General features: G+C 64.3%; 52 protein-coding genes, 1 tRNA gene, 1 pseudogene and 1 riboswitch (2 of these 55 running past the window's edge). Of the genes and pseudogenes, 24 read left to right on the top strand and 30 right to left on the bottom strand.

Features of this window, described 5'->3' with window-relative positions; all coding sequences use genetic code 11:
• From pal to ydfG, 7 genes are all read right to left on the bottom strand, one after another.
• Positions 1-328, bottom strand: the 5' portion of a protein-coding gene (gene pal / locus TK49_RS08355; protein WP_045786261.1) for a peptidoglycan-associated lipoprotein Pal. Its footprint begins 191 nt before the window's first position; only the first 328 of its 519 coding nucleotides appear in the window; the start codon lies at positions 326-328; the stop codon falls past the left edge of the window.
• A gap of 30 nt (positions 329-358) precedes the next feature.
• Positions 359-1,663, bottom strand: a complete 1,305-nt coding sequence (gene tolB, locus TK49_RS08350) for a Tol-Pal system beta propeller repeat protein TolB (RefSeq protein WP_045786260.1) — start codon at positions 1,661-1,663, stop codon at positions 359-361.
• 63 nt (positions 1,664-1,726) lie between these two features.
• Entirely contained in the window at positions 1,727-2,740 is a 1,014-nt protein-coding gene (tolA, locus tag TK49_RS08345; RefSeq protein ID WP_045786259.1) for a cell envelope integrity protein TolA, read from the bottom strand.
• 40 nt (positions 2,741-2,780) lie between these two features.
• Positions 2,781-3,215, bottom strand: coding sequence for a protein TolR (gene tolR, locus TK49_RS08340; protein ID WP_004629515.1), 435 nt, complete (start codon positions 3,213-3,215; stop codon positions 2,781-2,783).
• Between the two features lie 12 nt (positions 3,216-3,227).
• Positions 3,228-3,923 (bottom strand): protein TolQ, encoded by a 696-nt coding sequence (tolQ, locus tag TK49_RS08335; RefSeq protein WP_045786258.1) that lies wholly within the window; start codon positions 3,921-3,923, stop codon positions 3,228-3,230.
• Positions 3,920-4,324, bottom strand: coding sequence for a tol-pal system-associated acyl-CoA thioesterase (gene ybgC / locus TK49_RS08330; protein ID WP_045786257.1), 405 nt, complete (start codon positions 4,322-4,324; stop codon positions 3,920-3,922). Before ybgC ends, tolQ begins: the two co-directional genes overlap by 4 nt.
• A gap of 71 nt (positions 4,325-4,395) precedes the next feature.
• Positions 4,396-5,148: a bifunctional NADP-dependent 3-hydroxy acid dehydrogenase/3-hydroxypropionate dehydrogenase YdfG gene (gene ydfG / locus TK49_RS08325; protein WP_045786256.1), complete on the bottom strand. Its 753-nt coding sequence runs from the start codon at positions 5,146-5,148 to the stop codon at positions 4,396-4,398.
• A 138-nt stretch (positions 5,149-5,286) separates the two neighbouring features.
• Positions 5,287-5,417, top strand: a riboswitch (ZMP/ZTP riboswitch).
• A 137-nt stretch (positions 5,418-5,554) separates the two neighbouring features.
• On the opposite strand from ydfG, the gene glyA reads away from it, so the two are divergent.
• Both glyA and nrdR read left to right on the top strand, forming a co-directional pair.
• Positions 5,555-6,802 carry a serine hydroxymethyltransferase gene (glyA, locus tag TK49_RS08320; protein WP_045786255.1) on the top strand — a complete coding sequence of 416 codons (1,248 nt, stop codon included), beginning with the start codon at positions 5,555-5,557 and terminating at the stop codon, positions 6,800-6,802.
• 138 nt (positions 6,803-6,940) lie between these two features.
• Positions 6,941-7,405, top strand: a complete 465-nt coding sequence (gene nrdR / locus TK49_RS08315) for a transcriptional regulator NrdR (protein WP_045787807.1) — start codon at positions 6,941-6,943, stop codon at positions 7,403-7,405.
• Between the two features lie 27 nt (positions 7,406-7,432).
• On the opposite strand, the gene TK49_RS08310 is transcribed toward nrdR, so the two are convergent.
• Genes TK49_RS08310 through TK49_RS24105 form a run of 6 tightly spaced genes read right to left on the bottom strand, consistent with a single transcriptional unit; the run spans position 7,433 to position 13,778 of the window.
• Complete coding sequence (locus TK49_RS08310; RefSeq protein ID WP_274520115.1) at positions 7,433-7,906, bottom strand: type IV pilin protein; 474 nt, start codon at positions 7,904-7,906, stop codon at positions 7,433-7,435.
• Positions 7,907-7,908: 2 nt separating this feature from the next.
• Complete coding sequence (locus tag TK49_RS08305) at positions 7,909-11,265, bottom strand: pilus assembly protein (RefSeq protein WP_045786254.1); 3,357 nt, start codon at positions 11,263-11,265, stop codon at positions 7,909-7,911.
• Positions 11,262-11,840, bottom strand: coding sequence for a pilus assembly PilX family protein (locus tag TK49_RS08300; RefSeq protein WP_045786253.1), 579 nt, complete (start codon positions 11,838-11,840; stop codon positions 11,262-11,264). The genes TK49_RS08305 and TK49_RS08300 overlap by 4 nt, the downstream gene beginning before the upstream one ends.
• An 8-nt stretch (positions 11,841-11,848) precedes the next feature.
• On the bottom strand, positions 11,849-12,580 hold the full coding sequence (locus tag TK49_RS08295; RefSeq protein WP_045786252.1) for a PilW family protein: 732 nt from the start codon (positions 12,578-12,580) through the stop codon (positions 11,849-11,851).
• Positions 12,577-13,140: a prepilin-type N-terminal cleavage/methylation domain-containing protein gene (locus TK49_RS08290; RefSeq protein WP_045786251.1), complete on the bottom strand. Its 564-nt coding sequence runs from the start codon at positions 13,138-13,140 to the stop codon at positions 12,577-12,579. The genes TK49_RS08295 and TK49_RS08290 overlap by 4 nt, the downstream gene beginning before the upstream one ends.
• Complete coding sequence (locus TK49_RS24105) at positions 13,131-13,778, bottom strand: GspH/FimT family pseudopilin (RefSeq protein WP_082062837.1); 648 nt, start codon at positions 13,776-13,778, stop codon at positions 13,131-13,133. The genes TK49_RS08290 and TK49_RS24105 overlap by 10 nt, the downstream gene beginning before the upstream one ends.
• A 426-nt stretch (positions 13,779-14,204) precedes the next feature.
• On the opposite strand from TK49_RS24105, the gene TK49_RS08280 reads away from it, so the two are divergent.
• The 12 genes from TK49_RS08280 (at position 14,205) to TK49_RS08225 (ending at position 24,088) form a co-directional block, all read left to right on the top strand.
• Positions 14,205-14,396: a type IV pilus modification PilV family protein gene (locus TK49_RS08280; RefSeq protein WP_062737759.1), complete on the top strand. Its 192-nt coding sequence runs from the start codon at positions 14,205-14,207 to the stop codon at positions 14,394-14,396.
• Position 14,397: 1 nt separating this feature from the next.
• Positions 14,398-15,309: a PilW family protein gene (locus TK49_RS08275; RefSeq protein ID WP_045786248.1), complete on the top strand. Its 912-nt coding sequence runs from the start codon at positions 14,398-14,400 to the stop codon at positions 15,307-15,309.
• Positions 15,303-15,950: a pilus assembly PilX family protein gene (locus TK49_RS08270; protein WP_045786247.1), complete on the top strand. Its 648-nt coding sequence runs from the start codon at positions 15,303-15,305 to the stop codon at positions 15,948-15,950. Before TK49_RS08275 ends, TK49_RS08270 begins: the two co-directional genes overlap by 7 nt.
• A complete protein-coding gene (locus TK49_RS08265; RefSeq protein WP_045786246.1) occupies positions 15,947-17,782 on the top strand; it encodes a pilus assembly protein in 1,836 nt (611 codons plus the stop codon). Before TK49_RS08270 ends, TK49_RS08265 begins: the two co-directional genes overlap by 4 nt.
• Positions 17,782-18,186: a type IV pilin protein gene (locus TK49_RS08260; RefSeq protein WP_045786245.1), complete on the top strand. Its 405-nt coding sequence runs from the start codon at positions 17,782-17,784 to the stop codon at positions 18,184-18,186. Before TK49_RS08265 ends, TK49_RS08260 begins: the two co-directional genes overlap by 1 nt.
• Positions 18,174-18,734: a GspH/FimT family pseudopilin gene (locus tag TK49_RS08255; protein ID WP_045786244.1), complete on the top strand. Its 561-nt coding sequence runs from the start codon at positions 18,174-18,176 to the stop codon at positions 18,732-18,734. The genes TK49_RS08260 and TK49_RS08255 overlap by 13 nt, the downstream gene beginning before the upstream one ends.
• A 22-nt stretch (positions 18,735-18,756) precedes the next feature.
• Entirely contained in the window at positions 18,757-19,869 is a 1,113-nt protein-coding gene (gene ribD, locus TK49_RS08250; RefSeq protein ID WP_045786243.1) for a bifunctional diaminohydroxyphosphoribosylaminopyrimidine deaminase/5-amino-6-(5-phosphoribosylamino)uracil reductase RibD, read from the top strand.
• 5 nt (positions 19,870-19,874) lie between these two features.
• Positions 19,875-20,510, top strand: coding sequence for a riboflavin synthase (locus tag TK49_RS08245; protein ID WP_045786242.1), 636 nt, complete (start codon positions 19,875-19,877; stop codon positions 20,508-20,510).
• Between the two features lie 131 nt (positions 20,511-20,641).
• Complete coding sequence (ribBA, locus tag TK49_RS08240; protein ID WP_045786241.1) at positions 20,642-21,772, top strand: bifunctional 3,4-dihydroxy-2-butanone-4-phosphate synthase/GTP cyclohydrolase II; 1,131 nt, start codon at positions 20,642-20,644, stop codon at positions 21,770-21,772.
• A gap of 92 nt (positions 21,773-21,864) precedes the next feature.
• Positions 21,865-22,359 carry a 6,7-dimethyl-8-ribityllumazine synthase gene (gene ribH, locus TK49_RS08235; protein ID WP_045786240.1) on the top strand — a complete coding sequence of 165 codons (495 nt, stop codon included), beginning with the start codon at positions 21,865-21,867 and terminating at the stop codon, positions 22,357-22,359.
• Positions 22,360-22,388: 29 nt separating this feature from the next.
• A complete protein-coding gene (gene nusB / locus TK49_RS08230; protein ID WP_045786239.1) occupies positions 22,389-22,856 on the top strand; it encodes a transcription antitermination factor NusB in 468 nt (155 codons plus the stop codon).
• Between the two features lie 47 nt (positions 22,857-22,903).
• Positions 22,904-24,088 carry a pyridoxal phosphate-dependent aminotransferase gene (locus TK49_RS08225; protein ID WP_045786238.1) on the top strand — a complete coding sequence of 395 codons (1,185 nt, stop codon included), beginning with the start codon at positions 22,904-22,906 and terminating at the stop codon, positions 24,086-24,088.
• 80 nt (positions 24,089-24,168) lie between these two features.
• On the opposite strand, the gene TK49_RS08220 is transcribed toward TK49_RS08225, so the two are convergent.
• Positions 24,169-25,350, bottom strand: coding sequence for a lytic transglycosylase domain-containing protein (locus tag TK49_RS08220; RefSeq protein WP_045786237.1), 1,182 nt, complete (start codon positions 25,348-25,350; stop codon positions 24,169-24,171).
• A gap of 539 nt (positions 25,351-25,889) precedes the next feature.
• On the opposite strand from TK49_RS08220, the gene ubiD reads away from it, so the two are divergent.
• The 4 genes and pseudogenes from ubiD to TK49_RS25085 all read left to right on the top strand — a co-directional run.
• Positions 25,890-27,401: a 4-hydroxy-3-polyprenylbenzoate decarboxylase gene (ubiD, locus tag TK49_RS08215; RefSeq protein ID WP_045786236.1), complete on the top strand. Its 1,512-nt coding sequence runs from the start codon at positions 25,890-25,892 to the stop codon at positions 27,399-27,401.
• Positions 27,402-27,530: 129 nt separating this feature from the next.
• Entirely contained in the window at positions 27,531-29,042 is a 1,512-nt protein-coding gene (locus TK49_RS08210; RefSeq protein WP_045786235.1) for an NAD-dependent succinate-semialdehyde dehydrogenase, read from the top strand.
• An 83-nt stretch (positions 29,043-29,125) separates the two neighbouring features.
• A complete protein-coding gene (locus tag TK49_RS08205) occupies positions 29,126-31,180 on the top strand; it encodes an acetoacetate--CoA ligase (RefSeq protein WP_045786234.1) in 2,055 nt (684 codons plus the stop codon).
• A gap of 21 nt (positions 31,181-31,201) precedes the next feature.
• A pseudogene (locus TK49_RS25085) lies at positions 31,202-31,450 on the top strand (helix-turn-helix domain-containing protein); the annotation flags it as partial.
• A gap of 12 nt (positions 31,451-31,462) precedes the next feature.
• On the opposite strand, the gene TK49_RS08200 reads toward TK49_RS25085, so the two are convergent.
• The 4 genes from TK49_RS08200 to TK49_RS08185 form a co-directional block, all read right to left on the bottom strand.
• Positions 31,463-31,660, bottom strand: coding sequence for a hypothetical protein (locus TK49_RS08200; RefSeq protein ID WP_045786233.1), 198 nt, complete (start codon positions 31,658-31,660; stop codon positions 31,463-31,465).
• A 139-nt stretch (positions 31,661-31,799) separates the two neighbouring features.
• Positions 31,800-32,789, bottom strand: coding sequence for a PoNe immunity protein domain-containing protein (locus tag TK49_RS08195; RefSeq protein WP_045786232.1), 990 nt, complete (start codon positions 32,787-32,789; stop codon positions 31,800-31,802).
• 9 nt (positions 32,790-32,798) lie between these two features.
• A complete protein-coding gene (locus TK49_RS08190) occupies positions 32,799-34,346 on the bottom strand; it encodes a hypothetical protein (RefSeq protein ID WP_045786231.1) in 1,548 nt (515 codons plus the stop codon).
• On the bottom strand, positions 34,343-37,117 hold the full coding sequence (locus tag TK49_RS08185; protein WP_045786230.1) for a type VI secretion system Vgr family protein: 2,775 nt from the start codon (positions 37,115-37,117) through the stop codon (positions 34,343-34,345). The genes TK49_RS08190 and TK49_RS08185 overlap by 4 nt, the downstream gene beginning before the upstream one ends.
• 85 nt (positions 37,118-37,202) lie before the next feature.
• On the opposite strand from TK49_RS08185, the gene TK49_RS08180 reads away from it, so the two are divergent.
• The 4 genes from TK49_RS08180 (at position 37,203) to TK49_RS08165 (ending at position 42,041) form a co-directional block, all read left to right on the top strand.
• Positions 37,203-38,468, top strand: a complete 1,266-nt coding sequence (locus TK49_RS08180; protein WP_045220114.1) for an IS256 family transposase — start codon at positions 37,203-37,205, stop codon at positions 38,466-38,468.
• A 531-nt stretch (positions 38,469-38,999) separates the two neighbouring features.
• On the top strand, positions 39,000-39,713 hold the full coding sequence (locus tag TK49_RS08175) for a hypothetical protein (RefSeq protein WP_157773995.1): 714 nt from the start codon (positions 39,000-39,002) through the stop codon (positions 39,711-39,713).
• Positions 39,714-39,875: 162 nt separating this feature from the next.
• Positions 39,876-39,949 (top strand) — tRNA-Gly (locus tag TK49_RS08170).
• A 238-nt stretch (positions 39,950-40,187) separates the two neighbouring features.
• Complete coding sequence (locus TK49_RS08165; RefSeq protein ID WP_045786228.1) at positions 40,188-42,041, top strand: tyrosine-type recombinase/integrase; 1,854 nt, start codon at positions 40,188-40,190, stop codon at positions 42,039-42,041.
• 47 nt (positions 42,042-42,088) lie between these two features.
• On the opposite strand, the gene TK49_RS08160 is transcribed toward TK49_RS08165, so the two are convergent.
• Positions 42,089-42,715, bottom strand: a complete 627-nt coding sequence (locus TK49_RS08160; RefSeq protein ID WP_045786227.1) for a LysR substrate-binding domain-containing protein — start codon at positions 42,713-42,715, stop codon at positions 42,089-42,091.
• Between the two features lie 105 nt (positions 42,716-42,820).
• Here TK49_RS08160 and TK49_RS08155 point away from each other — a divergent pair, with 105 nt between their 5' ends.
• Positions 42,821-43,120: a helix-turn-helix domain-containing protein gene (locus TK49_RS08155; RefSeq protein ID WP_003282197.1), complete on the top strand. Its 300-nt coding sequence runs from the start codon at positions 42,821-42,823 to the stop codon at positions 43,118-43,120.
• Between the two features lie 26 nt (positions 43,121-43,146).
• Here the strand turns inward: TK49_RS08155 and mobH are convergent, their stop codons facing one another.
• From mobH to TK49_RS08140, 3 genes are all read right to left on the bottom strand, one after another.
• The gene (gene mobH / locus TK49_RS08150) at positions 43,147-44,997 is read right to left on the bottom strand and encodes a MobH family relaxase (protein ID WP_045786226.1); all 1,851 of its coding nucleotides are present in this window, start codon (positions 44,995-44,997) and stop codon (positions 43,147-43,149) included.
• A gap of 202 nt (positions 44,998-45,199) precedes the next feature.
• Positions 45,200-46,120: a nucleotidyl transferase AbiEii/AbiGii toxin family protein gene (locus TK49_RS08145; protein ID WP_045786225.1), complete on the bottom strand. Its 921-nt coding sequence runs from the start codon at positions 46,118-46,120 to the stop codon at positions 45,200-45,202.
• Entirely contained in the window at positions 46,113-46,871 is a 759-nt protein-coding gene (locus TK49_RS08140) for a type IV toxin-antitoxin system AbiEi family antitoxin domain-containing protein (protein WP_045786224.1), read from the bottom strand. The genes TK49_RS08145 and TK49_RS08140 overlap by 8 nt, the downstream gene beginning before the upstream one ends.
• Positions 46,872-47,100: 229 nt before the next feature.
• Between TK49_RS08140 and TK49_RS08135 the strand changes: the two genes are divergently transcribed.
• Entirely contained in the window at positions 47,101-47,469 is a 369-nt protein-coding gene (locus tag TK49_RS08135; RefSeq protein ID WP_438359691.1) for a DUF3742 family protein, read from the top strand.
• Between the two features lie 16 nt (positions 47,470-47,485).
• Here TK49_RS08135 and TK49_RS08130 read toward each other — a convergent pair whose 3' ends face one another.
• From TK49_RS08130 to TK49_RS08095, 8 genes are all read right to left on the bottom strand, one after another.
• Positions 47,486-49,009 carry a conjugal transfer protein TraG N-terminal domain-containing protein gene (locus TK49_RS08130; protein WP_045786223.1) on the bottom strand — a complete coding sequence of 508 codons (1,524 nt, stop codon included), beginning with the start codon at positions 49,007-49,009 and terminating at the stop codon, positions 47,486-47,488.
• Positions 49,010-49,024: 15 nt separating this feature from the next.
• Positions 49,025-49,378: a hypothetical protein gene (locus TK49_RS08125; protein ID WP_003292115.1), complete on the bottom strand. Its 354-nt coding sequence runs from the start codon at positions 49,376-49,378 to the stop codon at positions 49,025-49,027.
• A complete protein-coding gene (locus tag TK49_RS08120) occupies positions 49,375-50,781 on the bottom strand; it encodes an integrating conjugative element protein (protein WP_045786222.1) in 1,407 nt (468 codons plus the stop codon). The genes TK49_RS08125 and TK49_RS08120 overlap by 4 nt, the downstream gene beginning before the upstream one ends.
• Before the next feature lie 10 nt (positions 50,782-50,791).
• On the bottom strand, positions 50,792-51,736 hold the full coding sequence (locus TK49_RS08115; RefSeq protein WP_003140984.1) for a TIGR03756 family integrating conjugative element protein: 945 nt from the start codon (positions 51,734-51,736) through the stop codon (positions 50,792-50,794).
• Positions 51,733-52,182, bottom strand: a complete 450-nt coding sequence (locus tag TK49_RS08110) for a TIGR03757 family integrating conjugative element protein (protein WP_045786221.1) — start codon at positions 52,180-52,182, stop codon at positions 51,733-51,735. The genes TK49_RS08115 and TK49_RS08110 overlap by 4 nt, the downstream gene beginning before the upstream one ends.
• 164 nt (positions 52,183-52,346) lie before the next feature.
• Positions 52,347-52,841, bottom strand: a complete 495-nt coding sequence (gene radC, locus TK49_RS08105) for a RadC family protein (RefSeq protein WP_045786220.1) — start codon at positions 52,839-52,841, stop codon at positions 52,347-52,349.
• Between the two features lie 195 nt (positions 52,842-53,036).
• A complete protein-coding gene (locus tag TK49_RS08100) occupies positions 53,037-53,780 on the bottom strand; it encodes a DsbA family protein (RefSeq protein ID WP_045786219.1) in 744 nt (247 codons plus the stop codon).
• Positions 53,781-53,793: 13 nt separating this feature from the next.
• Positions 53,794-55,636, bottom strand: the 3' portion of a protein-coding gene (locus tag TK49_RS08095; RefSeq protein ID WP_045786218.1) for a conjugative transfer ATPase. 1,046 nt of this gene lie beyond the right edge of the window; only the last 1,843 of its 2,889 coding nucleotides appear in the window; its start codon lies off the right edge, out of view; the stop codon is at positions 53,794-53,796.

Below are 55,636 nucleotides of genomic sequence, written 5' to 3'. Positions count from 1 at the left end.
CGTCGGTGTTGCCCTGGATCAGGACCTTGCGCTGGTTGTGCGACTGCAGGTAGCGCGCATGCTGGCCCAGCAGGCCCTGGTATTCGGGCTTGACCGAGTAGCTGTCGAAATCGAAGTAGATGCTGCGCTTGGCCAGGGGGCTGTTCGGGTCGGTCAGTTCGTCGCGGCCGACGTCCACCGGCGTCACGGTGCGGGCGTCGGCGCCCGTACCAGCACCACCCGTACCGTTCTTGGCGGTGTCATCGAGCTTCACGCCCGAGCTGCAAGCGCCCAGGGCCAGCAGCGCGGCAATGGCTGCAACTTTGATCATGGTTTGGGACTTCGACATGTCCGATTTCTCCTAGAGGGAACAGCTTCGTTATTGCATGAAAGGACCCCACGCCGGCTCACGAACCTCGCCGGCCTGGAGCGAAAGAACCTGACGCGTACGGCCATCGGTCGACACCGCAGCCAGCACCGCCTTGCCGCCCACGCGCGTGGCATACAGGATGAACTTGCCGTTGGCGGCAAAGCTCGGCGATTCGTCGTGCGAGGTGTCGGTCAGCGCAGTGACATCGCCGTTGGTCAGATCCTGCACATACAGCCGGAACGCCCCGCCCACACGCGAAATGTACGCCAGCAGCTTGCCGTCCGGCGACACGCGGGGGCTCGTGTTGTAGTTGCCCTTGAACGTCACGCGTTGCGCGCCACCGGCCTCTTCGCCGTCGGCCGACATGCGATAGATCTGCGGTGCGCCGCCGCGATCGCTGGTGAAGTAGATGTAACGGCCATCCGGCGAATACGACGGCTCGGTGTCGATTGCGGTGCTGCGGGTCAGGCGACGCAGGCCGGAGCCATCGGCGTTGACCACGTAGATCTGCGTATTGCCGTCGCGCGACAGCGACACCGCCACATGCCGGCCATCCGGCGACCACGCCGGCGCCGAGTTGTTGCCCTTCTGGTTCGAGATGACCGTGCGGCGGCCTGCCACCAGGTCATGCACGTACACCACCGGCTTCTTGCTCTCGAACGAGACATACGCGACCTTCGTACCATCCGGCGACCACGACGGCGAGATGATCGGCTCGTTGCTCGTAAGCGCCACCTGCGGGTTGGCGCCATCCGAGTCGGAAATCTGCAGCTGGAAGCGGCGGCCGACCTTCGACACGTACGACAGGCGCGTCGCAAACACGCCGCGCTCGCCGATCAGCTTCTGATAGATGTAGTCGGCAATCTCGTGCGCCGCCAGGCGCAGCTGATCTGGACGGCGCGTCAGCGCGAGGCCGCCCAGGCTTTCGCCCTTGGCCGTGTCGTAGAGGCGGAAGCGGATCTCGTAGCGATCGCCATTGCGGGTGACGGTGCCGCCCACGAAGGCGGCGGCGCCACGGGTCTTCCACGCTCCGAGGTCAGGCGCGGGGCTGTCCGGCACCACGGCACCGGCCACGTCCACGTTCGAGAAGCGGCCGCTGCGCACGAGGTCGGCCCGCACGATCGCAGAAAGGTTCTGCGGCGCCTGCGACTCACCCTGGAAGTTGGCGATGGCGATCGGGTACTGGCTGGCACCCACACCGGAAATCTCCACGTTCAGCTGGGCATGGGCGACGCCGGCACACGCCGCGCTCAGCAGCAATGCCTGCGCGGCGCGTCGGAACATCGGAATCCACATCTTTCGCATCATGTTCATCGTCCCTACTATCGAATCTGCAATCGGACCGTATGCCGGCGCCGCCCGCGCGACGCTGGCGCGTTATTCCTTGGGCCGGAACGTCAGGATGACGCTCGACGGTGCTTTGCCGTTGGTATCGCGCGGCAGCGGGTCGGAACGGTCCACCGCACGCAGCACGGCTTCGTCATAAGCGCCGTTGCCGCTGGACTTCGTCAGGCGCTTGGACAGAATCGAGCCGTCAGGCGCCATCTGCACCGCCACCACGGCCGACGGGTTGCCGCTGATCGCCGACGGGTCGAACACGATGTTCGGCTTGACCTTGGCCCGTACGCGCTCGGCATAACCGGCCGATGCCGTACCGCCCGTGCCCATGGCGTTGCCGACGCCGCCGCCCGAACCGGCGACGGAGCCCGTCGCGCCCGCGCCAGCCATCGCCCGCAGGCGATCGAGCTGCGCCTGACGCTGAGCGTTGGCGCGCGCCTCGCTGGCCTTACGCTCGGCCTCTGCCTTGGCTTTGGCCTCTGCAGCTGCCTTGGCCTTCAGTTCCTTCTGCTTGGCCTCGGCTTCGGCCTTGGCTTTCGCTTCCGCCTGGGCCTGCAGCTGGGCTTTCTTCAGCGCCTGCGCCTCGGCCGCGGCCTTTTCCTTGGCCTGCTGTTCGGCCAGCGCCTTGCGGTGCTGTTCAGCTTGACGCGCTTGCTGCTCTTCCTTCAAGCGCGCCAGGCGCTGGGCTTCGGCGCGCTCTTCCGCAGCGCGACGCGCAAGCTCGGCCTGGCGCGCCGCCGCGGCTTCCTGCTCGCGCTTGCGCTTTTGCTGTTCCAGCGCGATGTCGGCGTCTTCTTCCACCTTGGCGGGCGGCGCCTTGACCACCGGCTCCGGCTTGGTCTCGGGCACAGGCACCGGCTGCTGCACGGCCTGCTGGACGGCGGCCTCGTCCCACAACTCGGCTTCTTCGCCGCGCGGTGTGCTGCTCTGCCACTGCACGCCAAAGTACAAAAAGATCAGCAGCAGGATGTGTGTCAGGACCGCCAGCCCGAACGCGCGCAGCGTGCCACGCTCGCGAACTGGCTCGTAACGGTGCAACGACGTCGTGGCCATGACGTTCAGGTTGCCTCGCCTCGGTTCATCAACAACATGGTCATGACGACTTCACCATCAGGCCGACGCGCTTGACACCGTCACCCTTGAGCACGCTCATCACGGTCAGCACACGGTCGTATTGGACCGACTTGTCGGCGGCAATCACGACCGGCTGGTCGGGGTTTTCATCGGTGCGCTGCTTCACGAAAGCGCGCAGTTCATTGTTGTTGGCAAGCTTCTGCTCCGTCGCACCCGAACCCGTCTTGATGCGAGCAAGGATTGTGCCGTCGCCCTTGATGGTCACGACAATCGGCGGCTGGGTCTGCTGGGGCGTGGCGTTGGCCACCGACGGCAGGTTGACCACACCGGGGTTCACCACGGGAGCGGCCACCATGAAGATGACCAGCAGCACCAGCATCACGTCGATGTACGGAACGACGTTGATGTCTGCCTTGGCCCGTCGGGCGCGGCGCGTTCGCTGGATGGTAGCCATGCGCTGGGCTCCTTAGCGCGTCTGGCGCTGCAGGATGTTCGAGAACTCTTCCATGAAGCTCTCGAAGCGGTTGGCCAGGCGGTCCATTTCCGTGGCGTAGCGGTTGTAGGCAATCACCGCCGGAATGGCCGCGAACAGGCCGATGGCCGTCGCCACGAGCGCCTCGGCAATGCCCGGTGCCACCGCCGAGAGCGTCGCCTGCTGTACGTTCGACAGGCCCCGGAAGGCATTCATGATGCCCCACACCGTGCCGAACAGGCCGATGTACGGGCTCACCGAACCGACCGACGCCAGGAACGGCAGGTGCGATTCGAGCGAATCCATTTCGCGCTGATACGCGGCCCGCATGGCGCGGCGCGAGGCGTCGAGGATGGCGCTCGGATCGGCAATGGCGCCTCGCTGGAGCTCCCGCGCCTTCAGGTATTCGCGCATGCCTGCTTCAAAGATGCGCTCGAGCGCCCCGGTGTTGTGGCGGTTGTTGGCCGCGCTCTGGTACAGCGCCTGCAGGTCGCCACCGGCCCAGAAGTCGCGCTCGAACGATTCGGTCTGGCTGCGCGCGGCACGCAGGGCGAACGCTTTGCGGAAGATGTACGTCCACGAGAACAGCGACATCACCAGCAGCAGGCCCATGACAAACTGGACCAGTAAGCTGGCGTGCAGCACCAACGAGACGATCGACAGATCTTGTGTGACCTCGACGGGATTCATGCGGCGGCTTTGATGGTTGCGAGTACGGGAGCGGGAATCGGGGTCGGCCGGAATGTGAGCCGGTCGACACATCCGACACGGATCGTGCCGGAAGCGAGCAGAACGTCGCCGCGCCAGCTTTCCTGGGCGAATTGGACCGACGCGGGGCCGACGCGTTCCATACGCGAACGGATCTGCAGAAGGTCGTCCAGGCGGGCGGGTGCCCGGTAGTCCACAGCGGTGCTGCGCACCACGAAGATGGCGCCGGTCGCGTCGGCCAGCGCTTGCTGATCGACCCCAAGCGCACGCAGCCATTCGGTGCGGGCGCGCTCAAAGAATTTCAGATAATTGGCGTAGAACACCACGCCGCCCGCGTCGGTATCTTCCCAATACACACGCAGGTTCCAGTCAAAAGAAGACATCCGGCAATTTTACCAAGGCGTAAGTGGCGGCCAGCCATCCCCCGACTGGCCGAGGGCTTGTGCGCCGGATTTCAAGCCATGCCTCGCGTCACACTGGTGGCCGAGAACGACTGGCAAACGGGCATCAGCTCGATCGCGTTGACATTGAAGTGGCCGGGCAGCGCCGCCATCCAGTAGACGGCCTCGGCGATATCGTCGGCGGTGAGCGCCTCCGTGCCTTCGTAGACCTTTTCCACGCGGGCATCGTCGCCCTTGAAACGCACGTTGGAGAACTCGGTGCCGGAGCACAGGCCCGGCTCGACGTTCGATACGCGCACGCGGGTGCCCGTCAGATCGGCCCGCAGGTTCAGCGAGAACTGCCGCACGAACGCCTTGGTGGCGCCATACACGTTGCCCCCCGGGTACGGGTATGTGCCGGCGATCGAACCGATGTTGATGACGTGGCCGCGGTTGCGCTCGACCATGCCAGGCAGCAACGCGCGCGTCATGTGGACCAGCCCGGAGCAGTTCGTGCCGATCATGCGGTCCCAGTCGTTCAGGTCGGCGCGCTGGGCGGGCTCCAGGCCTAGCGCCAGCCCGGCGTTGTTGACCAGCACGTCGACTTCACGCCAGCCCTCAGGCAGCGAGCCCGGCAGCGCGGCCACGGCTTCGGCGTCGAGCACGTCGAGCACGAGAGGCAGCAGCGCGTCGCCGAGTTCGGCCCTGAGCGCATCGAGACGGTCCTGGCGGCGGCCCGCCGCGATCACGCGATGGCCTTCGCGCACGAAACGGCGCGCGATGGCTGCGCCGAAGCCGGCCGTCGCGCCGGTCACGAATACGATCATGGAAGTGTCTCCGGGGCCTGAAAATGGCAAAAACTGGAGTTTACCCGAGCGTCGTGTTGTATTGCACCGCAATGTGCGCTGCAAACGCCCCGGTTCTTGCGGCGACCATGGGGCTGTCGTACACTCGCGGGCAACCATTCCACCTTGCGCGACTGGCGAATCCTGAAGCCGCATCCCAGCGGCTTCGACATGTGGGCAGCGACCACGAGGAAGCGCAAGGTTTCTGGCGTCATGCACAACGGCGCCTGCCGCTCGCCTGGGCAGCGAATGGGAAGCTGGGTGACTTGGGCACCCGCTGCCGCCGGCCGACACCGGAAGCAGTCGTCCAAGCCGCGCGCGTTTCCCGATGCCCGCCCGCCTCGCCCGACCTCCGCCAATTCCGTTTCGTTTCACCAAGACACTCGCCATGTTCGAACGCAGCCGCTATACGATCGACCAGATCGATCCCGAAATCTTTGCCGCCATCCAGAAGGAAAATCAGCGTCAGGAAGACCACATCGAGCTGATCGCCTCTGAGAACTACACCTCGCCGGCCGTGATGGCCGCGCAGGGCTCGCAACTGACCAACAAGTACGCCGAGGGCTACCCCGGCAAGCGTTACTACGGCGGTTGCGAATATGTGGACGTGGTCGAGCAGCTCGCCATCGACCGCGTGAAGCAGCTGTTTGGCGCCGAAGCCGCCAACGTACAGCCGAACTCGGGCTCGCAGGCCAACCAGGGTGTGTTCTTCGCCGTGCTCAAGCCGGGCGACACGATCATGGGCATGAGCTTGGCCGAAGGCGGCCACCTGACACACGGCATGGCGCTGAACATGAGCGGCAAGTGGTTCAACGTGGTCAGCTACGGCCTGAACGCGCAGGAAGACATCGATTACGACGCGCTCGAAGCGCTCGCGCAAGAGAAGAAGCCGAAGCTGATCATTGCCGGCGCATCGGCATTTGCCCTGCGCATCGATTTCGAGCGCATCGGCAAGATCGCCAAGTCGGTCGGCGCATATTTCATGGTCGACATGGCCCACTACGCCGGCCTGATCGCCGCCGGTGTGTACCCGAACCCGGTGCCGCACGCCGACTTCGTCACGACGACCACACACAAGAGCTTGCGCGGCCCGCGCGGCGGCGTGATCCTGATGAAGGCCGAACACGAGAAGGCCATCAACTCCGCGATCTTCCCCGGCATCCAGGGCGGCCCGCTGATGCACGTGATCGCCGGCAAGGCAGTGGCCTTCAAGGAAGCGCTGTCGCCGGAATTCAAGGCGTATCAGCAGCAAGTGGTGAAGAACGCCGCCGCCATGGCCGAAACGCTGATGGCACGCGGCCTGCGCATCGTGTCGGGCCGCACCGAGAGCCACGTGATGCTGGTCGACCTGCGCGCCAAGAAGATCACCGGCAAGGAAGCCGAGAAGGTGCTGGGCGACGCGCACATCACCGTCAACAAGAACGCGATTCCGAATGATCCGGAAAAGCCGTTCGTGACCTCGGGCATCCGCCTGGGTTCGCCGGCGATGACCACGCGCGGTTTCAAGGAAGCCGAGGCCGTGAAGGTGGCGCACCTGATCGCCGACGTGCTGGACAACCCGCACGATGAAAACAACATCGCCGAGGTGCGCGCCAAGGTGGCCGAGCTCACCAAGCAGTTCCCGGTGTACGGCTGAGGTTGTATCCGCCGGTGGCCGGCGCTGCCGGCCGCGTAGTACCCTGCCGCGATGCGCCCGAAGTCGAATGGGCGGGCCATCGCGGCATTGTCGTTTCAGCGCAGCGCGTTCTTTGAGGTTTCCGAGGAGACCACCGGCATGAAATGCCCCTTTTGCGGCCACGCGGCCACCCAGGTGATTGAAACCCGCATGTCGGAAGAAGGCGACACCGTGCGCCGCCGGCGCAAGTGCGAAGCCTGCGACCGCCGCTTCACGACCTACGAGCGCATCGAGCTGTTCTTCCCGGCCGTCGTCAAGAAAAACGGCAGCCGCGTCGATTACGACCGCAACAAGGTCAAGGATTCCATGCGCCTGGCGCTGCGCAAGCGCCCCGTCTCCGCCGAGGCCATCGACGAAGCCATTGCCCGCATCGAAGAGAAGCTCCTGAGCCACGGCGAGAAGGAAATCGGCAGCGACCGGGTGGGCGAGCTGGTCATGCGGGAGCTGAAGCGGCTGGACAAGATCGGGTATATCCGGTTTGCGTCGGTGTACCGGAGTTTCGAGGATGTGTCGGAATTTCGGGATGTGCTCGACGAGATTGCCGCGACGAACGTGCGGAAGTGAAAAAAGAGCCTGCAGGGCCCTCTTCCTTTACCAGCACTGCGCCGAGGTTGTCCCGCTCTTCATACCCGTATTGCCCTGTACACCGAGCTGGTTGATCGTATAGGTACCGCAGGCGTCTGCCGTCTGGGGGCCGGCTGGTACGGCCGACGCTGAATACGCAGGTGATGATGTCGCGTTATTCACCTGCACGCTCATCTGGTAATAGCTTTGATTTCCCGACTGAATTGCCATCGGAAACGATGCAGCTCCGTAACCGAGCGCTGAGGGCGAACTCGCGTAAACGTTTTGCAACGTGAAGTACCGCTCCTGCCGGGTGGCCAGATCGAGCAACGCCGTCTTTGCGTCGATTCGATGGGACTTCAGGACGTATTGCTGGTAGGACGGATACGCGATCGCCGCGAGGATGGCGATGATTGCCACCGTGATCATGAGTTCGACCAGCGTAAAGCCGGCAGCCTTGCGTAGAAAAACAGATCTCTCTGGATTCATCACCGCATCCATTGTTAACGCAGCCTGAGCCAGTTCAGGCGTGACCCGATGGCCGTGGCCGACGGATTGATCTGAATGAATCGGGGCGTGCCGTCCGAGCCCTGCATCACGGCATACACTTTTCCGTTAAGCGACACAAACGTCGAGGTCCCCGTGCCGCTCATGCCGACAGCGCTGACACCTTGCCCGCCCGAGGTAAGAAAGCTGCCATCCTTGTCGTAAAAGTACGGGTTCGCCGTCGCACCGCCATTGGCAACCGAGATGCCATACGAGAAACCTGAAGCCGCCGTCGTATTGCAAGACAGCACTTGCTGAACGGCCGGTATCAACGTATTGACATTCACCACGCCGTATTGAAGCGACGGGCTATAGACGACCTGTTCGTTCTGGCCCGTAGGCAACGGCAACGTCCAACCGAAGTCCGAATTACTGCCGGCGCAATCAGTCGAGCCTTTCCAGCAGACTTTCGAGCTCGTGACGGTTCGCTGGGCAAGTCCCGAGGTCGAAGTACCTGCATCCGTCGATGTCTGCTGCCTCAAATCCTTGGACGCGACTATCCCGCCCGAGGGGCCGGCTGACGACGCAAGCGACGCATATTTCGCTGTGGATGGAGCAATCGCGTTCCAGCCATCCATGTTCCAATCCCAGATACCGTAGAGAGCCTGATTTGCAGTCGCATACGTAGCGGGGCTTGTCAGCGTCGCGGGAAACGCCTGGCCAGTGCCGAAGCTCACAATCAACCGCGCCGGCCCGCCCAGGCCTGAGCCCGGGACTGAAGCGACGATCACCTTCGAAGTAATCGGCTGCCCGGCCGACGTCGTGAAGAGGGGCGTGGTCGAGACACTCCAGCTATTTGGATCTTGCGACGTCAAATCAAAGCGCCAGACGTTGCCATAGACATCGCCAGCGTAGACATAGTCGCTGATGTGGTCGCCATCAAGGTCGGCTGGCGTCACGAACGCAATGCCATTTTTGCTCGTAGTTCCCGCTTTTGCGGGACCATACCCGGTATCCAAATAGCGGAACGTGACTTGCCCTTTGGAGTCGACCAGCATGATGAACATGCCCGCCGTACCGTTCTTGCTATTCAAGCCATTGCCGAACAGCACCGCCCAATTGCCATTGTGAAGCCGGCGGATCACCGGAGTGCCATAGGTGTTGCCCAGATAGTCGCCACAGTTGGCAACGTTCGTGCAAGAAATCGACGCGGAAGACCACTCGCCGATGACGAGCTTGCTTGCATTGCTTTCGCTAAACGTGCTCGGGTCCGTCACGTCCAGGGCGTAGATCGCGCCGGTACCGGTGGTCGTGCCATCGCCGATCGGACCATTAGCGTTCCCGCCGCCGCCCAGCCCCCCCACCAGCCACGTGTGCCAGCCTCCGTTGTAATACAGTTCCCCAGTGCCCGGCGTAGCGTCTACGTACAAATTGTGGGTGTATCCCGGAGACGCGTAGTCCAACTTGCCGTTCGAACCGTTGTGAATCATGCTGACCACAGCGGCAGGCATGTAGGCCAGTATCTCGGTGCCATCGTTGGGCGTCGTCGAGTTGTTGACGAAATTGCCGTTGGCATCAAAGCTCCCAGCCCGAAAGCCGTGCAACATTCCGTCGTTAGATCCCACATAGACGACGTTTTGCCGCTGGCCGTAGGTCGCTTTGAAGTTCGCGTAGCTTCCAGCAGCCTCTGCGGGAGAGGCCTTGGCATAGAGGGCGTCTACCCACGGCCCGTTGTATGGAGCAGATGGCCCACCCACCCAGGTAGGGCTCGAATTTCCGATGTCCCCCAACACGCCTGTCCGGGCGCGGAACGTTCCGGAACCGCCTGAGGTAACTTCCTGTGAACGGTCTCCTCGCAGGTAAGAAAGGCGAGCGCTGGTGGAACTCGAGTCGCCAGCAGTCAGCGCCGCCTTTTGTGCAGCGGTCAAGTTCGCCCACTGGAACGGGATACCGGCGGTGCCATTCCAAGTCAAGATGCTTCGTGCAGTCTGTGCCGCTACCGTCGTGCCCGACCCCATTGCGGTGCACGCTCCACCTGTCAACGTACAGCTCGCGTCCCAATTGACGGTGGAATTAATGACCAGCTTGCCCGTCGAATCTGGCCCAATGGTCTGGGCGGTCACCTCGCCCCACCAGTTCTTGGGGTGGAAGTAAGAGAGATAGAGTTGCGTACCGGCCGTAACCCTCCCTAGCTGCGGAATGTTGGTGCCCGCAGAACTACTGGATTGCTCGACCGGCGCAGCCTTGAAGCACGTAATCTCGTGCACGTTGCTTCCGCCCCCGGTACCGGCCGAAAATCCGAAGCGAAACGACGACGGCAACGGGCCGTTCGACGCCGTGATGCTCTGGTTAGTAATCACCGGCTGCACAGTGCCGCCGTTTACGCTGTAGGAGAGGCTCAACAACCCATCATTCGTAATGCTCAGGGCATACGTGATCGGTGTGGCGGCGCCGCGCGTTGGGTTATTAGTGGCTTCTTGGCTATAGATGGTCACGCCATTAAGCGTGTCACCTGTGATGTAGTTGTAGTTGTAGCTGAGCTTCGTAGATGTCTTTTTTGGGTTGCTGGGGTTGCTGTAATCCCACACCGTACCGGTGCTACATGTCTTCTGCACCGCAGCTTGGCGTTGCGAAGCCGTCAGGGATGACGGGTAGTAGCTGGAATAGGCGCTATTAAGGTAGGCCCAGTTGGTATTACCGGCGCCGCGCAGGCTGATGCGACCAGGAATTGCGCCGATCCCACCATTCGCATTTGCGCCCGTATTGGTGTTGTCGCCGGCGTTCGAAAAGTTTCCGAACTCATCGATCCCCAACCCTATGTACCCGCCCTGCACGCCATCATAGGTGGGGTTGCCATTGGAGCAGCTGTATCCCAGGCTTCCCCCCAACGCACCCACTGTCGCCGGTTTAGATCCATCAGATAGGAAGAAGCTGATCCCGTCGGCACCGCTCTTCTGGCCGTTGGCGTTGGAGTAAGCATTACCTCCATACGTGACGGTCGTAAACGTAACCTGCAGGCCTTGATTAGTCGGAAACGTAAAGTTCGAAACTACCGCACCAGTCTGGTTGTTACCGTTGGTGCCAGCCTGGAAGTCACCATTCGTGAGACGGAGCGCACCAGAGCCGGGTGTATCGGGAAGACGGCCAGTCACCCCGCCTACCAGAGTCGTGTTGGCGTAGTACTTTAATCCGGTGCAGGCGGGAATGGGGCCCGTATTATTACCGGCTGTAAGACAGGCGCCGTTCAAGGCCGTCCAGTCATAGGATGACGCCACTCCCGTCAACGTGTCGCTGATCACGAGTTGCGCTTGCGCTACGCCCGGTAGGACGGCGGCAGTCGCGAGCAAAGCGAAGTGTGGTTTGTTTTTGATCATTGCAGTCCCAGATCCTTCGCACCCGCGGTCATTTGGTAGGTGCTCTGCACTACAGCAGCAGTGGTCGCATCCCCGCCATAGCCATAGGCGGTCACTTGATACAGCTGAGCCAGCCCACTGGGGCTCAGACCCAGATAGCTGATGTAAAGCCCCGGCACGCCCGAATAGTTGATATCCCCGGAGGGCGAACTCGCCCCCGCCATACCGCCACCTCCATTGGCCGTCATTGAAGGCGGTTGATAGGTTGTTCCTGCGCTCCAGGGAAGCTTGAACGGGTTAGTCAATGCGTTCGAGCAGACTCGCATGTTGGTCAGCACATTGCCGTTATTGACGTCGGAACAGTTGACGCTGACGGATGCATTGCCTTGCCCGATCCACCATTCACCATACTGCAATGCGCTCTGGGCTGCCTCCACGGCACGCTGCTTATCCCGTGTTCCTGCAGCGATCCGCTCTTGGAGGCCTGAACTGCGGAATATGCTCACTGCAAACAGCGTAAGCACGAGCAGTAAGAGCAGCCCAATGATGAGGGTGTAGCCGCGTGTACGCCGGGCGGCCATTTTTGAAAGACGCATCGGGGCTCTCATGGCTGATTTCGGAGGCTGATCGTTTGCGTCCACGGCTTAGGAGCCTGCCCGGTTTCGCTGCCGAACTGCGTCGCGAACGTCAGGGTGACCTGAACAGTGTGGACCGCAGGCCAAAGATTTCCCGTGGTGACTTGCGCGGCAGTTAGGTACGCATCGTTGTACCCATCGTTATTGGTGTCTGTGCCATACAAAACGCTGAAGCCGGACACCCCACTGACCAGTGGCACCGCCCCTTGGCCGTTCACCGAACACTGCAATTCGTTGTTGGCACTGATGGACAGCGTGTTGATGTATGCAACTTGCCCGCCCGTCGTGTTCGTTTGGCCGAGGCAGTTCATCACGCTATCGCCGCTCGCAGCGGCGAACTGCGTCGTGAGGGTATCGCTGTTACTCCCGCTCCCCGTCCCACTCGTACCAAAAATCGCCTGCCCAGCCGCCAACCCGGCCCCCCCAGGCAATGCCGTAACTGCGGTGTTAACCAACGGGTTGGGGAAATAGCCAGCCGACTGCACCGTATTGGTCAAGATAGTCAATGCCAGCCGCTCGTTATCCTGCAGTTGCGCAAGCTGATCCTGGCTGGTGAAGGTCTTCTGCATGCTCACGAACATCATCACCATGCCGCTCAACATAAAGAGCGAAATGACCATGGCGATCAGTATCTCGATCAGGCTCGTGCCGGCCTGCCTGCGCGTCCGTCGCATCCGGGTAGTCAACGGTTTGCGAGTCATGGTTGAACGTAGACCGTATAGCTCTGTTGCACGGACGGTTGCATCGCAGCAGCCGCAGAAGCCGTATTGGCATTGACCGCAATGGCCTTTTCAACCCACGTGACGGTGACATTGCAGCTCACCGGCAAGGTCGTGGCCGTGCTGCAGTTGCCGGCGGCGGTATATCCGGGAAAGTGCGTGTTCATTGACAGCGCCCATCGCTGCAGGTCGTACGCTGCGAGCTTGTCGGGGGTACAACCATTTCCGCTTGCGCTCGGACAGCTCGGCACGGCTGCACTAAGCACGCCACGCGAGTCCGTCACGGCCACACCACTCGCACTGAAGGTCGCAGGAGCGGTATTTGGCACCGCCCAAAAGCCGCGATTGCCGTGCATAGCCGCAACGAGGCTTTCTGTCTGCAGTGCTATCAGTGAACGCACACGGGACGTCTGTGTATTACCCACGGCGGCGGCCTGAATCTTAATCAATCCCAGCAGACCAACACCCACCACCACCAAAGTGATAAGCGCCTCGACCAAGGAAAAGCCGGCAGCCGAATCTCGACTCTTCTTTAGCCGCATGCGCCCCCCGTTTGTACGGCGCGCCCAACCATGTTGACCGTCACGCACCGGGTTGCGGTGGCGTTCGCTGGCGTTGTGCTGAGCGTGGCCTTGAACGTCCCGCCGTTCGAGAGGTTGATTACAAAACCGTCACGACTGTACGTTAAGGCCTTTGATGTCGAAGTTGTCGTGGCCGTAAACTTATCGCCGTTCGTGAAGCCGGCCCTATAACGCAGGACAGTATCGGTACTCGCATCGAGACTGCCGGATCCGTTGTCATCATTGAAAACGATCCAACCAACGTCCCAAGCGTTGGCGTTCGTGCAGGTTGCCCCATCCTTGGATGCACACAGGCTGACCGGCATCCCGCGTTTCATGGCTTCGCTGCGGGCAAATTGAATATCATTGACCAGCGAATTGGCTTCGGACTGTGTACGGGCACGCTGGATTGTCCCATTGAACGACGGCACTGCGATCACCGCGAGGATGGCGACAATAGTCAAAGTGGTCAGGATCTCAACAATCGTGACCCCGCGAGATTTGCGCAGACACCAAACGCCAATGGCGTTAGTACGCCGGACTGCACGGCATGCCCGCCGGAAGTTGCGTAATGTTGGCTGATGATCCGCGGTAACGTGAAGACGGACCGCTGCGGTCATATCAAGACAAACGACCGACTAGAAGCCCACCCTGCCCAAGAGGCGAAATCCCATTAAGCATGCTTTGACCCCCGACTATTGTTTTAACCCCCCAGGGGACCGCGAAGTGCACTCGCACGCCCTGCTGGTTTGGAACTGATTGAGTTTTTCTTTGTGCTCGCGCCCACCCCCGTGAACGCACACGCACTGCCTTGTGAACATGTCCAGGCAAATGCATCCATGAAATAGTGGGGAATTAGTCAAAAAGTGTCAACAACCCCCTCCTTCCCCAGCAGACTTGGGCGAGGCACGTGTTGGCAAAAAACCAACGCTCTGCCACAGCAGCGGATGCGTGCTCCTGGTTCCGGGATGATATTGACCAGATATGACAGTTATACGGCTCAATACGCACTAACTTTAGCGGCTCGAAAAAAGCGCTTTTCCGCCATGCTCATCCGACGCCACCTCCGCCCCCAACACGGCACCATCCTCCTCGAATCCCTCGTCGCCCTGGCAGTGCTCTCCCTCGGCGCGGCGGCCATGTTCCGGGCGTTCGACGTACTCGAAGCCACCAGCCATGCCGCCAGCGAGTACGGCGCGCAGGCACTTGCCACGCTCAATCAGACAGAAGATCGCTGAAATGCCACACCCGCTCGCCCGGCCTGCGCGCGGTGCGTCGCTGGTCGAACTGCTGGTCGGCATGCTGCTCGGTTTGATGGTGCTCGGCATCGTGCTCCAGCTGATGCTCGTCGCGCGGGCACGCTACCAGCGGTTAGCCGATGACGCGCTCATCGAAGACCGCGCGATGCGCGCCCTGCAGGCGATCGCGCAGGCGGTGCGCCAGGCGGGATGGGTCACCGATACGCCCATCGCCTCGCTCGTGCGCCGATGGCCAGGTGCCGGCGCACCGCTATCGCTTTTCGGCTCGGACGACTGCGGGCGGCCGCAGAAAACCCCGGCCCTGAACTGTCAATCGGAAGGCGAGCAGCACAGCGACGCGCTGATGACCCGCTTCGCCGGTCGCAGCCCTGACGCGGCGACGTACGACTGCGCCGGTTTCGGCATTCGAGAACGCATCGGCGGAGACGAAGACCCGCGCCTGGGCAGCATGCTGTTGTACATCTCCGTCAGCGATGACGATGAGCGCGCCCCACGGCTCATGTGCCGCTCCTTCGCGGGCCGCAACGCCAATGCGCCTGCCGCCGGCCAGACACACGAAATCGTGCGCGGCATCGAAACACTGCAACTGCTGTACACCATGGCGCCCACCTCCACCTCGCCCAGTGCCACCAAGCCGGCTCGGGCCATGCAGGCGGAAGACTGGTACCGCGTGAGACAGGTCCATGCGGCAATCGTCGTGCGCGGCGACCACTACGCGCTCAGGCCGCCCCCCTCAGACACCATCACGCTGTTCCCCGACCTCGGCCCTGTACCGGACGCCCGGACGGAGGACGTGGCATTCCGCCCCGCGGACTTACGCCGCAACCGTGCCCGCTTCACCGCCACGTTCTCGGTGCGCAACCCATTGCACTGCGAGGCAGACACATGCTGAGCCGCCCCGCAAAAGCCCATGGCTTCTCGATGATCGCTGTGGTCGGCCCACTGCTCATCATCGGGCTGTTGATGCTGACCGCTTTGCATCTGAGCCAGGACCACCTGCGCCGCGCGACCCTGGCCGCAGACCGTGCGGTCGCTCTGCGCGAAGCGGAATCGGCGTTGACGGCGGCCGAGTGCGAAATCGCCATCGCCACCGACACGCCGTACCGCAGCGAAGACTGCCGTGCCGCGCCAGACGCTGCGCGCATCGCCGCGCTGAACCCCGTCACGTTGAGCGGCTTTGCTCCAGGCGCATGCGGCGAAGGCGCCGCCCGGGGGCTGTGCTGGCCTTTGCAGGGTGAGTCCGCCGCTGCGCTCGCGCAACTGGCTCGAAGCGACGCTCACGCGATCGCGCTCGCGCCGAGCCATGCCGTCACGGGGCGGAAGACACTCGCCGCCCGCTACGTGATCGAACCCATACCCGATGCGTTGCCTGGCCAGTGGATGCACGCCGGTGCCCCGCGCAGGCCCTGGCTGTTCCGGATCACGGCGATCGGCTTTGGCCCCGCCAGCGTAGATGCCGATGGCAATGCGGAGGACACCCCCGTCAACGTGATGCTGCAGACGGTGTACCGGCCCCGGGTGGCAGAACCATGAGCGCGCGACACATTGGTGTGTGGCTCGCCACTGCGCTGGCCGGGTCGACGCCCGCCGCCAGCCTCGACCATCCCGCAGGCCGGTTGCCCACGCAGGTCGTCATCGCGCGTGGCGGCGACGCTTGGAGCGGCCAGTTGCGGGGCATGCGGTTCCTGCCAACGCTAGGCACACCGGACGCGTCCGCCCCGACGGATCTGTGGGAAGCAGGCCGCCTTCTCGATCGCACTGCGGTAGACGCACGGCAACTCTGGACCTTCCGCGCTGGCGAGTCGACGTCCCGCGTGCCCGTGCCGCTGCGTTGGGAGGCCCTCTCGGCCCCTCAGCAGGCCGCCATCGACGCCGACGAAAAGCTGGGCCGCCAGCGCATCGACTACCTGCGCGGCGTGCGCAACGGCGAATACGGCGATCGCGGCCTGCGGCCACGCGCTTCCGTGCTCGGCGCCATGCGAGGCGCGCGCGTGCAGTTGCTCGGGCCACCGGGCTTCGTGCTCGATGCGCGCCATGCGGCGTTCCGGCAAGCGCACGCCCGTCGGCCGTGGATGGTCTATGTGGGCGCCAACGACGGCATGCTGCACGGCTTTGATGCGCTGACCGGTGCAGAACGCTTTGCCGTCATGTCCGACGCCGTCTTGCCGACCGCCGCCCGGAACACGTCACCGGGGCAACCGGTACCGGCACCAGTGTGCCGCCGCCCGTTCGCTGCAGACGCATGGACCGGCGCGCAATGGCATTCGGTGCTGACCTGCGCGAACGGCGCCATGGGCCCTGGTCTGTTCCTCGTGGACATTACCGACCCCACGTGGTCCGGGCCCGTACCGATGCTCGCCTATGACGGCAGTGACGACGTCTCCGTGGGCCGCGTCGACGGCCCCATCCCCGTTGTTCCGCTGGCCGACAGCGACAATGGTCCGGCCCGGTGGTTCGCCATCAGCGGCAACGGTGAAGGGGATGCCAATGCAGACAGCCGCCTGCTGCTGCTCGCGCTGGACCAGCCGCGTACCTCGCCGTGGCAGCCCGGTCGCACGGCCCATGCCATGACGGTGCCCAGAGCCGCAAGCCGGGGTGGGCTCGGCGCCCCCGCCGTGGCGCTCGGCCCGCAAGGGACCGCCACCCTCGCCTATGCGGCTGATACCCAAGGCCAGATCTGGCGTTTCGACCTGAGCCACGGTCCCACCTGGCGACAAGCCCTGGGGACGAATGAAACGCAACGGCGTACGCCGTTCTTCAAGGCGACCTCGCGCGGCGGCTCGCTTCAGCGCGTGCTGGGCCCCATCCTGCTGGCCGCAACGGCAGGCGGCCCGCTGCTGGTGTTCACCGCGATCGACGCCCACGGCGCCGCCACCGTGTATGGCGTTGCTGACACCGGCACATCGGGCAACCTGTCGCGCGACAGTCTTTCCAGGCTGAACGCCAATGAAGACGCCGATGGTGTCGTCATCCGCGCCGACGGAGGCGGCGGTGCGTCCAATGGCTGGCACATCGACCTGCCGAAAGGCGAGGCCGTCGATGACCTCACAGTGGCCGGCACGCACGGCGTGTTGCTTACCACACGAGACGCGAGCGGCCGGGAACGGGCCTACCTGCTCGATCCGCGCACGGGCCTGCCGCCCAACGAGGAGGGCCGCACTGGTCATGTCCTGACCGGCACGCCGCTCATCACCATGCACGCCGCGCCACCCGCGCACGTGCCCGGCGGGGTCGCAGTGCAAGCCGTCCACACAACGATGTGGCAACTCACCGGCGGACGCGCGCAGCGGCTCGAATCGCGCAGCTATACGCGCCAGCTTGGGCGATTGAGCTGGCGTGAAGTCACCGAAGCAGGGACGCGCTGATGCATCGCTTGCGTGGGTTCACGTTGGTTGAGGTGATGGCCGTGCTGGTCATTGCGGCCGTGCTGGCATTCGTGGCGACTTCAACGTGGCCGGCCTACTGGAAGCGCACGCACCGGGCCGCGGCGGGCGCCGCGTTGGTCGCTACGCTGTCCCAACTGGAGCTGCGACACGCGCGCACCGGCACGTACGCAACGGATGATTCGCGGTCTCCGGGCCCCATGACGCGGGCGGACGGCTACACCATCTTTCCTCCGCAGGTGTGCACGGGCGTCAACGGAAGCCTGCCGATCTCCCAGTGCGTCCAAGTGATGGCCGTCCCGCACACCCCCGATCCGGACTGCCCGTTTCTCGCCCTGCGCAGCACCGGCGAGCGCATCCCCGACGATCCCGCATGCTGGCCGTGACGCACCGCCAGCGCCACTGCCAGGCGGGCGTGACGCTCCTGGAACTGGCAATCGTGCTCACCATTGTTGGCGTGCTGGCCGCGCTTGCCGTGCCGTCGATCATCGACCGATGGCAGCGCGAGACCGTCGAACTCCTCGCCCAGCGCTTGATGAGCACCGTTTCGCTGGCTCAGGCGACGGCCCAACGGCGGCATGTCCAGACGCAGCTCGGCCCGAGGGAAAACGCCAGCTGGGCTACCGGATGGGCGTTGACGGAATTGCCACTGGCGGCACCGGACGGGGCGCCCTCGTCAAACGGCAGGAAACTGACCGCCGTTGCACTGCCGACGATGCCCGCCGTCAGCCTCACGACCAACCTGGGGCGTGGCACGCTTTCCTACGAGGCTGTGGGATACTCACGGATGTCCGACGTGAACGGTGCCACGCTGACCCTCACCTGTGGGCGACATCGGCGCAACGTGGTCATCAACGCTGCCGGCCGCCCTCGCATCTGCGACCCGGCCACGAGCCGCGGCCGTTGCACGGATACCGCTGACGACGACCCTTAACCGCAACCACCGCTTCACGCCCATGTTTTCCGATTTCGACCACGCCATGATGCAGCGCGCCCTGGCGCTGGCCGAGAAGGGCCTGTTTACCACCACGCCCAATCCGCGCGTCGGATGCGTGATCGTGCGCGGCGACACCGTCATCGGCGAAGGCTATACGCAGCCCGCCGGCCAGGATCATGCAGAAATCCAGGCCATCAAGGATGCCCAATCGCGCGGCGAAGATGTGCGGGGTGCCACCGCCTATGTGACGCTGGAGCCCTGCAGCCATTTCGGCCGCACCCCGCCCTGCGCGGATCGGCTCGTCGAAGCGGGTATCGCCCGCGTGGTGGCCGCCATGGAGGATCCGAACCCCGCCGTCTCCGGGCGCGGCCTGCAAAGGCTGCGGGATGCCGGCATCGACGTGCGTTGCGGCCTGCTGGAGCGTGAGGCGCGCGAGTTGAACATCGGCTTCGTCTCGCGCATGACGCGCGGCACGCCGTGGGTCCGCGTGAAGGTCGGGGCATCGCTGGATGGCCGCACGGCGCTGGACAACGGCATCAGCCAATGGATCACCGAAACCGAAGCGCGTAACGACGGGCACCGCTGGCGCGCCCGTGCATGCGCCATCCTCACCGGCATCGGCACAGTGCGCGAAGACAATCCTCGCCTCACGGTGCGGGCCGTTTCCACCCCGCGCCAGCCACGCCGCGTGCTGATCGATTCCCAGCTGGACGTGCCGCTCGACGCGCACATCCTCACCACCGACGGCCACCACGAACCCACACTGATCTTTGCCGCCCACCCGGAAGCCGGCCGCATGCGCGCGCTGGCCGAACGCGGCGCAGAGGTCATCCTCCTGCCCAACGCCGACGGCAAGGTCGATCTGGCCGCCATGCTGCGCGAGCTCGGCCGCCGCGAGATCAACGAACTGCACGTCGAAGCCGGCTTCAAGCTCAACGGCTCATTGCTGCGCGAGGGGCTGGTCGACGAAATCCTGGTCTACCTGGCGCCCAAGGTTCTGGGTTCGGGCCAGGGCATGTTCAATATGGGGCCGCTGCAGACACTGGAAGGCGCGGCCGAGTTCTTCTTTCATGACATCTCGCGCATCGGGGGCGACCTCCGCATCCTGGCGCGCCGCAACCCTACAGACTGACCACCATGTTCACGGGAATCGTTGCCGCAGTTGGCCGTATTGAAACCGTCACGCCGCTGGGTGCCAACCCTGATGCGGGCGTGCGCCTGTCCATCGACGCCGGCGGCCTGCCGCTGGCGGACGTGGCGCTGGGCGATTCGATCGCCATCCAGGGCGCCTGCATGACGGTCGTGGCCAAGACCGACACCCGATTCGACGTCGACGTCTCGCGTGAATCGCTCTCCAAGACCGTCGGGCTGGAACGCCCCGGCGAGGTCAATCTGGAGAAGGCGCTGCGGCTGGCCGACCACATCGGCGGCCATCTGGTGTCTGGCCACGTCGACGGTCTTGGCACCGTTACACATTTCGCGCCGGTGGGCGAGTCTCACGAGCTGCGCGTGCGCGCGCCTGCGGAACTCGGCAAGTATCTGGCGTACAAGGGCTCTGTCGTGGTGAATGGCGTGTCCCTGACCGTCAACAGTGTGCGCGATGACGCCGACGGCTGCGAATTCTCCATCAACCTGATCCCGCATACGGTCGCCGTCACCACCCTCAAGCACCTGAAGGCTGGGAGCCAGGTCAACCTCGAGATCGACCTGATCGCCCGCTATGTCGAGCGCATGCTGAGCCAGACGACCCTGGCGCCGGCCGCGAGCGCCTAAGCCCCCGCCGCCGGGGCATTGCCTCGGCCGCCTTGGCGTACAATAGCGGGCTTCCCATTTATGCAGTCGCGCGGCGCCCCATCGATACGAATACGCGGGGGTCGGCCGGCGGCGCGCAGCCCTGCCACGCCATGTCGATCGCCACAGTTGAAGAAATCATTGCCGAAATCCGCGCCGGCCGGATGGTCATCCTGGTCGACGAGGAAGATCGCGAGAACGAAGGCGACCTGATCCTGGCGGCGGATTACGTCACGCCCGAGGCCATCAACTTCATGGCGCGCTTCGGCCGCGGGCTGATCTGCCTGACGCTCACCGCTGATCGCTGCCGCCAACTCGATCTGCCGCTGATGGTGAGCCGCAACGGTACGCCGCATGGCACCAACTTCACCGTGTCGATCGAAGCTGCCGAGGGCGTGACCACCGGCATTTCCGCCGCCGACCGCGCCCGCACCGTGCAGGCCGCCGTCGCCCGCGATGCCAAGCCCGAAGACCTGGTGCAGCCCGGCCACATCTTCCCGCTGATGGCCCAGCCCGGCGGCGTGCTGATGCGCGCCGGTCACACCGAAGCCGGTTGCGATCTGGCCGCGCTGGCTGGGCTGTCGCCCGCCTCGGTCATCTGCGAAATCATGAAGGACGACGGCACCATGGCGCGCCTGCCGGATCTGGTGGAGTTCGCCAAGGAGCATGGCCTGAAGATCGGCACGATTGCCGACCTGATCCAATACCGCAGCCGCACCGAGAGCATCGTCGAGCGCGTGGGTGAGCGCACGATGGAAACGCAGTTCGGTAACTTCCGCGCCGTTGCCTTCCGGGACCGTGCCGCCGGCCGCGCCCATCTGGCGCTGGTCAAGGGCACCCCAAGCCCCGGCACGGAGACGCTGGTGCGCGTGCACGAGCCGCTGTCGGTGCTCGATCTGCTCGAATGCCAGCGCACGACGCACTCGTGGAGTGTGCCGGCCGCCTTGCGTGCCGTGCAGGCGGCGCCGACCGGCGTGGTCGTGCTGCTCAATTGCGGCGACTCGCCCGAGCGGCTGTTTACGCAGTTCAGTGCCCTGGACGCCCCGCACGAGCGCCCACGCACCAAACCCGACCCGCGCATCTACGGCATCGGCGCGCAGATTCTCAAGGATGTGGGCGTGGGCAAGATGCGCGTGCTGGCTTCGCCGCTCAAGCTGCCCAGCATGACGGGCTACGACCTGGAGGTCACCGCGTATCAGTCGATGGCCGATACCCCGGAGACCGCCAACGCGGCGACGCATTGAGGATTTTCTGCGGCGGCCTCGGCTGCCGCGCTGGTTTTCTGCTTCTTGATCTCGTGACGTTGCCCCGGCGGCAACCCAAACCGGAATACACCATGGACCACGGCTTCTACCCGACCAATCTCAACGGCGAAGGCTTGCGCATCGGCATCGTCCAGGCGCGTTTCAACGAGCCCGTGTGCGAGGCACTGCGCGAAGCATGCGTCGACGAGCTCGAGCAACTCGGCGTGGCCGGCGAAGACGTGCTGCTCGTCACCGTGCCCGGCGCGCTGGAAGTGCCGCTTGCACTGCAAAAGATGGCCGAATCGGGCCAGTTCGATGCGCTGATCGCGCTCGGCGCCGTCATCCGCGGCGAGACGTACCACTTCGAGCTGGTGTCTAACGAGTCCGGCGCGGGCATCACGCGTGTCGGCCTGGATTTCAACATCGCCATCGCCAACGGCATCCTCACCACCGACACCGATGCCCAGGCCCACGCCCGCACCCGCGAGAAGGGCCGCGACTGCGCCCGTGCCGCTGTCGAGATGGCCAATCTGACCAATGCGTTGCATGGCCTGCAGGACCACGGCCAGGACGACGAGAACGAATAAGCGCGAGCATCCGCGCAAGGGCTTTTTTCATGACGCAAGACAATTCCCCAGCCAAGACCAAGGCGCCCGCCAAGAGCGCGCGCCGCCGTGCACGCGAACTGGCGCTGCAGGGGCTGTACCAATGGCTGCTCAACCGCAACGATCCGGGCGTGGTAGAAGCGCACCTGCACGACGCACAGGGCTTCAACAAGGCGGACCGCGCCCACTTTGATGCCCTGCTGCACGGCGCCATCCGCGAAGAAACGACGCTCACCGAGGCCTTCACGCCGTACCTCGACCGCCCGGTAGCCGAGCTCTCGCCGGTGGAGCGCGCTGCGCTGCTGGTCGGCGCATACGAACTGGTGCACTGCCTGGACATCCCGTACAAGGTCGTGATCAACGAGGCGGTCGAGTTGGCCAAGACCTTTGGCGGCGTGGAAGGCTACAAGTACGTCAACGGCGTGCTCGACAAGCTGGCCGCCCAGGTGCGTGCGGTCGAGGTGGCCGCCCGCCGGTAAATTCCGGCGTTCTGCTGTTCGTTTCCCCTTCCTCTGCTTCGCCCGAGATGGATGCCCACCGCCTGCACACGGCCGCCCGGCTGGCCAATATCCGCGCCTTCCATGTGATGGAGCTGGCCAAGCAGGCCCGCGAGCTGGAATTGGCCGGGCGCAGCATCATCCACATGGGCATCGGCGAGCCGGACTTCACGGCCGCCGAGCCCGTCGTGCAGGCCGCCGTCGATGCCATGCGGCGCGGCGTCACGCAATACACTGGGGCGCTCGGCATCCGCCCGCTGCGCGAGGCGATTGCGCGCTACTACCAGACCACGTACGGCCTCGACATTGCGCCCGAGCGGATCATCGTGACGGCCGGCGCGTCGGCAGCGCTGCTGCTGGCGTGCGCGGTGCTGGTGGAGATCGGCGGCGAAGTCCTGATGCCGGATCCGAGCTATCCGTGCAACCGGCATTTCGTTGCGGCCTTCGACGGCGTGGCCAAGCTGGTGCCGTCGGGGCCGGAAGACCGTTTCCAGCTGACGGCCGGACAGGTCGCCGCCCACTGGAGTGAGCGCACACAGGGCGTGCTGCTGGCTTCCCCGTCCAACCCGACCGGCACGTCGATCCTGCCCGACGAGTTGCAGCACATCGTGCAGACGGTGCGCGCGCGCGGCGGATTCACGATCGTCGATGAGATCTATCAGGGTCTGTCATACGACCAGGCGCCAGTTTCCGCCCTCTCTTTCGGCGACGATGTCGTCACGATCAACAGCTTTTCGAAGTACTTCAACATGACGGGCTGGCGCCTCGGCTGGCTCGTCGCGCCTGCTGAGCTGGTGCCCGAATTCGAGAAGGTCGCGCAGAACCTGTTCATCTGCGCTTCGGCGGTGGCGCAGCATGCGGCGCTGGCTTGCTTTGAGCCGCAGGCGCTGGCCATCTACGAAGACCGCAAGGCGGAATTCCGCCGCCGCCGCGATTTCATCGTGCCGGCACTGGAATCGCTGGGCTTCAAGGTACCCGTCAAGCCGGACGGTGCATTCTATGTGTATGCCGACTGCCGCGGCGTGCACCACCCGCACGCCGGCAATGCTGACGCACTCACGCAGTCGATGCTGCATGACGCCGGGGTCGTGCTCGTGCCGGGGCTGGACTTCGGCCCGCACACGGCGCAGCACTACATCCGCCTGTCATACGCCACCGCAATGGACCATCTGGAAGAAGCCGTTTCGAGGCTTGGCCGACTGTTCAGCCAATAGAAATCGCTGGTGCGTTCGCCCAAACAAGAAGGCCGTCCCTCAAGACGGCCTTTCTTATATAGCGTGGCAAGAATCGTCGATCAGGCCTGGCCCTGCGACTTGTCTTCCAGGCGGGCTTCCTCCTGCTGGCCGCTGAGCGGCTGCTTGTCGGCCGGCTTGGCCTGCGCCTTGGCTTCGGCCTGCGTCACTGGTGCGGCAACGGCCTTCACCGGCTCGCGCTCCGCCGCCATCGTCACGGGCGAGCGGCGCCCCGTCGCCACCATGCGCAAGCGCGAACGTTCGGCGAGCACCTTGCCGCCGTAGCCGCCGTCACCCTGCGTCACCGCGCCGACGTACAGCTTCAGGCCGCCCTCGATCGAACCGGCACGGGCGATGCAATCCTTGAGCACCAGCGCACCCACCTTGATGTTGGCGTACGGGTTCAGTGCGGCACCCACGCCGCCCATCACTTCGTACTTGTCCTGGTGGACCTTGGTCATGACCTGCATCAGGCCCTGCGCACCCATGCCGCTCTCGGCGAACGGGTTGAAGCTGGACTCGATGGCCATCACGCCCAGGATCAGCAGCGGATCGAGGCCGACTTCCTTGCCGGTCTGGTACGCCGCCTTGACGAGCTGGCCGGTGGCGGTCGCCGCCACGCGGTACTTGCGGGCGATGTATTCGGCCACGGCAGCCTGCTCGCGCGGGGTACCGGCGGTTGCCGACTCACGTGCCTCGCGAACGACCTGCGTGTTCGGGATCTGTGCGGCCAGTTCGGCGACGGACGGCACCTTCGAGAGCGTGTCCCACCCGGCCGCAACGACTGCGGCGCCCTGCGAGCCAGCCCCTTCGACCACGGGCGGCGCTAAACCCGCGCCGGCTGCCGGAGCGGCAGGCGCAAATGCAACCGGCTCCAAGCCGGCCGTAGCACTACGCGACGGCGCGGCCGAAGCCGCGCTGGCATTCGCACCTGGCGCGAACTTGAGCACCCGCTGGGCCACCATGGCACGCCATTCGCTGTTCAGCGAGAGCGCGACGGCAGCCACCACCGCCAGCACGCCGATGCTGTTGAGCACGACATGCCCGCTGCGGAACACCAGCAGCACCCCCGGATGCATTTCATTGCGGGACGCGACGGCGCCCCCTGCGTTCAACTCCATGCGCAGCTTACGAGGCAGCGCAACTTGGCCTGCACGCGCGAGGCGGCGGCCAACCGGGGCGACGAGTCGACGTTGCAGCGCCGAACCGATCCCGGAAGAATGAAGGGTTTTCCAACCGTTCATACTTACCTCCGTCCGCTGCGCAGATCCGGTGGGCGCCTTTCTTTTGCATGGCGCCGTGCGTTTCGAATCGCAACGGTTTTTAGTAAGGATGCCGCGCTGTTGCAGTCAGCCGGCATCTGTTGGGGGCACTCCCCTTGTGCCCAGACAAATGCGGGGCGTGTCCTTGGGGAGGTCACGTCCCGCAGCGATGATGAAGTGCTCTGGCATCGCCCCTCATACGAGCGAGAGAATGGGCGAGGGCACTAGCCGAAGATATGTTGCGACGCAACAATTGCCAGATCGATTTGGATTGTAGGAAGCGCGTTATTCCAAGTCAATCATAAAGAACTCGATTTTCATATCAAAAGGTTATGAAAAGGGTCGCGTTGTTCGGCGCCGCCGACCTGCGGTTCGTTCTGTCATCAGGGTGCCATGGGGTTTTGGCCTTACAATCGCGGCCACCCTGCCTACACCAAAAAAACCGCGGCCCGACCACCATTTGGCGGGCCCGGGTCTCCGCGTGATAGACGATCCACCTTACCTTTGGTTACAAAATTTCCATGCAATACAGGGACTTACGTGACTTTCTCGCCCAACTGGAACGCACCGGCGAGTTGCGCCGCGTGCGCCAGCCGGTGTCGCCGCGCCTGGAAATGACGGAAGTCTGTGACCGCCTGCTGCGCGCGGAGGGCCCGGCGGTCGTCTTCGAACGGCCGGCGGACGGTGCGCGCAAGTACGACATGCCCGTGCTCGCCAACCTGTTCGGCACCACGCGGCGCGTGGCGCTGGGCATGGGCGCGGAGTCGCTCGATGAACTGCGGGACGTCGGTCGCCTGCTCTCGGCGTTGAAAGAGCCCGAACCGCCGCGCGGTCTGCGTGAAGCCGGCAAGCTGTGGACGATGGCCAAGGCCGTGTGGGATATGGCACCGCGCAAGGTGTCGTCGCCGGCGTGCCAGGAGATCGTGTGGGAAGGGAATGACGTTGACCTCTCGCGCATTCCCGTACAGACGTGCTGGCCCGGCGATGCGGCGCCGCTCGTCACATGGGGGCTGGTCATCACGCGCGGGCCGCACAAGAAGCGGCAGAACCTGGGTATCTACCGGCAGCAGGTCATCAGTCGCAACCAGGTCATCATGCGTTGGCTGGCGCACCGGGGCGGCGCGCTGGATTTCCGCGAGCACGCCATCGCGAATCCGGGCCAGCCGTTTCCGATTGCGGTGGCGCTGGGCGCCGACCCGGCCACCATCCTCGGCGCGGTGACGCCGGTGCCGGATACGCTATCTGAGTACCAGTTTGCGGGGCTGCTGCGCGGCAGCCGGACCGAGCTTGCGACCTGTCTGACGCCTTCGCTGACGCAGGCACAACTGCAGGTGCCGGCCGGCGCCGAGATCATCCTCGAAGGCCACATCCAGCCGGACCCAACGCACCCGAGCGGCTACCAGCACGCGCTCGAAGGCCCCTTCGGCGATCACACCGGCTATTACAACGAGCAGGACTGGTTCCCCGTGTTCACGGTCGAGCGCATCACGATGCGCCGCGACCCGATCTATCACTCCACGTATACAGGCAAGCCGCCCGATGAGCCGGCCGTGCTGGGCGTGGCGCTCAATGAAGTGTTCGTGCCGCTGCTGCAGAAGCAGTTTCCGGAGATTGCGGATTTCTACCTGCCGCCCGAAGGCTGCAGCTATCGCATGGCGCTGGTCAGCATGAAGAAGCAATACGCCGGCCACGCCAAGCGCGTGATGTTTGGCGTGTGGAGCTTCCTGCGGCAGTTCATGTATACGAAGTTCATCGTGGTGGTGGACGACGACGTGAACCTGCGCGACTGGAAGGAAGTGATCTGGGCAATCACCACGCGCGTGGATCCGGCGCGCGACACGGTCATGGTCGAGAACACGCCGATCGATTACCTAGATTTCGCGTCCCCGGTGTCAGGCCTGGGCTCGAAGATGGGCATCGACGCCACCAACAAATGGCCCGGCGAAACCACGCGCGAATGGGGCCAGCCCATCGTCATGGAGACCGCTGTCAAAGCCCGCGTCGACGCCATGTGGGACACGCTCTTCCACTAACCACAAGGCTTGGCGGCGTGGCCTGCGAGCGAACGATCGTTCGGTTATTCTTAGCGAGTTAAGCGACTGCTGCATCTAAAAGGCGGGCCCTCTTTGTCGACTGGGCCCGCCTTCCTTATGGAGAACGCCATGGCCGAAGCACTCGACGCATCCCGCACCGCCGCCAACGCGCTGGAGCGCATCACAGACCGCACCCTCGTCAAAACGCAGTCCTATGTCGACGGGGCCTGGGTGGGCGCGGCAGACGGCGCCACCTTCCCCGTCTACGACCCTGCCACCAACGCACACCTGACCGATGTCGCCAATCTCGGGCACGCAGAAACGCTGCGCGCCATCGACGCGGCCAATGCGGCGTGGCCCGCGTGGCGCGAGCTGACCGGCAAGGAGCGCGCCGGCCTGATGCGCCGCTGGTTCGACCTGCTGATCGCCAACGCCGACGACCTCGCCGCGCTGATGACGGCTGAACAAGGCAAGCCGCTGGCCGAAGCCAAGGGCGAAATCGTCTACGGCGCGTCTTTCATCGAATGGTTTGCCGAAGAGGCCAAGCGCGTCTCCGGCGACGTCATGGCCAGCACCTGGCGCGACAAGCGCATGGTGGTGCTCAAGCAGCCGGTGGGCGTGTGCGCCTCCATCACGCCGTGGAACTTTCCGCTGGCGATGATCACCCGCAAAGTTGCACCGGCCATGGCGGCAGGCTGCACCATCGTCATCAAGCCGGCCGAGCAGACGCCGCTGTCTGCGCTCGCGATGGCCGAACTGGCGCACCGCGCTGGCATTCCGAAGGGCGTCGTCAACGTCGTGACGGGTGACGCGGATCGCTCGATCGCCATCGGCAAGGCCTTGTGCGAATCGCCGATCGTGCGGCATCTGTCGTTCACGGGGTCGACGCCGGTCGGCCGCATCCTGATGCAGCAGTGCTCGCCGACAGTGAAGAAGGTGGCGCTGGAGCTGGGCGGCCATGCGCCGTTCATCGTGTTCGACGACGCCGATATCGATGCCGCCGTGGAGGGCGCGGTGCAGTCGAAGTACCGCAACGCCGGCCAGACGTGCGTGTGTACGAACCGTTTTTACGTGCATGCCTCGGTGTACGACGCGTTTGTCGAGAAGCTCTCGGCCAAGGTCAAGGGCATCAAGGTCGGCAACGGCTTCGAGTCGGGCGTGGTGCAAGGCCCGCTGATCGACGACCAGGCCGTGGAGAAAGTGCAGCGCCACATCAGCGACGCGACGCAAAAGGGCGCGCGCCTGACCGCCGGCGGCAAGCTGATGCAGGGCTTCGGTTCGCAGCGCTTTGTCGAGCCGACCGTGCTGGCCGACGCCACACCCGACATGCTGATCGCGCGCGAAGAAACTTTCGGCCCGGTCTCCGCCATCTTCAAGTTCCAGGACGAAGCGGAAGTCGTGCGCCTGGCCAACGACACCGAATTTGGCCTGGCGTCGTACTTCTTCAGCCGCGACATCGGCCGCATCTGGCGCGTGGCCGAGCAGCTCGAATACGGCATGGTCGGCATCAACACGGGGCTGATCTCGAACGAGGTCGCGCCGTTTGGCGGCATCAAGCAATCGGGCCTGGGCCGCGAAGGCTCGGTCTACGGTATCGACGAATACCTCGAGCTGAAGTACCTGTGCATGGGTGGCATCTGAGCCGCATCCCCCGGGCCGACCCGCCGCACATCGATAGCGGGGGCGGCCTCCCTTGCCGATTTCCCATCTGGCGGAGGAGACACATGAGCACCATTCAGGAAGGCGCCCTGCTGTGGACGCCCTCGGCTGACTTCATTGCCAACGCGCGCCTGACGCATTACCTCGACTGGCTTGCGCGCGAACGCGGCCTGCTCTTCTCGGCCACGACGCCGGAAGGTTACGCCAGGCTCTGGGAGTGGTCCACCACGGATCTCGAAGCGTTCTGGACCTCCGTCTGGGATTACCTCGACCTGCGCGCCTCGACACCGTTCACGCAGATGCTGGGCGACCGCACCATGCCGGGCGCGCAATGGCTGGTCGGCGCCAAGCTGAACTACGTCGATCAGGTCATGCGTCATGTGGAGGAAGGCGGCAGCCCTGACCGCACCGCCATCCGCTACGCCAGCGAGACCCAACCGCTGGCCGACCTGTCCTGGCGCGAACTGCGCCGCCGCGTCGCCTCGCTGGCTGCGGCGCTGCGCGAGATGGGCGTGGCGCCGGGCGACCGCGTGGCGGCATACCTGTCGAACACGCCGGACGCCATCGTCGCGTTCCTCGCCACGGCCAGCATCGGGGCGATCTGGTCAGTCTGCGCGCCGGACATGGGCCAGGTGGCCGTCACGGACCGCTTCCGCCAGATCGAACCGAAGGTGCTGATCGCGGTGGACGGCTACCACTACGGCGGCCGCGCGTTCGACCGCACCGGCGTGGTCGCCGAGATGATGGCCGCGCTGCCGACCGTCGAGCATCTCGTGCTGGTGCCGCAACTGCACGGCGACATCGACCGCACGCAGTTCCCGCACGCCCGCGACTGGCGCGACCTGACTGCCGACGACGTACCGCTCGTCATCACGCCCGTGGCGGCGGATCACCCGCTGTGGATCCTGTACTCGTCGGGCACCACCGGCATGCCCAAGCCCATCGTGCACGGCCATGGCGGCCTGCTGCTCGTGCAGACGATGATGGGCGCGTTGCATCTCGACCTCGGCCCCGACGACGTCTACCACTGGTACAGCAGCACCGGCTGGGTCATGTGGAATTCGCAGGCGAGCGGCCTGCTCGGCGGCGTGACCCTCGCCATCTACGACGGCAACCCCGGCACGCCCGATCTGAACACGTTGTGGCGCTTCGCACAGGACGCAGGCGTGACGTTCTTCGGCGCCGGCGCGGCGTTCTTCGCCAATTGCCTGAAAGCCGGCATCGAGCCCGGTCGCGACTTCGACCTGTCGAAGCTGCGTGCGATCGGCTCGACCGGTTCGCCGCTGTCGGCCGAGGCTTACGACTGGATCTACCGCCACGTCAAGGCCGACGTCTGGCTCAATCCGATCTCCGGCGGCACCGACTTTGCCGGCTGCTTCGTCGGCGGCGTGGCCACCCTGCCCGTCTACGCCGGCGAGATGCAATGCCGCAACCTCGGGTCGCGCGTGGAAGCGCTGGATGAAGCGGGCAACCCGCTCATCGATGCCGTGGGCGAACTCGTCTGCACGGCGCCCATCCCCTCGATGCCGCTCTTCTTCTGGGGCGACACCGACGGCAGCCGCTACCGCGACAGCTACTTCGACATGTACCCCGGCCAGTGGCGCCACGGCGACTGGATCAAGATCACTCCGCGCGGCGGCGCCATCATCTACGGGCGGTCCGACGCAACCATCAACCGCCACGGCATCCGCATGGGCACGGCCGAGCTGTATCGCGTGGTGGAAGACCTGCCGGAAGTGCTCGACAGCCTCGTTGTCGACCTGGAATTCCTCGGCCGGGAATCGTTCATGCCGCTGTTCGTCGTGCTGCGCGAAGGGGCCGTGCTCGACGACACGCTGCGTGGCACGATCAATGCGCGTATCAAGGCCGGGCTGTCGGCGCGGCATGTGCCCAACGTGATCGTGCAAGCGCCGGGCGTGCCGCGCACGCTGTCGGGCAAGAAAATGGAAGTGCCGATCAAGAAGCTGCTGCTGGGCGCGCCGCCGGAGCGTATCGCCAATCCCGATGCGATGGCCAACCCGGAGGTGCTGGCCTGGTATGTCGACTACGCGCACACGCTCGCCGCGCAAACCGCCGCTGCCGGCGGATCCGCGCCGGCATTGGAGTCCTGGCGAAGTTAGGCCGGCAAGCCGGCGGCGTCTCGATGGGAACGCGGTACGCGGGTCCCTACCCTGTACCGGCTTCAGCAGTTGAGCGATGCACTGGACTGCACCGTGGACGCGCTTTTGCGGCGCGGATCACGGCACATTGACGATCAGAGTGCTGCGGTGTCTGACGTGCTCAAAGACTTGGACGAGGACGAACGGGCGCTGGTGAGCTTTGTCCAGCAGTTCACGGCCCTACTCCGGGCGAAGCATCCGCAACTTCGGCGACGCAAACAAACGCCATAGTCATATGTACGGTCAGCCTTGGCGCCAGACATAGGCGGCCCATATACGCAGAACCACGTCGATGCTGGGAACAGCCTCGAACCCAGCGATGTCCTCGCAGATCATCGCCAGCGCATGCGCGAATCGCGCGAAGCCCATGGTCTTGCCGAACTGCTCGGCGACAACATCAGCGATAAAACTCTCCTGCTCTTGGGTGAGGGTCTGCGACATGTCGTTGAGGGCTGGAAGTCATACGCCAACCATCAACGTTCATCGCGCGGCAGACAACGGGCACACGAGGCATACCGAGTACGTTATCTGCCGAGAGGACACCTTCGGTAATACGCAGGCACCCCGGCAAGAACTAAGGCTACAGCTTCGGTGCGGACTGATCGCTATCCCATTGCCAGAAGGTTGAGCCATAGTCGGATCGCACCTCCGGCATGATTTCGCCTTGCTTGAAATGCCGTCGTGAGCCAGCAGCGGCAGGAGTGAACCACCAGCCTTCCTTCGGGCATGGCTGGCCGGCTGGCTGGCGCGGTGGCGTGCTTGGCGCGGTGTAGCCATTGCCATGGGCTCGATACCAGTCCACCAAGTCCCTGGGATAGACGAGGTTGTCCCGGTAGCTGCTGTCGTCAATATCCCAGAGGACAGTGACAAGCGCTGCCTCGAAAGCCCAATAGCCGAAGTAAGACGTGCCTTCGGTATGCGTACCGTGCCAGTAGCACGGTTTCATGTGCTTGTACCAAGTCTCGACGAACTCTTTGACCAGCGCAGGGCGTTCTTCGGGCGCGTACACGGTGGCGCGACCCAGCGGTCGATATGGCTCGGGATGCAGCAAGACCTTCTCTGATTCGACATGATTACCTGTCAACGCCTGCACAACGTTCTCGAACAGGATATCCCGGCCCCGATTGAAGTCGAATGTCTTATCAACCCAACTCATGACCTTGGGAATCAGCGCCTCGTGCCGCAGCAGTTTGCATAGAGCAAGCAACCAGAACACATAGACGTAGGCTTCGAGCTGAGTGATTTCAAGCGTGTCGGCGACGTTACGTGGAGGGTCTTTTTTTCGCGGTGATACTTCGTTAGCGATATAAACATCGAAGTCCTCAACAACTTGCGGAAGTTGCGCACGAAGGTCCTCAACGGGACGGCCTGCCGTGTAACGAAGGATCAGTTGTTGCAACCCATCAGAGGCCGCCGACCAACGGAAACGCTGCATTGCCTGGTCAGTAAGCTCGGAACCGTTTGCCAGCTTCTTGTAACACCTTTGAATATAGTCGGCCAGTTGCTCATCCAGCTCACGATAGTTTTTTTCGTCCAGAAACTTCTGTCGGCGCACATCCTTGAATGCCATTTCAACTCCTTATAGTCCGTTTTTCCCGTTAGGATGGCTCGATGTTGGGCCGGGAGTTTTCTCTAAATCCATCTTCGCTTCAACAACGTCGATGAAGACAAATAGCTTCGACGGCTTTGCGTCTCCTACTGGCCCGGGCAAACAGACAAATATCCAGCGAGCGTAGCCATGCTCATCTATTTCCTCACGCTTATCATTCTGCGCCCGCCTATCCCGAATGAGGCTGTCTTTTCGCCTGAGCGCTTGAGGAATCCGCTCTTCTGTCCACGGGACACTCATCTGCGTCCCATCACACGTTTCCCCCAGCCGTCGCCTAGCCTCTTTCTTTATCCCGTCTGTATCTGTCGGCTCAAATCCCTTTGAAATGTGCTTGGCCTCGAACACGACAAACTTTGGATAGGTTGGCGCGATCGTTACGCCCGGCTTCGGCTTTGCATACGCGTATTCAGGCCGAGGCGGCTTCTTGTCGGCAGGGATAAACACCAGCTTCCCCGGCTTGGGCACGGTCACTGTGTCCGGCATCGGTGCCGGCTGGTTGAGCGGCTCCAACTTCTCAAACAAACCATCAAGCCCTTTGCCTTTGGGCGGATTCACCAAGCGCTTGTACTGCAGTGCCGACTCCATCAACACATAGCCGTCATTCTCGCAAACGGCCCCGTTCTTCTGGTTTTGCTCGATCTGAGCCTTGCACTCGTTGTTGGTCTGGTCGGTCGTGGCATCCGCCTTCTGCTGCGTGTCGCGTACGACCAGCTTCTGCTGCCGTGCATACTGCTCATGCAGCTTCCGCATGTCCTCGTCCTCGGTATTCTTCCTGAGGGCGTTAGCCGGGACTAAAAGAAGCAAGAGAGGCCATAGCGATATGGATGGAACCTTGGCGATTCGAATCAGCGAAGGCGCCAGCCTGCGCGCCATCTGCGCTTCGGGTTCCGGTGGCACGGCAGGCACCGGCGGGCGTGGCGCGGGTAGAGGTCCACGAGCGGGCACATCCGTGACCGGCCCATTAGGTGTAGCGCTTGGCGGGGCAAACGCGAGCAGGACGGGCTCACCCGTCATTGCCGTTTGCAGGCGGGTGTCTTGCTCTCGCAGAATAGCCAGCCACGCATCGACTTCAGCGTCGGCGCGCTTGCGTCCACTGGCCCAATCGAAGGTCTCGATGTACTCGCGAGCATTGCCGTAGGACTGGCTGTGCATGAACGCCTGCACCTCAGACCAAGGCAACCCGTCGGCGACCATGCCGAGCAGGATGCAGGCCGAGCCGTAGCTCGGCATGAATCCGGAGAAGTAATAGGCCAGTTGATCCGAGATACGCGAGTGCTCCCCACCGCTGAGCACATAGCTCAGGAAGTCGCGCACGAGGTGCAGGAAGTCGTCGTCCTCGTGGAAGCCCTTGACGCGTGACAGCCACTGGCCGGCGATGGCCTTTGCCGCGTGGGTCTGGTCGATCGCTTCGGCCGGGTAGAACATCGCCAGGAAACGTTCGATTTCCGCCACGGCCATGCGCAGCGAGTCCTTCAGGTCCGGCTTGACCTGGGTGATGGGAATGGTGCGAGCGATCATGACAACAAGCTTTTGACGAGGGCGATGGCAGAGTCAGCGTCGGCGGCAGCGCCAAAGCGGTCATTGGTGCGTTGCGACTCGGCTGCCCATTTGCGTGCGTCTTCACCCCATTCGACCTTGGCTTCACCTGGCGGGACGCCCTCATGGCGAGCGAAGCCGTTGCCATCCACCTTGCCGGAGATCGTGGTCCCGTCGCTGAAGTGCAGCTTGTAGGGCGCGCCTTTGACGGGCTCCAGATCGTCGTAGTGGTGGTTCAGTTCGATGAAGTGCGAGGGCTCACCCAAGGCTCCCACAGGCAACGCCGGCAATGTCGCAGCCTGCCCACCCGGCCCGATCAGCGGGTGCCCTGCCCCCTTCACGTCCAGCTTGGTCGTCTCGAAGGTGATGGCATTGCCCTCCAGCCGGATCATCGAATCCCCGCCATGCAACACGATGTTCTGCTGTGCCAGGATTTCGACCGAAGCCGCAGAGGAAGTCACGGTGACGGCTTTATCAGCGAGCACTGCCAGCGCATCGGTGTGGGCCTGAATGGAGACCGGCCCACCTTCGGCAATCACCCGAACCCCATTGCGCTGCGCAAACAGGCTCACACCTTTGGCCGCTGCAGCGGCAATGACATTGCCAGCGGCGAGATGCCAGTCTCCTTGAGCGGTGCCGTGCAAGTGTCGGCCTGCGTAGACGGTGGTGGTTGCCTGCGAGGCGAGCGCAATGCTGGTGGGCGACTCTGTCACCAGCCAGGGTTGGCCGAAGCGTTCTACCGGTGCCTTGTTCGGCTGCGTTGCATCCTGCCCATTGACGTTGCTGTCGTAGTGGCCATCCTGGGCGGGGTCCAACGCCTGTGTGAGCGGGTCGAAGGCTTCGTTGGCCGCCAGCGGCAATGCCTGTTGGCTCGATGCGGCATCGGACAAGCGCTGCGCGGTCTTCTGCGCTGCTGTGAGCTGACCGCGTGCCTCGTGCGCGTCGAGCAATGTTCCGCCTGCCCGTGGTTGTGCCGTGGTCGAGAGCAACAGACCGCCACCAGCGCGGACCACCGCCCACGCATCGGTGCGCAGTTCCGCCCCGGTGCCACGCCAGCTACCCCGCTCGCCACCGGTCGCGCCGTGCGACATCACGTAGCCCAGGTTGAGTTGGCTGCTGGCGGTGGAGCTTGCCAGCCGCATCCGTAGCTGACCGGGGTGGTCATCGACCACCCACTGGTTGTAGCCATCCCCACCGAGCCCCTGCGAGTGCCAGCCGGAAAGTACCTGTCCTAGCGGAGCATCAGGAGCGGGCCAAGGCAAAGCGTCCTGCTCGCTGTGGAGCTGCATGGCCGCCAGCGGCCTATCAATATCCCCATCGATGTAGGTCAGCAGCACCTGCGTGCCGGCGCGCGGCAAGTGGTTCGCACCCCAATTGGGACCTGCGCTGGAGGTCGCCACGCGTACCCAGGCGGTGACTTGGCTGCGGTCGCTGCTGTCCGGGTCGCGGAAGGAACTGGTATCTGGAGCGCGAAGCCACGGGAAGCGGACACGCACGCGGTGATCGCGGTCGGTCGTAAGCGGCGCACCATCATCGGCGATCACCACTGCAGCTTGCCCCTCCGGTGCAGTGGGCCGACGACGATAGACAGGAACGATGGGAGCCTCAGCCGGCACGGCGGTGAAGCGGTTCCGGTAGCTGCCCGATTCGATTTCCGTGGTGCCCAACAGACGGGCAAGGTCGGCGCCGAGGTTGTTGGCGGCGTCATGCTCGACCTGGAGCGTCACGAACTCGCTGTGACCGCTATCGAAGTGCTGCGTGAGCTTGAATCGCTGACACGCGCCAAGCTGGCGCACACTGCCTTGGCCCTGATAGCGAAGGTAGCCGCCCTCATGGGCTTGCATGCGTAGACGCGCAGCGTGGTCAGCGCCTTTCGCATCCTTGAATCGATAGGGACCGGAAGCCTCGAAGCTCTCCAGCGTCGGCAGTTCGCCACCGGGATCGCTCGCACTCGCCTGGGCGGAGGTCGCTGCCAACGCCTTGTAGTCCCACGATGCGAGCGTCACCGCATTGGTGCCAACGGTATGCGTGCGCGAAAGGCGCTCAATGGCGTCTTCCTGCTCGGTGGCATCCACGCGGTGAAAGCGAATCTCCGGCTGTGCGCAGGTCGGTCGTTCGGCGTCGTTGTCAAAAATCACCAGGCAGTGGCGGGATTGCGCCGCCTTGCCATCGCTGGATTGAGATGCATCGCCTTGCTGGTGCTCGAACCGGTAGGACAAGCCCTCTTCTGCTAGCAGGCGTTCCACAAACGCGAAGTCGGTTTCGCGGTACTGGCAGCAGATGGAGCGCTTCCTCATTGGCTGGCTCACCGCCAAACGGAAATGCGCGAGTGGATAGTCGGCGAAGACCTCTTCGATGATTTCCAGCGCGGTCTTGTTTTCGTAGACGTAGCAGTCCGTGCGCGTGCGCAGTCGGTCGAACCAAGAACCGACAGTCAACCGATAGCGTGCAAGACCCCCATCGCCGCCGAGCGCGGCACAGCCCACCACGTAGCCATGCCATGCACGTCGGTTGCCATCGGGCAGCATCAACCGCAGCGTGATTTCCTCGGTTGCCAGCTTGGCGGTGTCGATGTGGGCGGATGGGCTCAGGCAATCGACGTGCAGCACGAACGGCGAGGACACCGACTCTTTGGCCGTGAAGCGCTCGACCACCAGATTGTCCGTGGTCAGTGCTGTCTCGATGGTGATTTGGCGGGTGTGCTGGCCGAGCAGGCCCGATAACGCCGACAGTGCGGATTGTGGCAGGTACATCGGCTCAGGGATGGTAGCGTTATGGGACACCAGAGCCTGTCAGGAATTTTGTGTTTGAGGCATAGCATGTTGGAAAGGAGCATCTATGCCAAGCAAGAAGAAACCGGCGGCAGCCGGCACGGCGGCGCTGCCGTCTATTCCCCACGAACTCATTGAACAACTGACCGGCGGCACCACGCCGATGACGGCCGAACAGATCAACGCCACCACCATGGCGCTGAAGAAAGCGCTGATCGAGCGGGCGCTGGGCGCAGAACTGTCGTACCACCTGGGCTACCCGCCCGGCAGCGCCCGCCCCGAGGATGCAGCCAACCAGCGCAACGGCAAGTCCGCCAAGACGGTGCTGACTCAGGACGGGCCGCTGCGCATCGAAGTGCCGCGCGACCGCGCAGGCTCCTTCGAGCCCATCCTGATCCCCAAGCACGAGCGGCGTTTCACCGGCTTTGACGACAAGATCGTAGCCATGTACGCGCGGGGCATGACGGTGCGTGAGATCCAGGGCTTTCTGGCCGAGCAGTACGGCACCGAGGTCAGTCCTGAATTCATCAGTTGCGTCACGGATGAGGTAATGGCCGAGGTCACCGCCTGGCAGGCACGCCCGCTGGAGCCGATGTACCCGGTCGTATTCTTCGACTGTCTGCGGGTCAAGATCCGCGAGGATGCCGTGGTGCGCAACAAGGCCATCTATCTGGCGCTGGGCGTGCTGCCCGACGGCACCCGCGACATCCTGGGCCTGTGGATCGAGAACACCGAGGGGGCCAAGTTCTGGATGAAGGTGTTCAACGATCTGAAGACCCGTGGTGTAGCCGACATCCTGATTGCCGTCACCGACGGCCTCAAGGGCATAGCCGAGGCGCTTGGGGCGGTGTTTCCGACCACGACGCTGCAGACCTGTATCGTGCACTTGATCCGCAACAGCCTGGACTATGCCAGCTGGAAGGACCGCAAGGCGCTGGCAGCGGCGCTCAAGCCCATCTACACGGCGCCCAGCGCAGAAGCCGCAGCGGCCCAACTCGATGCCCTGGAAGCTGGTCCCTGGGGGCAGAAGTTTCCCACGGTGGTGGCGGCCTGGCGCCGGGCCTGGGAGCGCGTCATTCCGTTTTTTGCGTTCAGCCCGGCGGTGCGCAAGGTGATTTACACGACCAATGCCATCGAGAGCCTGCACAGTCAGCTGCGCAAAATCATCAAGACGCGGGGGCACTTTCCCAGCGATGATGCCGCCACCAAGCTGCTGTGGCTGGCCTTGCGCAACATCACGGCTGACTGGGGCCGAGCAGCCAGGCAGTGGAAAGACGCCATGAACCAGTTCGCCATCGCCTATGGGGAGCGCTTTACACGACCGGCCGCGTAATATGTCCACCGGGCTCGTCTGAAACGGCAGCCCGAATAAAAAGCCTTGAACACAAAAATTCAGACAGCCCCGGACACCACGCATCGATTTTTCAGAACCGATTATTTTAGGGGTACGAAGATTACGAACACAAACAGCAAATACTCATCAACAGTTACCAAACCTTAACAATAAGACTTACCAAACACAGACTTTAGTGTTGCGAACATCCACCCGAATCATGCATAGCCCCACCCTCAAGGGATGGAAACAATAAATCAAACGATCAACATTCGAGCAGATAAGTAACGCATATAGCAATACAAATAACTCAGTTATCTGCCAAACCCCTACCCACCACCGCCAAGTCTCCGCTGTAACGGACAACATTACTCACGCAGTTCTGCATATATCAAATGGAAACATGGGGAGGGCGGCACTCTTGCCGCGCACAAAAATTTGCCTGACAAAATAAAACACACACGACTCTCGCAATAGATTTTACCATCACATCAATCCAGCATTAATAATAGGCATGAACGAAACCACTTTATGAGAAAAAAGAGAAAGAAGAGAATTGGTAATACCGGCGCCGGCAGCAGCACTCAACCCGAACGAGACAATGAACGAAAAAGCAAAGGGTTTGCCGGATCATGGAAGTTCCTTGTTGGCTCGGGTATCTCTGCCTTGCTGGCGACTGGGGCCTATCAGTATCTGGTAGGTGACGTGTCGCGTGAGTTCGTGCAGGCACTCAATCGCGGCTATGAATTTCAGCTCAAGAACGCCACTCCATCTGACAAAGTAGTCAAGCGCTTTCGCGTGAGCGCACCCTCGCAGCAGCTCGTTTACCACACAACCCAAGACCTATACGCGAATATCACGCCGGACGGTAAGGTTGAACTCCCCGGTGGGAACATAAATTACATTCCTGCGGCAGCGTACAAAGAGCTTGACGGACAAAAAATATTGGCAAACTCAGAGAAAAAGTTCCGCTTACCTCCACTGTCTGACCGCCCTTGGATGGAACCGGACGCCGCCATTTTTAGCATTCAATATGAAATCGAGTCCTCCAATCCAATACTGTCGTCACTCGAGCACGCTTTGACTTGGATCGGGCTTCGATCGACTCTGGTAACCGTCAAGTATTTGGTGGTAAGCAATTATTGGATTCCGACCACATCGGACTCACCTGGCGAGGCAATGCGCATCTTTTGCAGAGACAACCATGGTCTCGCGAGCGCCAGCATCTGCAGGGGCTATGATTGAACTGCTCCTGCTACGCTACTTGCTAGCGAGCCAGGGGGTTTAGGGGGGAGACAGGCGCCAGCGAATGCAGCGAGCGGAGTGGCGGTGGCGCCACTTTTCACGCCACCCTCCACGCTCTCAGCTTGCCGAACCGCCGCAACCCCGCATAGAATGTGGGGCTACGCGGGCGTCGTATAATGGTAATACCCTAGCTTCCCAAGCTAGAGCCGTGGGTTCGATTCCCATCGCCCGCTCCACTGCATCATTCTGCGGACTTCCGCAGAAGTCCAAGAGAGTCTGCAAGTCGTTGCCACACAAGGACTTTTCCTCTCTTTGACGTTCTGCCGCGGTCCACTGCGATCCGCCTACAGTCGGGACTTTTAAGTCCACAAACAAGTCCATTTTTGCGGGCGCGGCTGATTCCGGATTGTTGATGGAGGGGCGAGGTCGACGTGACCAGCATCTGGTTCCTGACTCATGTTCAGGAGCAAGAGCATGGCACTCTCAGACCTGGCCGTTCGACAGGCCAAGGCAACTGGCAAGGCATACACCCTCCCTGACCTGGATGGCCTCTCCCTGGCCGTCACGGCTGCAGGGGGCAGGACTTGGCACTTCCGCTACTACTGGGCGGGCAAGCAGAAGCGGATGTCGCTCGGCACCTACCCGGAGGTGACGCTTCGCGAGGCCCGCAGCCTGCGCGACGAAGCGCGCGCACTGCTGGCCAAAGGCACCAATCCTCGCGTTCACCGCAAGCAGAAGCGCACCGCTGTCCGGCTCGCCGACGAAAACACCTTCGATGCGGTGTATCGCAAGTGGCTCAAGCATCGCGGGCTCAGCCTCAAGGAAGGCCGGCAGACGACCCTCTCGATACTTCCGCGCATCTTCGACAAGGATGTGCTGCCCGCCTTGGGCAAGCGGTCGGTCTATGAGATCAAGCGTCCCGACCTGTTGGAGGTGATCGCCAAGATCGAGAAGCGCAAGGCGCTCTCCGTCGCCGAGAAAGTCAGAACGTGGTTCAACCAACTGTTCCGCTACGCGCTGGTGATCGTGCCGGGCCTGGAGCAGAACCCCGCCGCCGATCTCGATGTGGTGGCGCTGCCGCTGCCACCCGTCAACCACAACCCGTTCCTGCGCATGGCCGAGCTGCCGAAGCTGTTGCAGCGTCTGCGCAGCTATCGCGGCAGGCGGCAGACCCAGCTCGGGCTGCGGCTATTGCTGCTGACCGGCGTGCGAACCGGCGAGCTGCGACAGGCAATGCCGGATCAATTCGATCTGGACCGTGGGCTGTGGATCATCCCGGCCGACGTCGTGAAGCAACTCCAGTTGGATATGCGCAAGAAGCGGCAGCAGGCGAAGGACATCCCGCCCTACATCGTGCCGCTGTCGATTCAGGCCATGGAGATCGTCCGGCACCTGCTCGATGAGTTCAAGCCGGCCCAGCGCTACCTGTTCCGGCACGACAGCGACTTGAAGAAGCGCATCAGCGAGAACACGCTCAATGGTGCGCTCAAACGCATGGGCTATCAGGAACGCCTGACGGGACACGGTATCCGCGGCACGATGTCCACTGCGCTCAACGAGATCGGCTACCCGAAGGTCTGGGTGGATGCACAGCTCTCGCATGTCGATCCCAACAAGGTCAGCGCGACCTACAACCATGCCGAGTACGTGGAACAGCGTCGCCGCATGATGCAGGACTGGGCCGATCGGCTCGACCTCTTCGAGCAGAACCAGGTCGAGGCGGCCAGCATGCCGCTCACCGTGCATCTGGAAGGCGTGCCCGCGTTCCCGAATGAGCAAACCGCAAGCGCACCCTCCACGCCGGTTGCCGCTTCGCCAATCCTGCTCGTGACGAAGCCCGGCGACGCCATGCCGTTGGTTTCTGCCGCCGCACATCGGCTGCCGGCGGTTCCGCCCCCTCGGTCGGCCGCGCCGCTGGTGCCTTCGGACATTCAGCGCGAGAGGATGGAACTGTTCGATGTCTTCGAAGCGCCGCACAACCTTCCCGTCGCGGCGTTTGCGAAGATGGCGGGCAAGTCCCGCAGGTGGATCAGCTACGAGATCAAGGCCGGCAACTTGCTGGCGTTGAACGTGGGCAACCGCGGCCAGCGGGTGCCGGACTGGCACCTCGACCCACTCAAGCACGAGCTGATCCAGTCCGTCCTCAAGCTGACCAGGGGTGCGGACCCTTGGCAGATCTACCATGCACTGCTGCAACCGCGCTCGATGCTGCGGGGGCATTCGGCACTGGAGGGCGTGACGGCCGGCAATCTCGACAAGCTCGTCATGGCAGTGAGCACAGCCGTGAAGGAAAGCGAATGGACCCCGCCGCGAGTCGGAGTCGCCTAGCAGCAGGAATGCGGGATCGTGGCGAAACCGCGATCCCCGCACGTCTGTCAGGACACCAAGCGCGCGCGTCGGGCGAATCTTGCCTGGGTGTCCGACAAGGTAGCGTTGCGGCGGAGCAGGTAAGCCATCACGATCATTGGTGCGCCGGCCAGCGGCCGCATGGCGATGCCTCGGCGTAGGTAGCTCGCCAGTCTCGCGGCAGGCGCAATGGCGATCCCGTACCCGGCGGCAACCAGCGTCATCGCCACATCGAATGTCTCCACCGTTTGCTCCCGCTCCTGCAGCGCGTTCTCAAACACGCGCTGCAGGGTCATGCGCCATGGTTCATCGGCCGTGGACTGCGACCAGATCAACGGCTGCTTGAGCACTTCCTGGCACGGCACTTCACGGTAGGCCAGCAGGTGGGAGCGCTTGGCCACGGCGACCGCCAGCGTGTCATGCCACAGTGGCTCGCATACCCAGCCAGGCCACTGCCGGGCAACCGCAGACAAGGCGAAGTCGAAGCCGTCGCCCGGCAGCTCCGCGCCTCGACCGGGATCTGTCCAGCCGGCCAGGACGGCATGAGTCTCCGGCTCTTCGGCACGCTGCAGGGCGAGCATGTCGGCGAGCTGGGGAGGCACCCATTCGCCGAGGACGGCCATGCGAATTTCGGCGGTGATGTCACTCGATTCCACGTCCAGCTCCCCCAGGCGGTGAACTCGTGGCAACGGATCTCGAAGCCGTTGGATGAGTTAAGTTTAACGTGGTTTAAATCGTGACCGTGTTCGACGCTCTTGGCAATGCCAAAGCGTTCGATCCAAAGGGGCCGCCCCACCGGCACCACTACCTACGAAGCGGAACCAGCCATCGCGTTTGGGGCTGCCGTGCGGGAAGAAAGAACCAACCAGGGCATCGCTCAGGAAACGCTGGCCCACATGGCCGGCATCGAACGGTCGCACATGGGCAAGATCGAGCGCGGCGAGCATGTCCCCACGCTCCCTCTCATCCTCAAGATTGCCCGTGCGCTGAAATGCAGTTCCGCCCACTTGATGACTCTGACCGAAGCCAAGCTGGCAGAGTCGGCCCCATCCGCAGATTGAAGCCGGCCCGCACAGCGGTCGCATGCCTACGCCTGATCGTCGTCCTTGCCCCCAAGGGCTGAATCTTCGCGCTTTGCGGCCTCGTTGACGAGCCGCAGGTATGGGTTGTCTGGCGGCGTCTCCTGGAACAGCGCATCCGGGCTGGCGAGCAGGTAGCCGTGCAGCCGGCGCGACTTGCGCGGCCCCGTGACTTCGCAGGTCCAGATGTTCAGCCCGCTCGGCTGCTTACGGTGCTGTCCCAGCTTCTCGAAGCGCTTCTGTACCCACTGCCACCCCTCCAGCTTCTCCTGCTTGGCCAGCGCGGCGACTTGAAGGTACTCCTGCTCGTAGCGCTGGAACACGCCGGGGCTGACGAGGTAGGTCGTACCGGCGACGGTATGCACCAGGGCCTTGGCGTCGTTGATGATGAGCTTGCGCGTCTGGATGCTCTGACGCAGCCAGGCCATGAAGTGCGCCCCGGAGGGCTCCGCGCGATTCTGGGAAGGTGCGGGTCTCACCTGCGGCGGGGGCACGGTCGAAGGGGCCGGCTCGGGCTCGGCAACAGGGGAACTCGGGATCTCCGGTGCCGTGGGTGGAGCGGTGTCGCCCAGCAGGTCGAGCAGCGCGGCCACGCCGGTGTCTGTGGCTGCGGAAGCGATCGGCGCCGTGCTCGCGGGTGCAGCTTCGGTGCCTACCACGTGCGGCCCATCGGCAACCGCCGGCGCCAGCGGCGGCGGCTCCGCCTGTTCCTCTTCGACCTGCACACGGCCTGCGAACGGCGCCGGCCGGTCGGCGGCATCCCAGATCATCGCCGGCGAGAGCTTCAGGAAGGTGAAGGCGTGCGACCAGCCGGAGTCGCTGGTGACGGTAGCCTTCCAGATCGCCTTGCCATCCGGTGTCGGCTGCACGATGCCGTGATCCTGCAACACGTTGAACACCGCCGTATTGCTCGCCGGGATGCCGTCGATGCCCTGCGACAGCAGATGTGCGCGCAGCTTGTCGGAGACGGTCTTGCTCACCAGCCACAAGGCGTCCTGGGTCAGCCAACCGTCCGCCGGGCCGCCCTGGTTCAACTTGAATTCTTCCTTGAGCAGGTAGCGCAAGCCGTCGAGCAATTTGCGTTGCAGCGCATGCTTGGGCGCCGCCAGCGCCTTGCTGGGATCGCCGCCGAGTTCCTGGGCGACCGATGCCTGGTCGGCCTGCACGACCAGTTCGCCGAGCGTGCCGGCATGCTCGTACTGGCCGGCCAGCACGTACAGCAGCGCGGCCCAGAGGTCGGGATAGCCGCAGAGCCAGTCGAAGATGTCCCGATCGAGAAGGCGTGCGTAGAGCAGCCCGGTGGCGGCGCTGTGCAGGCGGTACTCACGCTCCTTTCGGTAACGGAAGCGGTAGGGCTTTCGCAGCGGGCCGTGCCAGGGATGCCAGACGCTGCCGTCGGCATGCTCGACGTGCAGATCGACGGCAATCTTGCCGATATCGTGCAGCAGGGCCGCGTAGGCCGTGCCTGCGGTCCAGGCTTCGGCCTGGGCCGCCTGTGCCTCCGGCGTGACGCCCGCAGGCAGCAGGTATGACTGCCGCAGCTTCAGCGCATAGGCGACGATCTCCAGGCCGTGGTCCAGCATGCCGCCCGGATAGGCGTGGTGGTGGTTCTCGGAGGCCGGGAACTGCTGGACCAGCTCGGCGTAGCGCTCCAGTGGGGCGAGGTAGAGCGTGGCGAACTGCCGGCGCGAGAGCGATGTGCGCTGCCAGATGTGTTCCAGCAGTTTCTGCCGGCGCGGCGTGGCCAGCAGCGATGCGGCCGACTCCGGCCGCATCGACCCTTTCGGAGTTTCGATGGCGGAGGTGGGCGACGTGCCGGCGGTGGGTGGCACCCTTTTGCGCTGGAACAGCGAGAGCATGGCGAACCCCGGATGACGGGCTGCTCGGGGGCGCCTTTTGGCCTTTTCAGGATAGGGCCTTTCCCCTTGGCGCCCTTCCTTTGCCCCTTCCCAGCCCTTTGGCCTTTGTCGGAAGCCTTTGGGTATAGGGCCGCTGCTGCGCGGGTGCCACGATGAATGCGGCATGGGGCAATCCCGGCATTGGGGCGCTGTGGGATGTTCGTCAGCTCTGGCCCAAGCCGGTGTCGAGGGCGGCGGATTGCGCTGCGAAGTCGTCGGGACGGCGCTTGCGGAAGGTTTCGAGATTGCTCAGCTTCCAGCGCAGTGCCGGCAGTTGAGCGGCGTGTTGGCATTGCACCAGCGACCAGTCCGGTTCTGCGCGCACCAGCCCGCTCAGAAACTGCTTGTGCGCGGTGCTCAGTCGCTGTGGCAGTTCGCGCCGCAGCCTGGCGCGAGCATCGAGCAGCATCTCCAGGGAGCAGTCCACTTCCGTCATGCCGACAAAGGCCCGCTCGTACTCGCCGGCGATGTCCTTGTCGTTGCCGAACAGCACTTCGTGGGGCGGCCGGTTGTGGCCCGCCAGATAGATCACGAAGCACTCGACCATGCCGTCGCTGATGTCGCCCGATTCGTAGAGCTGCCACACGTCGAACAGGTCGCGGGGGTGCTGTCGATCCAGCGCGGCCACCAGCTTGCTGGCGTACAGCTCGTCCGGTGCCAGAACCGGCAGCTCGAACTCGACGCCGAACAGATCGCTGGTCTTGGCGCTCAGCGGCCGCCGCTCGACGGGCAGCACGCTGCCGCGGAACACGACATTGACCTCGATCTTCACCTGGCTGGCGTCGTTCTCGACGATCAGCTTGGTGTCTCCCAGGTCCTTGGCGCGAACCAGGCGTGTCTGCACGCCCAGTGGCGCAACGCGCGTGGCGATGGCGGCCAGCTCCTGGTTGATGGCTTGCAGCGCTTCGTCGCGCGGCGTCTGCCACGGGAGGTACACCACGTCGATGTCCACCGAAAGGCGCGGCATGTCCCGCACGAAGAGGTTGATGGCCGTGCCGCCCTTCATGGCGAAGATGTCGTTGGCGAACACGTCGGGCGCGACGGCCAGCAGCAGGCGAACGGTGTCCGCGTAGGTCTTATCCATGAGGTTTCAGGCTCAGCAGGGTTCCGTCATCGAGCCGGCTCATCCAGCGCGTGTTGCTGCCGGTGCGAACCGGGTACTGCTCCAGCAGGGCATCGACATCCACGAGGCTGGTCTCGCGCGCCCAGGTCAGGAACAGGCGCACGGCCTTCACGCTGGTGCAGCAGGACAGCAGTTGTCCGAGCAAATCCTTGCGGGGGGAACGCAGTCCATCAAAGAGGTTGCGGGCCTCTTCGAGGCTCTGCTTGACGCCGGCTTCGTACAGCATCTCCAGCACGGCACGCTCGGGGGCTGCCACCCGCAGATCCTCGGGCAGGCCCGGCGGCGTGGTCAGGGTCTTGGCGGCCAGCGCCGTGTCCGGCCAGTCGAACAGGCGGGCGTGGACATAGCGGGCCGGAAAGCGCGAAGTGAACCAGGCCGGCAACGCGAAGCGACCGTCGCCCCACAGCACCAGCGCCTCCCGGCTGCCCAGGTTGTGCCGCACACCCTGCAGGGCCAGGGCGCTCTTGCCGCCGACGTGCAGGCCGGGCACGCGCTGTTGCAGGAACTTCAGCGCACCGTAGACCCCGAATTCATCGTTCGGGAAGGCATAGACGCCATGGGCCAGGCGCACGAGCCATCCGCCGTCGGCATAGTGGGCGGCGAGCTGGGGCGACACCCCGAACTGGCTCAGGGTGGCAAGGTCGAACGGCGCCCCGCGGGGGAGTCCCGCCTGCAGCCGCTTGATTACCTGGTGCCTAGAATTTCCATCCATGCTATAAAAATAGCACGGAATCCAATCAGCCCCTAGAGCTATCGCAGGAACGCGCAGGGAAAGTAGCATAAGGTTTTATTTATCATGCAGAATCTAATCGACCTGCGACCCAGGCCGACCCGGCTCTGCCAGCCGCAACCCGCCCTCCTGGTCGCGGTCTATGCTGGAGGGCAAGCCCCAACCGGCCGCTCCATGAGGTGAGGCACCACTGAAGCCGAGGCACATGAACATGACCACCAACACGCACAACGGGCGCTGGAGCCACCGGCTGGGCCGGGGGGCTGGCCGTGCCTGGCGTGGATACCTGCGCCGCGAGCAGCGTGTCGCCGGCTGGCTGGTGACGCGCGGGGTGCCCGCGGGCGCGGCGACGGCGGTGCTCTGGATCGTCAAGCTGGCCGTGCTTGGTGTGCTGCTCTACTCCGCGTTCTGGCTGGCGCTGCTGCTGGCCTTTGCAGTGATCGCTGCCTGGATGGTACGCAACGTCGATGCCGACGAAAGCAGTGATGATGACGAGCCTCAATGGCGAAACGGCCTGGACGGATACGGTCTCTACCGGGGCGAGGTACGCATCGACGGCGGCAGCGCGGACGACGAGTAGCTCGCCACTCTCGGCGCTACTTCGCCTTCGCTGCTTTGATTGCAAGGTCAGCGCCTTTGCCTCCCGCAGATTTGGCGCCATCGGTGGCTGCTGAGAGCATCTGCGAAATGCTGCCTACGCGGACACCAACCCACGCGAGCGCAGCTACCCAGAAACCCGGTAGCACGATGAACATCATCGCCATGACGAAGTTCAGCAACATGTCGCCAAAGGCGTTGTTCAAACCGATCAACGGATCGAAGTTCGTGTGCGGCCTGTCCGCGCCAAACCCCCAGCCGTAGAGCGCGTCCAGGATCGTGCTGTCGATCCAGCGTGCGAGCTGGAACCAGAAGTCCACGAAGAACAGCGCGAACTGGACGCAGCTCACCGTCACCACCGTCTTCAGGTCGTAGGTGCCGATCAGCAGCACCAGCGGGATGCAGATGACGAGCGCCATCTTGAGCATGGTCAGCACCATCGGCAGCGCCTGGCGCACCACGTCCATCGCCGGAAAGAAGCCCAGCGAGCCGACGGTCAGCCCCAGGTCGCCCACGCCGCGCGTGACGACGTTCGGCAGCGTCTTGTCGATCTGGCCGCCGTAGTCGGTGTAGACGGCGCCCTGGTTCATCTTCTGCTGCCGCGGTGAGACGACGGCGCGGATCACCGAGTCATTGACCTCGCGCTGCGACAGGAAGCCCACCCAGCGCCCGATGCGGGTCAGCAGGTCCGGGTCGACCTGTGCCAGCAGCCGGCTGCGCAGCCCCTGGCCACCATCGGCCCACCACTGCCGGCAGGACGGATAGCCGCCGCCGCTGTCCACCTGTGCCAACCCCGCATCGCGGGTCGCGTCGTAGGGCCAGGCCGTGCGTGGGGTCTTGGCGCGATAGGTGTCATAGAAGCCGGGCGTGTCGAGGAAGTAACTCGACCCGATCCAGGTGACGTCGTTCATCTGCTCGTCGGAGAGCGTCGGCCGGTTCATGAACAGCTTGGCGCGCGACGGCCCGTAGCAGTCGTGCGTGAAGTCGGCGACCTCCTGTGCCAGCACCGGATCGTCGATGCGCGTGGCATCCACATCCATGCGAATCTGACGCAGGTCCGTGCCGCAGGGAATCGCCGCCACCGCGGAGCCCGTCACGGCTTTCGACAGCGCGTGCATGAAGAACCACCACACCGGCACCAGCGCGCTCTGGTCGTTGAGCGCCGTGTAGACGTTGGACCAGCCCGTGTCGTTGGGCAGCGGGACGTTGACCTGGCATTGCGCGGAGCGCGTGGTGTCGAACCTGATCGTGGCGAGATCCACCGGGATGAACGGGATGCCCGCGAACATGATGACCACGATCGCCACCCACACCCGGTTCTCGATGCGCATCGACGACAGCACACCCTTGTTGCCCTCGTCCGCACCTTCGCTGCGGGCCTTGAGCCATTCCTGGATCACGATGGCCACGAACGGCAGCGCGAACACGCCGCTGGCCACGAGGATGCTCCAGATGCCGTTGTTGACCACCCAAGCCACCAGGGTCAGGTAATACTCCAAGTAGTCCGTGGTGTAGAGCGTCATGCCTGCCTCCCGGTCTCAGCCGTGCCGCAGCAGCTGGCTGGCTTCCAGCGCGACCACGGCGATGACGGCCGCGATCTCCGTGCGCAGCAGGCGCTGATGCGTCTCGCGGGACGGCTCCCGCCGCAACAGGCGCCGACGCATCCACCACCAGCCGTAGGCCGTCGCTCCGTAGAGGCACAGACGCCACACGAAGAAGTGGCCGGCGTGCGCCTGCAGCCAGTGCTGCCAGCCCTCGACGCCGCCGACCACGTGGATGCCGGCGATGTTCACCGCCACCGCGGCAGCGACCACCAGCAAGGTCCACAGCAGCGCCACGCCGACGCGGCGGTTGAACAGCCATGGCAGCCGCAGCCAGGCCAGCCGGCTCATGGCGTACCGCTCCGCGGCTTCTGGATTTCCCGCAGACGGTCGCGCGTGGTGTCGCCCTCGAAGACGCCGCGCGAGCCGGCAGCGCGGGTGCTGTGGCGCTGGATGATCGCCATCGCCGAGTTGCCGGCCAGCGTGCGCCGCAGTTCCAGCTCGGTCTTGAGGTTGTTGATCTCCTGCTCCAGCGCGCTGTTCTCCTGGTCGACCGCCTGCACGGCCAGCTCGTTGGCAGCGACGTTCGGCTCCTTCTTGCCGGTCAGCAACGTGCGTTGCAGCAGCAGGGCCTTCTCCAGCACGCTGGACAGCGCAGCCTCGGACGCGAGGCGCCGGCCCAGCACGTCCTGGTCGGGTTCGTCACGCAGGGCCTCGATCACGCCGCGGGTGATCGGCAGCGAGCTGCTGCCGGCTGCGTCGAGATTGGCCAACGTCGTCGGCCGGGCCCCCGTCACCAGTTCCTGCAGCGCCTGCAGCTTGGTCTCGTACTCTTCCTGGATCATTGGCGTGAGCCCGACGCCAGGCGTGGTCTGGGTCTTCGTGCAGTTTTCGCAGGTGCGTTGCTCGCGTTCGCCCAACACGCGGGTCGCCCAGTCGGCGGCCGCCTGGGGCGAGGACCAGGTTTGGCAGGTCAGGCGGTTGCCGCAGGCGCTGCGCGCGATCGACGAGGTATCGGTGGCGTTGCGCCCGTTGAGCAGGTTGTAGCCCGCGCGCGTCACGTCGCCGACCACCTTGATCGAACTCTGGCCGGAGCCGCCCGCGTTGCCGCCGCCGACCCAGGGCACGCCGTTGTTCCCTTTGTTGGACTCGGCCTGCTCGATGGCGGAGACGGCATCGGTGCTGCTGACCGCATCCCGCAGCGCCATCCCCTCGGCGAGCTGGTCCCAGCCGGCTTGGCCGCCGGCCATGTCCGCCATCCGATTGGCGATGGCCCGGCAGGTCATCTTCGAGCGGTCGAAGTCCAGGCGCGCCTGGAGGATGCCGTTGGTCAGCAGGTTGTAGAGACCCGGGTCGGCGCGCTGGATGATCAGGGCCGGCAGCGAGGCCACGGCGCTGGTGGCGTTCTGGATCACGTTGCTCATGATCGTCTGGAAGCCGTTGGTGATGCCGTTGAGCTGGTTCTGCAGCGTCGTGGTGATGCTCATGTCGCCGCAGATCAGGTTGCTGTTCCAGCCGACGCCGACGCCGATGCTCTGCATGTTGCCGGCACCACCCATCGACACGGCCCGGCCGCCGCCGATGCTGTAGAGCACGTCGTCGCCGATCACGCTGCCGCTGACGTTCACGCCATTGGGGTCGATGCGGGTCTGCGCCCAGGCGACGCCGATGACCAGCGTGATGGCCGGCACAAGCAGCGCGGCCCGCAGGGGCGACTTCGCCCGGCGCAGGAAGTCAGGGGGGGAGGCGTTCATCGTGGGTTCCTCACATGAAATCGACGCTGCCGAGGAAGACCTGGCCACGGCGCCGGCAGCAGGAGTACGGCCGCCACAAGGCCCAGGCGTAGTCGCCCTGCTGGGCCTGCACGCGGGTGCGGCTGTGCGGGAAGACCACGCAACTGTTCGAGAGCGTGGGCGTCAGCTCCTGCCACTTGCCCGTCGAGGCGTCGGTCTCCATCAGCGCGCCGGCCGGCCAGTAGCCGTCGCGGGCGTTGGCCAGCAGAGGCTGGTACACGTGAATCTGGTTGCGGCGCGTCACAATGTCGCCCGCGCGCTGCGCGACCACGGCGCCGCTCTTGTGGTCGTCGGTCTGGTGCAGGAAGCCACCGCGGGGATACACGTTGCCCCAGAGGTTCAGGCCGGTGCGCGTACCGATTTCGCGCCGGCCGGGGATGAGCGCTTCGGGGTAGAACGCTTCCGGGATGTTGTAGCGCCAGGCGATCGTGTCGAGCGTGCTCAGCAGATACGGCATGAAGGCCGTGCCAGCGCCTTCGCAGGTGTAGCCGGAGGCGCTGGCGAACTGGCTGAACACCATCCCGGCCGGATGGCCGATGACATCGACGTTCTTGAACTTGGCGAGGTTGTTCTCGTTGTCGTGATTGGTCGTGCCGTCACCGCCCGCCTTGGCGGTCGGGTTGGGCATGCTCATCGCCCTGACTTCCAGCCACGGGTTTTCGCCGGTGTTCGAGTAGCTCGAGACCACCGCATCGGGGACGTAGTGGCGCACCTTGACGGAAGTGCGAACCGAGCAGCCGAAGGGCGTGCAGTACAGCCAGTAGCAGATTCCGACCACGCGGTATTCGAGGCAGTCGGGGGACAGCGCTGACGAGACGATGGTGGCGGTGTCCAGGGCGAACGTCGATGTGGCCGTGCCCAGCAGCAGCGAGGCAACGGTGGCGCGCAGGCGCCGGCGTGCCAGCAGGAGGCTCATGGCTGCGTGCTCCGGTAGGCGTTGATGCGCGCGACGGCGCGGGACACGTCGGGCTCGCCGTAGACCACATAGCGTCGATCGACCACCACGGCGGGAATCTTGGCGATGCCCAGTCCCCAGGCATCCGCGACACCTTGGTAGGCGTGGCCGATGCGGCGTTGAAGGGCCTCGCCGCCGTCATGCAACCGCTGCCGCACCAGGGCTGCGGCCTGTTGCGGGTCGGCCGGCAGGTGCGCGGCGAGTTCGACCTCGATGTGCGTGGCCTGGTCCAGCTCGATGATCCGCACGCCGGCCGGGGCCTGCACCGGATGACGGCCGTCGGTGACGACGAGCACATCGGTGGCCGCCGCGATGGGACCGAGCAGCGCGGTGCACAGTCCAGCGGCCACCCTCGCGGCCAGGGGGCGCCGCGAGACGGCAGGAAGATCGAGGGAATGAACCGGCATGTCGCGCCTCCGCGGAGTCGATGCAGACTCGTAGTCGAGCGCAACGCAGATCAGGGAACGACAAAGAAACCGAAACCGGTCAGTCCCGATTTCCTGCGCACCGGCGAAAAGAAACGGGAGCCAAGGGCTCCCGTGGTGATGAAATGAATGCGCCTGGGGTGCTGCTACAGCAAGCCGGCTTCGGCGAACGAGTACGGGCTGCCCTTGCCGACGATGAAGTGATCCAGTACCCGGACATCGACGGTGGCCAGGGCGCTCTTCAGCCGCTCGGTGATCGCACGATCGGCGGCCGAGGGCTCGGTGGTCCCCGAGGGGTGCTGATGCGCCAGGATCAGCGCCGAAGCGTTGAGCGCCAGCGCACGCTGGACCACCACCCTCGGATACACCGAAGTCTGGTCGACCGTGCCCTTGAACAGCGGCTCGTAGGCGAGCACCTGGTGCTGGTTGTCGAGAAACACGACGGCGAAGATTTCGTTCGGCTCCGCGACCAGTTTCAGGCGCAGGTAGTCGCGCACGGCGGCGGGACTGCCCAGCGCCGGACCGGCCTTGAACACGCGGTTCTCCAGCAGGGTGATGGCCTGCTGGATGATCCAGTCTTCGTGCTGGGCGGCGATCAGGGTGAGCGACTCCGGGCGGGAGTCGGCGATGGCAAGAGACATGGCGAACCTCCAATGGATGAGATCGGAGGGCGCCTGCCCCAGGAGGGCAAACCCTCCTGGGGACGATGGGGATGGAACGGGTGACGAGCGGGCATCCACCACCGCGGATGCGGTGGCTGTTCGCGTCAAGGGATGCGATGCGAACGGGTTTCGATCAACGCGGACGAGCCGCGCCGCAGCCTTGAAGATCGATGGCTACCTGGGCATGTCACCGGCGACGCCGGCGGGCATGTCTGGGGAATGGGCGGGTTCGGCTGCGGTCGTGCTGCCGGCGGCAAGCAGGTCGATGGCCGACAGCAAGGCATCGCCTTCGACGGGGCCGTGCAGCAGAAGTGTCTTGCCGGACTCGCGGTCGCGCAGTTGCAAGGCCGGCGTGGCCGCGATGCCCTGCTGTGCTGCTTCCACCGCCTGGGCACGGATGACGGCATCGGGGCGCTCGCTGTCGAGACAACCCCGCATGGCTGGCGTGAGGCCGGGATAGCGCAGGCCCTCCGGCAGGCCCTGGCCGTCGCCACGGGTGTTCGAGTAGAGCCACGCCACGGCCTGCCAGAAACTGGCATGTCCGCCCGTCTCGCCCGCGCACTCGGCCAGGCGTGCCTCGGCAGTCGCGGCCGGCTCGTGCATGGACAGCGGCAGGTGGTGCCACTGCCAGTTCACCTCGGGATGGGCGTCGATCCAGCGCTTGAGCGCGGGGAAGTAGGCCCGGCAGTACGGACACTCCAGGTCGGCGTACCCGACCACCGTGAAGCGCGCATCGGCACGGCCATACAGCCAGGGCGGGCCGGCCGGTTTCGGCACTTCGGACCCGGCGGCGGCCAGGGGCATGGACTCGGTTGCCGGATGCGGCGCGCGCAGCAGCATCCACGAGGCCACCGCAATCGTCACCACGATCAGCAGACCGATCCAGGGATGACGGCGGGCGAAGGAAGGCATGCGCATCGTGTCGCTCCCGTCAGGCCAACGTGTCCAGCGCCAGAGGTTCGATGCCCCGCGCACGGTCGATCTTCTCGGCCACGCGGAAGGCGGCATCCAGCTCGCTGATGCCGTGCTGCTGCATCAACTGGAAGCGTTCGGCCTTCTCCTCGGGCTCGGTCATCGCCATCGCCAGGTAGAGGCTGGGCGGCACGGCGCGAAACAGCACCTCCATCGACTTGGACAGGATGACGCCCTCGCTGAACTTGCCGGCCTCCTTGCGGGCCGAGAGCATCAGCGCCTTCTGCGAAGCGTTGAGTTCGCGGAAGCGCGCGATCTTCTCGACTTCATCGGGTGGCATCGACAGGCAGATCCACCACTCGATCATGTTGAGCATGGGCTCGGCCGCTTTCGGCAAGTCGTCCAGGTTCTGCGTGGCGAGCCAGAACCAGGCGCCGAGCTTGCGCCACATCTTGGTGATCTTGACCACGTAGGGCGCGAGCAGCGGGTTCTTGGTGATGATGTGGCCTTCGTCCGTCACGTTGATGATCGGTCGGCCCAGGAACTGGTCGCGCTCGGCGATGTTGTTGACGGTGTTGATGAGCGAGATGTAGGCAATCGAGAGTTGGGCGTTGTAGCCCTCGCGCGCGAAGGTGGCGAGATCCACGATGGTGATGTCCGCCTCGGGCCACGGAGTGCCGGACCGGTCGAACATCTCGCCGTCCACGCCCTGGCAGAACATATCCATGGCGTCGGCCATCTCCAGCAGCCGTGCGCGCCGCATCTCCGGCAGCGTGGCGTCGCGGGCGCGCTCGCGCAGCGCGTCGCGCACATCGCGCGTGAGCACCGTGCGTTTGTCCGCCACGCAATGCTGGGCCGCATCGAGAATGCACTGGCGGATCAGGCTGCGGTCGGCGCGCGTCATGCGCGCTTCTTCTTTGTCCTCGCCGCCGGTGATCATCAGCCGTGCAGTGATCTCCAGCTCCCCGAGGACGTCGCGCTGCTCGTCGCCTTCCACGGCCATGCCGGCATCGGTCTGGTCTTCGTCGAGCGCATCGGCGTCCAGCGTCTGTACCTGGCTCGGCGTATCGACCAGGCGCCAGGCGTCGGCGAACGGCGCCAGACTGACGCCCGCGCCGGGCGCGAGCTTCACGCGATGCACGGTGAGGCCCAAACGTGCCGCGAAGTCGCCGAACAGGCCGAAGCTGTTGCCCGCCTCGACGATGAACAGGCGCGGCCGATAGATCGCCGTCACCTGATTCAGGATGTTGTTGAGCGTCGCGCTCTTGCCCGACCCCGTAGGGCCGAACAGGAACAGATGCGCGTTCATCTGCCGGTCGAGGCGGTTCAACGGATCGAAGGTGATCGGGCCGCCGCCGCGGTTGAAGAACGTGATGCCCGGATGCCCCGTGCCCTGACTGCGGCCCCAGACCGGCGCCAGGTTCGCCGCATGTTGCGCGAACATGAGCTGGGTGTACCACTGGCGCTTGTCGGCAGCCGGATCGAACACGCACGGCAGCCAGCGCAGATAGCTGTTCAGCGGCGCTACCTCGTCCTCTTCGCGTACCGGTTGCAGGCCGGCGTTGAGCATCACGTTGACGAGCTGCAGGCCGCGCGCATCGAGCTGGGCCAGATCGCGGCCGCGCAGATAGAACGCCAGCGCGCCACGGTAGAGCTTGTGCGCGCTGCCGATCAGGCCGCGTGCCTGCTGCACGTCCTGGCGGGTCTGCTCCGAGGCCAGGGTCTCGCCGACGGCCTTCCTGGCGAGGTGGTTGAGGTGCGCCTCCAGCACGTCCTGGGGCGTGGCGACCAGGGTCAGGCACATCACCGTGTCCTCGGGCATCTGGTCGAACAGCGCGTTCATGGCATCGCCGCCTTTGCGT

It is taken from the genome of Ralstonia mannitolilytica (assembly GCF_000954135.1).
In the GTDB taxonomy this organism is placed as follows: domain Bacteria; phylum Pseudomonadota; class Gammaproteobacteria; order Burkholderiales; family Burkholderiaceae; genus Ralstonia; species Ralstonia mannitolilytica.
Note: the sequence above shows the minus strand (reverse complement) of the source record. Positions and strands in the feature narration are given on the sequence as shown.

Excerpts from the sequence above, each read along its gene's own strand:
- tolB (WP_045786260.1), bottom strand. The coding sequence starts at position 1,663 with ATGAACATGATGCGAAAGATGTGGATTCCGATGTTCCGACGCGCCGCG.
- tolA (WP_045786259.1), bottom strand. The coding sequence starts at position 2,740 with ATGGCCACGACGTCGTTGCACCGTTACGAGCCAGTTCGCGAGCGTGGC.
- tolR (WP_004629515.1), bottom strand. The coding sequence starts at position 3,215 with ATGGCTACCATCCAGCGAACGCGCCGCGCCCGACGGGCCAAGGCAGAC.
- tolQ (WP_045786258.1), bottom strand. The coding sequence starts at position 3,923 with ATGAATCCCGTCGAGGTCACACAAGATCTGTCGATCGTCTCGTTGGTG.
- ybgC (WP_045786257.1), bottom strand. The coding sequence starts at position 4,324 with ATGTCTTCTTTTGACTGGAACCTGCGTGTGTATTGGGAAGATACCGAC.
- ydfG (WP_045786256.1), bottom strand. The coding sequence starts at position 5,148 with ATGATCGTATTCGTGACCGGCGCGACGGCCGGCTTCGGCGCAGCCATC.
- glyA (WP_045786255.1), top strand. The coding sequence starts at position 5,555 with ATGTTCGAACGCAGCCGCTATACGATCGACCAGATCGATCCCGAAATC.
- nrdR (WP_045787807.1), top strand. The coding sequence starts at position 6,941 with ATGAAATGCCCCTTTTGCGGCCACGCGGCCACCCAGGTGATTGAAACC.
- TK49_RS08310 (WP_274520115.1), bottom strand. The coding sequence starts at position 7,906 with ATGGATGCGGTGATGAATCCAGAGAGATCTGTTTTTCTACGCAAGGCT.
- TK49_RS08305 (WP_045786254.1), bottom strand. The coding sequence starts at position 11,265 with ATGATCAAAAACAAACCACACTTCGCTTTGCTCGCGACTGCCGCCGTC.
- TK49_RS08300 (WP_045786253.1), bottom strand. The coding sequence starts at position 11,840 with ATGCGTCTTTCAAAAATGGCCGCCCGGCGTACACGCGGCTACACCCTC.
- TK49_RS08295 (WP_045786252.1), bottom strand. The coding sequence starts at position 12,580 with ATGACTCGCAAACCGTTGACTACCCGGATGCGACGGACGCGCAGGCAG.
- TK49_RS08290 (WP_045786251.1), bottom strand. The coding sequence starts at position 13,140 with ATGCGGCTAAAGAAGAGTCGAGATTCGGCTGCCGGCTTTTCCTTGGTC.
- TK49_RS24105 (WP_082062837.1), bottom strand. The coding sequence starts at position 13,778 with ATGACCGCAGCGGTCCGTCTTCACGTTACCGCGGATCATCAGCCAACA.
- TK49_RS08280 (WP_062737759.1), top strand. The coding sequence starts at position 14,205 with ATGCTCATCCGACGCCACCTCCGCCCCCAACACGGCACCATCCTCCTC.
- TK49_RS08275 (WP_045786248.1), top strand. The coding sequence starts at position 14,398 with ATGCCACACCCGCTCGCCCGGCCTGCGCGCGGTGCGTCGCTGGTCGAA.
- TK49_RS08270 (WP_045786247.1), top strand. The coding sequence starts at position 15,303 with ATGCTGAGCCGCCCCGCAAAAGCCCATGGCTTCTCGATGATCGCTGTG.
- TK49_RS08265 (WP_045786246.1), top strand. The coding sequence starts at position 15,947 with ATGAGCGCGCGACACATTGGTGTGTGGCTCGCCACTGCGCTGGCCGGG.
- TK49_RS08260 (WP_045786245.1), top strand. The coding sequence starts at position 17,782 with ATGCATCGCTTGCGTGGGTTCACGTTGGTTGAGGTGATGGCCGTGCTG.
- TK49_RS08255 (WP_045786244.1), top strand. The coding sequence starts at position 18,174 with ATGCTGGCCGTGACGCACCGCCAGCGCCACTGCCAGGCGGGCGTGACG.
- ribD (WP_045786243.1), top strand. The coding sequence starts at position 18,757 with ATGTTTTCCGATTTCGACCACGCCATGATGCAGCGCGCCCTGGCGCTG.
- TK49_RS08245 (WP_045786242.1), top strand. The coding sequence starts at position 19,875 with ATGTTCACGGGAATCGTTGCCGCAGTTGGCCGTATTGAAACCGTCACG.
- ribBA (WP_045786241.1), top strand. The coding sequence starts at position 20,642 with ATGTCGATCGCCACAGTTGAAGAAATCATTGCCGAAATCCGCGCCGGC.
- ribH (WP_045786240.1), top strand. The coding sequence starts at position 21,865 with ATGGACCACGGCTTCTACCCGACCAATCTCAACGGCGAAGGCTTGCGC.
- nusB (WP_045786239.1), top strand. The coding sequence starts at position 22,389 with ATGACGCAAGACAATTCCCCAGCCAAGACCAAGGCGCCCGCCAAGAGC.
- TK49_RS08225 (WP_045786238.1), top strand. The coding sequence starts at position 22,904 with ATGGATGCCCACCGCCTGCACACGGCCGCCCGGCTGGCCAATATCCGC.
- TK49_RS08220 (WP_045786237.1), bottom strand. The coding sequence starts at position 25,350 with ATGAACGGTTGGAAAACCCTTCATTCTTCCGGGATCGGTTCGGCGCTG.
- ubiD (WP_045786236.1), top strand. The coding sequence starts at position 25,890 with ATGCAATACAGGGACTTACGTGACTTTCTCGCCCAACTGGAACGCACC.
- TK49_RS08210 (WP_045786235.1), top strand. The coding sequence starts at position 27,531 with ATGGCCGAAGCACTCGACGCATCCCGCACCGCCGCCAACGCGCTGGAG.
- TK49_RS08205 (WP_045786234.1), top strand. The coding sequence starts at position 29,126 with ATGAGCACCATTCAGGAAGGCGCCCTGCTGTGGACGCCCTCGGCTGAC.
- TK49_RS08200 (WP_045786233.1), bottom strand. The coding sequence starts at position 31,660 with ATGTCGCAGACCCTCACCCAAGAGCAGGAGAGTTTTATCGCTGATGTT.
- TK49_RS08195 (WP_045786232.1), bottom strand. The coding sequence starts at position 32,789 with ATGGCATTCAAGGATGTGCGCCGACAGAAGTTTCTGGACGAAAAAAAC.
- TK49_RS08190 (WP_045786231.1), bottom strand. The coding sequence starts at position 34,346 with ATGATCGCTCGCACCATTCCCATCACCCAGGTCAAGCCGGACCTGAAG.
- TK49_RS08185 (WP_045786230.1), bottom strand. The coding sequence starts at position 37,117 with ATGTACCTGCCACAATCCGCACTGTCGGCGTTATCGGGCCTGCTCGGC.
- TK49_RS08180 (WP_045220114.1), top strand. The coding sequence starts at position 37,203 with ATGCCAAGCAAGAAGAAACCGGCGGCAGCCGGCACGGCGGCGCTGCCG.
- TK49_RS08175 (WP_157773995.1), top strand. The coding sequence starts at position 39,000 with ATGAGAAAAAAGAGAAAGAAGAGAATTGGTAATACCGGCGCCGGCAGC.
- TK49_RS08165 (WP_045786228.1), top strand. The coding sequence starts at position 40,188 with ATGGCACTCTCAGACCTGGCCGTTCGACAGGCCAAGGCAACTGGCAAG.
- TK49_RS08155 (WP_003282197.1), top strand. The coding sequence starts at position 42,821 with ATGCCAAAGCGTTCGATCCAAAGGGGCCGCCCCACCGGCACCACTACC.
- mobH (WP_045786226.1), bottom strand. The coding sequence starts at position 44,997 with ATGCTCTCGCTGTTCCAGCGCAAAAGGGTGCCACCCACCGCCGGCACG.
- TK49_RS08145 (WP_045786225.1), bottom strand. The coding sequence starts at position 46,120 with ATGGATAAGACCTACGCGGACACCGTTCGCCTGCTGCTGGCCGTCGCG.
- TK49_RS08140 (WP_045786224.1), bottom strand. The coding sequence starts at position 46,871 with ATGGATGGAAATTCTAGGCACCAGGTAATCAAGCGGCTGCAGGCGGGA.
- TK49_RS08135 (WP_438359691.1), top strand. The coding sequence starts at position 47,101 with ATGACCACCAACACGCACAACGGGCGCTGGAGCCACCGGCTGGGCCGG.
- TK49_RS08130 (WP_045786223.1), bottom strand. The coding sequence starts at position 49,009 with ATGACGCTCTACACCACGGACTACTTGGAGTATTACCTGACCCTGGTG.
- TK49_RS08125 (WP_003292115.1), bottom strand. The coding sequence starts at position 49,378 with ATGAGCCGGCTGGCCTGGCTGCGGCTGCCATGGCTGTTCAACCGCCGC.
- TK49_RS08120 (WP_045786222.1), bottom strand. The coding sequence starts at position 50,781 with ATGAACGCCTCCCCCCCTGACTTCCTGCGCCGGGCGAAGTCGCCCCTG.
- TK49_RS08115 (WP_003140984.1), bottom strand. The coding sequence starts at position 51,736 with ATGAGCCTCCTGCTGGCACGCCGGCGCCTGCGCGCCACCGTTGCCTCG.
- TK49_RS08110 (WP_045786221.1), bottom strand. The coding sequence starts at position 52,182 with ATGCCGGTTCATTCCCTCGATCTTCCTGCCGTCTCGCGGCGCCCCCTG.
- radC (WP_045786220.1), bottom strand. The coding sequence starts at position 52,841 with ATGTCTCTTGCCATCGCCGACTCCCGCCCGGAGTCGCTCACCCTGATC.
- TK49_RS08100 (WP_045786219.1), bottom strand. The coding sequence starts at position 53,780 with ATGCGCATGCCTTCCTTCGCCCGCCGTCATCCCTGGATCGGTCTGCTG.